The organism is Streptomyces sp. NPDC048392 (assembly GCF_043200575.1).
In the GTDB taxonomy this organism is placed as follows: Bacteria; Actinomycetota; Actinomycetes; order Streptomycetales; family Streptomycetaceae; genus Streptomyces.
On the sequence record NZ_JBICYB010000004.1, the window covers coordinates 1 to 57671 of the forward strand.

General features: G+C 72.9%; 39 protein-coding genes and 1 other RNA gene (1 of these 40 running past the window's edge). 19 read left to right on the plus strand and 21 right to left on the minus strand.

The features are described 5' to 3' along the window. Positions 1-373 precede the first annotated feature (373 nt). The gene (hpf, locus tag ACGFYH_RS08265) at positions 374-1066 is read left to right on the plus strand and encodes a ribosome hibernation-promoting factor, HPF/YfiA family (protein WP_393802322.1); all 693 of its coding nucleotides are present in this window, start codon (positions 374-376) and stop codon (positions 1064-1066) included. 224 nt (positions 1067-1290) lie between these two features. Further along, positions 1291-2055, plus strand: a complete 765-nt coding sequence (locus ACGFYH_RS08270) for a response regulator (RefSeq protein WP_393802323.1) — start codon at positions 1291-1293, stop codon at positions 2053-2055. A 12-nt stretch (positions 2056-2067) separates the two neighbouring features. On the opposite strand, the gene ACGFYH_RS08275 is transcribed toward ACGFYH_RS08270, so the two are convergent. Together ACGFYH_RS08275 and ACGFYH_RS08280 are read right to left on the minus strand one after the other, a co-directional pair. Further along, positions 2068-3243 carry a winged helix-turn-helix domain-containing protein gene (locus ACGFYH_RS08275; protein WP_393802324.1) on the minus strand — a complete coding sequence of 392 codons (1176 nt, stop codon included), beginning with the start codon at positions 3241-3243 and terminating at the stop codon, positions 2068-2070. A gap of 192 nt (positions 3244-3435) precedes the next feature. After that, positions 3436-4002 carry a GNAT family N-acetyltransferase gene (locus ACGFYH_RS08280; RefSeq protein ID WP_393802325.1) on the minus strand — a complete coding sequence of 189 codons (567 nt, stop codon included), beginning with the start codon at positions 4000-4002 and terminating at the stop codon, positions 3436-3438. A gap of 278 nt (positions 4003-4280) precedes the next feature. On the opposite strand from ACGFYH_RS08280, the gene secA reads away from it, so the two are divergent. Continuing rightward, positions 4281-7124 carry a preprotein translocase subunit SecA gene (gene secA / locus ACGFYH_RS08285; RefSeq protein WP_393802326.1) on the plus strand — a complete coding sequence of 948 codons (2844 nt, stop codon included), beginning with the start codon at positions 4281-4283 and terminating at the stop codon, positions 7122-7124. 158 nt (positions 7125-7282) lie between these two features. Here secA and ACGFYH_RS08290 read toward each other — a convergent pair whose 3' ends face one another. Beyond that, complete coding sequence (locus tag ACGFYH_RS08290; protein ID WP_393802603.1) at positions 7283-7978, minus strand: Rv3235 family protein; 696 nt, start codon at positions 7976-7978, stop codon at positions 7283-7285. Positions 7979-8717: 739 nt separating this feature from the next. Between ACGFYH_RS08290 and ACGFYH_RS08295 the strand changes: the two genes are divergently transcribed. The 4 genes from ACGFYH_RS08295 to ACGFYH_RS08310 all read left to right on the plus strand — a co-directional run bounded on the left by ACGFYH_RS08295 (position 8718) and on the right by ACGFYH_RS08310 (position 16950). Next, positions 8718-9221 (plus strand): DUF6912 family protein, encoded by a 504-nt coding sequence (locus tag ACGFYH_RS08295; RefSeq protein ID WP_393802604.1) that lies wholly within the window; start codon positions 8718-8720, stop codon positions 9219-9221. Positions 9222-9279: 58 nt separating this feature from the next. Continuing rightward, complete coding sequence (locus ACGFYH_RS08300) at positions 9280-9951, plus strand: HAD family hydrolase (protein WP_393802327.1); 672 nt, start codon at positions 9280-9282, stop codon at positions 9949-9951. A gap of 457 nt (positions 9952-10408) precedes the next feature. Continuing rightward, positions 10409-15379, plus strand: a complete 4971-nt coding sequence (locus ACGFYH_RS08305) for an NAD-glutamate dehydrogenase (protein ID WP_393802328.1) — start codon at positions 10409-10411, stop codon at positions 15377-15379. Between the two features lie 107 nt (positions 15380-15486). Beyond that, the gene (locus ACGFYH_RS08310; protein WP_393802605.1) at positions 15487-16950 is read left to right on the plus strand and encodes a hypothetical protein; all 1464 of its coding nucleotides are present in this window, start codon (positions 15487-15489) and stop codon (positions 16948-16950) included. Positions 16951-17222: 272 nt separating this feature from the next. On the opposite strand, the gene ACGFYH_RS08315 is transcribed toward ACGFYH_RS08310, so the two are convergent. From ACGFYH_RS08315 to ACGFYH_RS08330, 4 genes are all read right to left on the minus strand, one after another. Then, positions 17223-18953, minus strand: a complete 1731-nt coding sequence (locus tag ACGFYH_RS08315) for a glycosyltransferase family 2 protein (protein WP_393802329.1) — start codon at positions 18951-18953, stop codon at positions 17223-17225. Then, positions 18950-21169 carry a CDP-glycerol glycerophosphotransferase family protein gene (locus tag ACGFYH_RS08320; protein ID WP_393802330.1) on the minus strand — a complete coding sequence of 740 codons (2220 nt, stop codon included), beginning with the start codon at positions 21167-21169 and terminating at the stop codon, positions 18950-18952. The genes ACGFYH_RS08315 and ACGFYH_RS08320 overlap by 4 nt, the downstream gene beginning before the upstream one ends. 130 nt (positions 21170-21299) lie before the next feature. Next, on the minus strand, positions 21300-22175 hold the full coding sequence (locus tag ACGFYH_RS08325; protein WP_393802331.1) for an ABC transporter ATP-binding protein: 876 nt from the start codon (positions 22173-22175) through the stop codon (positions 21300-21302). Beyond that, positions 22168-23109, minus strand: a complete 942-nt coding sequence (locus ACGFYH_RS08330; protein WP_393802332.1) for an ABC transporter permease — start codon at positions 23107-23109, stop codon at positions 22168-22170. The genes ACGFYH_RS08325 and ACGFYH_RS08330 overlap by 8 nt, the downstream gene beginning before the upstream one ends. Before the next feature lie 170 nt (positions 23110-23279). On the opposite strand from ACGFYH_RS08330, the gene ACGFYH_RS08335 reads away from it, so the two are divergent. Further along, the gene (locus ACGFYH_RS08335; RefSeq protein WP_393802333.1) at positions 23280-23912 is read left to right on the plus strand and encodes a TetR/AcrR family transcriptional regulator; all 633 of its coding nucleotides are present in this window, start codon (positions 23280-23282) and stop codon (positions 23910-23912) included. Between the two features lie 48 nt (positions 23913-23960). On the opposite strand, the gene ACGFYH_RS08340 is transcribed toward ACGFYH_RS08335, so the two are convergent. The 3 genes from ACGFYH_RS08340 to ACGFYH_RS08350 all read right to left on the minus strand — a co-directional run bounded on the left by ACGFYH_RS08340 (position 23961) and on the right by ACGFYH_RS08350 (position 26341). Then, positions 23961-24101 carry a hypothetical protein gene (locus ACGFYH_RS08340; RefSeq protein ID WP_393802334.1) on the minus strand — a complete coding sequence of 47 codons (141 nt, stop codon included), beginning with the start codon at positions 24099-24101 and terminating at the stop codon, positions 23961-23963. 679 nt (positions 24102-24780) lie between these two features. Next, positions 24781-25761 (minus strand): UDP-glucose 4-epimerase GalE, encoded by a 981-nt coding sequence (galE, locus tag ACGFYH_RS08345; protein WP_393802335.1) that lies wholly within the window; start codon positions 25759-25761, stop codon positions 24781-24783. A 106-nt stretch (positions 25762-25867) separates the two neighbouring features. Next, the gene (locus tag ACGFYH_RS08350) at positions 25868-26341 is read right to left on the minus strand and encodes a MarR family winged helix-turn-helix transcriptional regulator (RefSeq protein ID WP_393802336.1); all 474 of its coding nucleotides are present in this window, start codon (positions 26339-26341) and stop codon (positions 25868-25870) included. Between the two features lie 130 nt (positions 26342-26471). On the opposite strand from ACGFYH_RS08350, the gene ACGFYH_RS08355 reads away from it, so the two are divergent. Continuing rightward, a complete protein-coding gene (locus ACGFYH_RS08355) occupies positions 26472-26885 on the plus strand; it encodes an organic hydroperoxide resistance protein (RefSeq protein ID WP_393802337.1) in 414 nt (137 codons plus the stop codon). A gap of 45 nt (positions 26886-26930) precedes the next feature. Here ACGFYH_RS08355 and ACGFYH_RS08360 read toward each other — a convergent pair whose 3' ends face one another. The 9 genes from ACGFYH_RS08360 to ACGFYH_RS08400 form a co-directional block, all read right to left on the minus strand. Beyond that, entirely contained in the window at positions 26931-28484 is a 1554-nt protein-coding gene (locus ACGFYH_RS08360) for a hypothetical protein (protein WP_393802338.1), read from the minus strand. A 224-nt stretch (positions 28485-28708) separates the two neighbouring features. Continuing rightward, the gene (locus tag ACGFYH_RS08365) at positions 28709-29989 is read right to left on the minus strand and encodes a hypothetical protein (protein WP_393802339.1); all 1281 of its coding nucleotides are present in this window, start codon (positions 29987-29989) and stop codon (positions 28709-28711) included. Continuing rightward, positions 29986-32229, minus strand: coding sequence for a CDP-glycerol glycerophosphotransferase family protein (locus tag ACGFYH_RS08370; RefSeq protein WP_393802340.1), 2244 nt, complete (start codon positions 32227-32229; stop codon positions 29986-29988). The genes ACGFYH_RS08365 and ACGFYH_RS08370 overlap by 4 nt, the downstream gene beginning before the upstream one ends. 7 nt (positions 32230-32236) lie before the next feature. After that, positions 32237-34447: a CDP-glycerol glycerophosphotransferase family protein gene (locus tag ACGFYH_RS08375; protein ID WP_393802341.1), complete on the minus strand. Its 2211-nt coding sequence runs from the start codon at positions 34445-34447 to the stop codon at positions 32237-32239. A gap of 169 nt (positions 34448-34616) precedes the next feature. Further along, the gene (locus tag ACGFYH_RS08380) at positions 34617-36878 is read right to left on the minus strand and encodes a CDP-glycerol glycerophosphotransferase family protein (RefSeq protein ID WP_393802342.1); all 2262 of its coding nucleotides are present in this window, start codon (positions 36876-36878) and stop codon (positions 34617-34619) included. Between the two features lie 177 nt (positions 36879-37055). Beyond that, the gene (locus ACGFYH_RS08385) at positions 37056-37973 is read right to left on the minus strand and encodes a carbohydrate ABC transporter permease (RefSeq protein ID WP_393802343.1); all 918 of its coding nucleotides are present in this window, start codon (positions 37971-37973) and stop codon (positions 37056-37058) included. Further along, the gene (locus ACGFYH_RS08390; RefSeq protein WP_393802344.1) at positions 37970-39334 is read right to left on the minus strand and encodes a carbohydrate ABC transporter permease; all 1365 of its coding nucleotides are present in this window, start codon (positions 39332-39334) and stop codon (positions 37970-37972) included. The genes ACGFYH_RS08385 and ACGFYH_RS08390 overlap by 4 nt, the downstream gene beginning before the upstream one ends. A 4-nt stretch (positions 39335-39338) precedes the next feature. Next, positions 39339-40739: an ABC transporter substrate-binding protein gene (locus tag ACGFYH_RS08395; RefSeq protein WP_393802345.1), complete on the minus strand. Its 1401-nt coding sequence runs from the start codon at positions 40737-40739 to the stop codon at positions 39339-39341. 259 nt (positions 40740-40998) lie between these two features. Continuing rightward, entirely contained in the window at positions 40999-45450 is a 4452-nt protein-coding gene (locus tag ACGFYH_RS08400; RefSeq protein WP_393802346.1) for an FHA domain-containing protein, read from the minus strand. Positions 45451-45877: 427 nt separating this feature from the next. On the opposite strand from ACGFYH_RS08400, the gene ACGFYH_RS08405 reads away from it, so the two are divergent. The 4 genes from ACGFYH_RS08405 (at position 45878) to ACGFYH_RS08420 (ending at position 51242) form a co-directional block, all read left to right on the plus strand. Then, positions 45878-47530, plus strand: a complete 1653-nt coding sequence (locus tag ACGFYH_RS08405; RefSeq protein ID WP_393802347.1) for a serine/threonine-protein kinase — start codon at positions 45878-45880, stop codon at positions 47528-47530. 167 nt (positions 47531-47697) lie between these two features. After that, entirely contained in the window at positions 47698-48942 is a 1245-nt protein-coding gene (locus ACGFYH_RS08410) for a serine/threonine-protein kinase (protein WP_393802348.1), read from the plus strand. Positions 48943-49017: 75 nt separating this feature from the next. Then, on the plus strand, positions 49018-50124 hold the full coding sequence (prfB, locus tag ACGFYH_RS08415; RefSeq protein ID WP_393802349.1) for a peptide chain release factor 2: 1107 nt from the start codon (positions 49018-49020) through the stop codon (positions 50122-50124). 323 nt (positions 50125-50447) lie between these two features. Continuing rightward, on the plus strand, positions 50448-51242 hold the full coding sequence (locus tag ACGFYH_RS08420; RefSeq protein ID WP_393802350.1) for a hypothetical protein: 795 nt from the start codon (positions 50448-50450) through the stop codon (positions 51240-51242). 134 nt (positions 51243-51376) lie between these two features. On the opposite strand, the gene ACGFYH_RS08425 is transcribed toward ACGFYH_RS08420, so the two are convergent. After that, complete coding sequence (locus ACGFYH_RS08425; RefSeq protein WP_393802351.1) at positions 51377-51571, minus strand: hypothetical protein; 195 nt, start codon at positions 51569-51571, stop codon at positions 51377-51379. Between the two features lie 213 nt (positions 51572-51784). On the opposite strand from ACGFYH_RS08425, the gene ftsE reads away from it, so the two are divergent. The 5 genes from ftsE (at position 51785) to ssrA (ending at position 55710) form a co-directional block, all read left to right on the plus strand. Then, positions 51785-52474 (plus strand): cell division ATP-binding protein FtsE, encoded by a 690-nt coding sequence (gene ftsE, locus ACGFYH_RS08430; protein ID WP_328560798.1) that lies wholly within the window; start codon positions 51785-51787, stop codon positions 52472-52474. A gap of 32 nt (positions 52475-52506) precedes the next feature. Then, a complete protein-coding gene (gene ftsX, locus ACGFYH_RS08435; protein WP_393802352.1) occupies positions 52507-53424 on the plus strand; it encodes a permease-like cell division protein FtsX in 918 nt (305 codons plus the stop codon). 68 nt (positions 53425-53492) lie between these two features. Further along, positions 53493-54689 carry a S41 family peptidase gene (locus ACGFYH_RS08440; RefSeq protein WP_393802353.1) on the plus strand — a complete coding sequence of 399 codons (1197 nt, stop codon included), beginning with the start codon at positions 53493-53495 and terminating at the stop codon, positions 54687-54689. 46 nt (positions 54690-54735) lie between these two features. Further along, positions 54736-55215: an SsrA-binding protein SmpB gene (smpB, locus tag ACGFYH_RS08445; protein WP_393802354.1), complete on the plus strand. Its 480-nt coding sequence runs from the start codon at positions 54736-54738 to the stop codon at positions 55213-55215. A gap of 95 nt (positions 55216-55310) precedes the next feature. Further along, positions 55311-55710: a transfer-messenger RNA gene (gene ssrA, locus ACGFYH_RS08450) on the plus strand. Between the two features lie 156 nt (positions 55711-55866). On the opposite strand, the gene ACGFYH_RS08455 is transcribed toward ssrA, so the two are convergent. Continuing rightward, a complete protein-coding gene (locus tag ACGFYH_RS08455; protein ID WP_393802355.1) occupies positions 55867-57165 on the minus strand; it encodes an MFS transporter in 1299 nt (432 codons plus the stop codon). An 83-nt stretch (positions 57166-57248) separates the two neighbouring features. Here ACGFYH_RS08455 and ACGFYH_RS08460 point away from each other — a divergent pair, with 83 nt between their 5' ends. Continuing rightward, positions 57249-57671, plus strand: the beginning of a protein-coding gene (locus ACGFYH_RS08460; protein WP_393802356.1) for a LysR family transcriptional regulator. 549 nt of this gene lie beyond the right edge of the window; the window shows 423 of its 972 coding nt (coding positions 1-423); it begins with the start codon at positions 57249-57251; the stop codon falls past the right edge of the window.

Consider the following 57671-nt stretch of genomic DNA (forward strand, 5'->3'; position numbering starts at 1 on the left):
CCCACTGGCGCCGCCGCCACCAGGCCCGATCCCAGGCCAGCCACTACCAGCGACAAGCCGCCCAGACATGAAGATCACGATCTACAGCTGGAGTACTAATTCACCGGAACGGAGGTACACCGCGGTAGAGGGTGACGACATCCGTCCGGGCGAGATATGTTCGGTGTGAGGCAAAGCCGCAGGCCACACCTCTCGAATCCGAGTGCCGCGCTGCGGGTCTCACCGTCATCACCCGCACCGGTGGAGTGGAGAACCCACCCGCGGGGGAGGAGGTGGACGTCACCGAGTCCGAGGTTTCGGGATGGACCGGAACCTGGTGCGAAAGGGAGATGCTCCGCCGTCGAAGCGGAGCGATCCGGGAACGGAGTTCTGCGTGGACATCGTCGTCAAGGGCCGCAAGACCGAGGTGCCCGAGCGGTTCCGGAAGCACGTGGCCGAGAAGCTGAAGCTGGAGAAGATCCAGAAGCTCGATGGCAAGGTGATCAGCCTCGACGTGGAGGTGTCCAAGGAGCCGAACCCCCGGCAGGCCGACCGCTGTGACCGAGTGGAGATCACCCTCCGCTCCCGCGGTCCGGTGATTCGGGCGGAGGCGGCGGCGAGCGACCCCTACGCGGCGCTCGACCTGGCGGCGGAGAAGCTCGGCGCACGGCTGCGCAAGCAGCACGACAAGCGTTTCTCGCGTCGCGGCGCACGCCGGATCCCGGCGGCCGAGGTCGCCGACCGCGTACCCGGCGCGGCGACGCTCAACGGGAACGGCGACGTCGTCCCGACGGAGACTCAGGACGGCGTACCCACCAAGAAGATCGGCTCGCTCGAGGTCCAGGGCGACGGCCCGCTCGTCGTCCGCGAGAAGACCCACGTGGCCGCACCGATGTCCCTCGACCAGGCGCTCTACGAGATGGAGCTGGTCGGGCACGACTTCTACCTGTTCATCGATTCCGAGACCAAGGAACCCAGCGTCGTCTACCGGCGGCACGCCTACGACTACGGCGTGATCCACCTCACCACGGACACGATGGTCACCCAGGCGCACGCCCCCGACGCGGGAGACGCGCTCGGCGGCTGACACCAGCGGGTGAGAGCTGACCGGTGCCCCTGGAGCGCGTGTGCGCCCCCAGGGGCACCGGTGTGCGACGGTGCGCGTGGATGTGCGACCCCTTCGCGGCCCGCTCGGTCACCCCGGTGTCCGCCGGACATGGAATCATGGCGGCAACGGCCCAACCGGTGGGCTGCTGCTCTGGGTTGGCGATGGCTCAGGACCACAGGCCACAGCCTTCAGGGGGAGGAACGATGGCGGACAGTTTCGGACCGATGCGGGGCGCGGGCGTCGACCACGGGATCGGCGGCGGCGCGGTCGGCATGGGCCCGGACGCGGACGCGGGCTCCGCACGCGAGGAGCCCATCAGGGTGCTGGTCGTGGACGACCACGCCCTCTTCCGCCGCGGCCTGGAGATCGTGCTCGCGGCGGAGGAGGACATCCAGGTCGTCGGGGAGGCCGGTGACGGCGCCGAGGCCGTGGAGAAGGCCGCCGACCTGCTGCCGGACATCATCCTGATGGATGTGCGAATGCCCAAGCGGGGCGGGATCGAGGCCTGCACCTCCATCAAGGAGGTGGCCCCCAGTGCCAAGATCATCATGCTGACGATCAGCGACGAGGAGGCCGACCTCTACGACGCGATCAAGGCGGGTGCGACCGGCTATCTCCTCAAGGAGATCTCGACGGACGAGGTGGCCACGGCCATTCGCGCGGTGGCCGACGGGCAGTCCCAGATCAGTCCCTCCATGGCGTCGAAACTGCTCACCGAGTTCAAGTCGATGATCCAGCGCACCGACGAACGCCGACTGGTGCCCGCACCGCGGCTCACGGACCGCGAGCTGGAGGTCCTCAAACTCGTCGCCACCGGAATGAACAACCGGGACATCGCCAAGGAACTGTTCATTTCCGAGAACACCGTGAAGAACCACGTGCGCAACATCCTGGAGAAACTGCAGCTGCACTCCAGGATGGAGGCCGTGGTGTACGCGATGCGGGAAAAGATCCTCGAGATCCGGTAAGCCGGTCTCGGCTCAGGCGAGCAGCCGTGCCAGCTCGGCGGTGAGGGGCTCCCGCAGGTCCGGCGTGTCCACCCGCTCCACGCGGACGTCCGTGCAGTCCACCCAGCTCGCCGCCTCGGCCAGGGCCTGGGCCACCGCCGGGGCCGCCCCGGGGCCGTCCAGCGTGACCTGCCTGGCGACCAGGGTGCGGCCCTCGCGGGCCGGGTCCACGCGGCCGACGAGCCGGCCGCCGGCCAGGACCGGCATAGCGAAGTAGCCGTGCACCCGCTTCTGCTTGGGCACGTAGGCCTCCAAGCGGTGGGTGAAGCCGAAGATCCGCTCCGTGCGCGCCCGCTCCCAGATCAGCGAGTCGAAGGGCGAGAGCAGCGTCGTGCGGTGACGGCCGCGCGGGGCGGTCTCCAGGGCCGCGGGGTCGGCCCAGGCCGGTCGGCCCCAGCCCTGGACCGTGACCGGTACCAGGCCCGAGTCGGCGATCACGGCGTCGACCTGCTCGGCCTTGAGGCGGTGATAGTCCGCGATGTCCGCGCGCGTGCCGACGCCCAGGGACTGGCCGGCCAGGCGGACCAGACGGCGCAGGCACTCGGTGTCGTCCAGGTCGTCGTGCAGCAGCCCGGCCGGGACCGCGCGCTCGGCCAGGTCGTACACCCGCTTCCAGCCGCGGCGTTCGACGCACACCACCTCGCCGTACATGAGCGCGCGCTCGACGGCGACCTTCGTGCCCGACCAGTCCCACCACTCGCTCGTCTTCTTCGCGCCGCCCAGGTCGGTGGCGGTGAGGGGGCCTTCGGCGCGGAGCTGCTTGATGACGCGGTCGTAGTCGCCCTCGGGGAGGTGGTGGCTCCAGTGCGGGCGGTTGCGGTAGGCGCGGCGGCGGAAGGCGAAGTGGGGCCACTCCTCGATCGGGAGGATGCAGGCGGCGTGGGACCAGTACTCGAAGGCGTGCGTGTCCGTCCAGTAGGCGTCGTCGACGGTCCGGCGGCCGACCGCGCCCAGGCGCGCGTACGGGATGAGTTCGTGGGAGCGGGCGAGGACCGAGATGGTGTCGAGCTGCACCGCGCCCAGGTGACGGAGAACGCCGCGGACGCCTGCGCGGCGGTCGGGGGCCCCGAGGAAGCCCTGCGCGCGGAGGGCGAGGCGGCGGGCCTCGTCTGCGGACAGTTCCGTGGCGGGGGGCGGGAGGGTCGTCATACGTCCGCACGATAGGGGGTGGGTCTGACAGTGGGGGCGGGTGCGGCGGTCCGGCGGCGGCGGTCCGGCGGCGCGGGGCGCCTCCCCCCGTTCCCGGCTTCGCTCGAGCAGGGCTCCCGCCACCCGAGCCGCCCCGGGGCGCCCCGCAGGACATTCGGGCACTGGGGGAGGCACGACCGCCCGCGGCCGGGGCTACGGCACCGGCAGGTACGGAGACGTCGACGGGAGGGAGAGGTCGGAGGGGAGGAGGGAGCCGATCCAGCAGTCGCGGCGTACGCCCTTGTTGTTGACCGCGGAGCGCAGCGTGCCCTCCATGGTGTAGCCCGCGCGCTGGGCCACCGCGCGGGAGGCCGTGTTGCCGACCTCGGCGCGCCACTCCAGCCGGTCGACGGCCCGCTCGGTGAAGGCCCAGCGTGAGGCGGCGACGGCGGCCTCGGTGACGTAGCCCCGGCCGCGGTGCTCCCTGGTGCCCCAGAACCCGATCTCACCGGCGCCCAGGGAGATCATCGTGACGCCGAGCATGCCCACCAGGTCCCCGGCGGGCAGGAAGAGGCCGAAGGTGAACATCGAGTCGTTCGCCCAGCCGTCGGGGACCATCTGCTCCGTGAAGCCGCGCGCGTGCTCCTGGAGGTAGGGCGAGGGGATCGTCGTCCAGCGCTGGATGTCGGGATCCTGTGCGGCGGCGTACACGGCCTCGGTGTCCTGGGGGCCGACCGTGCGCAGGACGAGGCGGTCGGTGGTGAGCGTGACGGGTTCCATCGGCCGATTCTGCGCGGTGCTCCGGGGGGACGTCATCTTTCGCCGTGCGTGATCGGGTGGTCGCTTTCCGTGCGATGTGTCGAAGGGCGCGGCACCATCCGCGGTGCCCGGACGTTGAACCGGATGACAGCAGACCGGGAATCCTGATGCGAGGAGTGGGCGGTCCCCGCTACGGCAGGCCTCCCGGGGTGGCGGGGTCCTCGCATACGATGGCCGTTGCTCAATCCGTCACAGGAAACCGACCGTCCCAGGCCCGACCGGCAAGGAGACCAACCCCCGTGTCCGTCCTCTCGAAGATCATGCGTGCAGGCGAAGGCAAGATCCTGCGCAAGCTGCACCGCATCGCGGACCAGGTCAACTCCATCGAAGAGGACTTCGCTGACCTCTCCGACGCCGAGCTGAGGGCCCTCACCGACGAGTACAAGCAGCGCTATGCCGACGGTGAGAGTCTGGACGACCTGCTGCCCGAAGCCTTCGCCACCGTCCGCGAGGCCGCCAAGCGCGTCCTGGGCCAGCGGCACTACGACGTGCAGGTGGCGGGCGGCGCGGCCCTGCACATGGGCTACGTGGCCGAGATGAAGACCGGTGAGGGCAAGACCCTCGTCAGCACGCTGCCCGCCTATCTCAACGCCCTGTCCGGCGAGGGCGTTCACATCGTCACGGTCAACGACTACCTGGCCGAGCGCGACTCCGAGCTGATGGGCCGCGTCCACAAGTTCCTGGGTGTGACCGTCGGCTGCATCCTCTCCAACCAGACCCCGGCGCAGCGCCGCGAGATGTACGGCTGCGACATCACCTACGGCACGAACAACGAGTTCGGCTTCGACTACCTGCGCGACAACATGGCGTGGTCCAAGGACGAACTCGTCCAGCGCGGCCACAACTTCGCCATCGTCGACGAGGTCGACTCCATCCTTGTCGACGAGGCCCGTACGCCGCTGATCATCTCGGGCCCGGCCGACCAGGCCACCAAGTGGTACGGCGACTTCGCCAAGCTGGTCACCCGTCTGAAGAAGGGCGAGGCCGGCAACACCCTCAAGGGCATCGAGGAGACCGGCGACTACGAGGTCGACGAGAAGAAGCGCACCGTCGCCATCCACGAGTCGGGCGTCTCCAAGGTCGAGGACTGGCTGGGCATCGACAACCTCTACGAGTCGGTGAACACCCCGCTGGTCGGTTACCTGAACAACGCCATCAAGGCCAAGGAACTCTTCAAGAAGGACAAGGACTACGTCGTCCTCGACGGCGAAGTCATGATCGTCGACGAGCACACCGGCCGTATCCTCGCCGGCCGCCGCTACAACGAGGGCATGCACCAGGCGATCGAGGCGAAGGAAGGGGTGGACATCAAGGACGAGAACCAGACGCTCGCCACGATCACCCTCCAGAACTTCTTCCGCCTCTACAAGCGCCACGACCACAACGGCAAGGAACAGCCCGGCCTGTCCGGCATGACCGGTACGGCGATGACCGAGGCCGCCGAGTTCCACCAGATCTACAAGCTCGGCGTGGTGCCCATCCCGACCAACCGGCCGATGGTGCGCAAGGACCAGTCGGACCTGATCTACCGCACCGAGGTCGCCAAGTTCGAGGCGGTCGTCGACGACATCGAGGAGAAGCACCGCAAGGGCCAGCCGATCCTCGTCGGCACCACCTCGGTCGAGAAGTCCGAGTACCTCTCGCAGCAGCTCAGCAAGCGCGGCGTCCAGCACGAGGTGCTGAACGCCAAGCAGCACGACCGGGAGGCGACGATCGTCGCCCAGGCGGGCCGCAAGGGCTCCGTGACGGTGGCCACCAACATGGCCGGCCGCGGTACGGACATCAAGCTCGGCGGCAACCCCGAGGACCTCGCCGAGGCGGAGCTGCGCCAGCGCGGCCTCGACCCCGAGGAGCACATCGAGGAGTGGGCCGCGGCCCTGCCCGCCGCGCTGGAGCGGGCCGAGGCGGCGGTCAAGACCGAGTTCGAAGAGGTCAAGGAGCTGGGCGGCCTCTACGTCCTGGGCACCGAACGGCACGAGTCGCGGCGCATCGACAACCAGCTGCGCGGTCGTTCCGGCCGTCAGGGGGACCCCGGCGAGTCCCGCTTCTACCTCTCCCTGGGCGACGACCTGATGCGGCTGTTCAAGGCCCAGATGGTCGAGCGCGTGATGTCCATGGCCAACGTCCCGGACGACGTGCCGATCGAGAACAAGATGGTCACCCGCGCGATCGCGTCCGCCCAGTCGCAGGTCGAGACGCAGAACTTCGAGACGCGCAAGAACGTCCTGAAGTACGACGAGGTACTCAACCGCCAGCGCGAGGTCATCTACGGCGAGCGGCGGCGCGTCCTGGAGGGCGAGGACCTGCAGGAGCAGATCCAGCACTTCATGAACGACACGATCGACGCCTACGTGCAGGCCGAGACCGCCGAAGGCTTCCCGGAGGACTGGGACCTCGACCGGCTGTGGGGCGCCTTCAAGCAGCTCTACCCGGTGAAGGTCACCGTCGAGGAGCTGGAGGAGGCCGCCGGTGACCGGGCCGGACTGACCGCCGACTACATCGCGGAGTCCATCAAGGACGACATCATGGAGCAGTACGAGACGCGTGAGGCGCAGCTCGGCTCCGAGATCATGCGCGAGCTGGAGCGCCGGGTCGTGCTCTCGGTTCTGGACCGCAAGTGGCGCGAGCACCTCTACGAGATGGACTACCTCCAGGAGGGCATCGGCCTGCGCGCGATGGCGCAGAAGGACCCGCTGGTCGAGTACCAGCGCGAGGGCTTCGACATGTTCCAGGCCATGATGGAGGGCATCAAGGAGGAGTCCGTCGGCTACCTGTTCAACCTGGAGGTCCAGGTCGAGCAGCAGGTCGAGGAGGTCCCGGTCGAGGACGCGGCGCCGTCGCTGGAGAAGGGCGCGCAGGACGCGGTCCCGGCCCAGGCGGGCGCCCGTCCGGAGATCCGGGCCAAGGGGCTCGACGCGCCGCAGCGCCGGGACCTGCACTTCTCCGCGCCGACCGTGGACGGCGAGGGCGGTGTCGTCGAGGGCGACTTCACGGACGGCGAGTCCGCGCAGGGCCAGTCCGACGGGCTCACGCGCGCGGAGCGCCGCAAGCAGGCCAAGGGCGGACGTCGCCGCAAGAAGTGACGGCGCGGTGCCTGTGGGTGCCGTAGCGGTCGGAGGGCCGGTCACCCGCGGGGACGCAGCGTCCCCGCGGGTGCCCGGCCCTCCGGCCTGTCCTGGCGGTCCGAAAGGCCAGGCCGGGCCAGGCCTGGCCTGGCCTGGCCCGGCCCGGTCAGGGCCGGTCAGTCGTCGTCCGTGTGGGTCCTGCGGGGGCCGCCCAGTTCCACCGCCGTGCAGCGCCAGCGCAGGTCCCGGCCCTGCTCCAGGCGGAAGGCCATGGCGCGCAGCCGGTCGCCCGCACCGATGCGGGCGAAGACCTCAAGGGCGCCCGGGCGGGGCTCGAAGTAGCCGATGTCGCGGACGACGGGGGACGCGCCCCGGGTGCGCAGCGGGCCGCGTTCGGCGAGGTGGGCGAGATCGTCGTAGGCGCGGCCGAGGGTGTGGCGGAGCATCGAGTGGACGGGGCGCCGCCCGCTGAGCACACCGAGGAGCAGCTCGGCGAAGCGGTCAGTGGGACGGACCTGTGGAACGGGGCGGCGAGGGGTCTGGGCGGGGATCACAGGGGCTGGGGCGGGCTGGACGGCCCGGTGGGCGGCCGGCGCGGTCGGGTCCGCCGTGGGGGCCGTGACGGGGGCCGCGGACCGGGCCGGTGCGACTGCCCCGGTGTGCCCCGGCGCAGGGGCCGTGGTGAGGTCGCCCGGCCACACGCGTGAGCCGGTCCCGGTGTCCCGGCCGGGGCCGGCCGTGGGCGGACGGGTGTCCGCCGGCCGCGTACCGGACCGCTGGGACCGGCCCGGGGAACCCGGCGGCCGCCCACCGGGTGCCGCGGCGCGCGCGACCCGTCCGCCCGGCCTGCGGGGCGGCACTCCGCCGGACACGTGGAGCGAAACGGCGCCGGGTGTGCGGGACGGCGTGCCGCCGGGCGCGCCGGACGCAACGGTGCCGGGTGTGCGGGACGCAACGGTGCCGGGCGCGCCGGACGTAACGGTGCCGGGTGTGCGGGACAGGACGAGGGCGGCCGGGGTGTGGGACGGGGCGCCGTCGGGCGTGGGGGGTGGGACGTGGGCGGCGCTGTCGGGCCCGCGGGGCGGAACGTTCGCGGGGGTGTCGCCCGGCGGTGTGGGGCCGGACGGGCGGCGCACCGGAGCGCCGCCGGGGCCGCGGGAGGGGGCCGGGGCGAGCGGGCCGTCCGGTGTGCGGAGAGTCGGGGCGTCCGGTGTGCCATGGGGCGGGACGCCCGGTGTGCGATGGGGCGGGACGTTCGGGTGGAGCCGGGTCCTGGTCATGACCTTGCGCATAGGGGTCCCCGTTCAGCGGCCCGGGCGATACCGGGCGGTAACTTCGTGGTCGTGGATCTTGTACGGGCTGAAGGGGCGGCGCGGCAAGGAAGCGGGCGGTCGGGTCGGGGGGTCGGGAGGTTCACCTATCAGAGTGATCAGGACCGCCCGAAAGCCCGGAGCTGAGCGCGTGGACCGGGTGAATTCCGGGCCCGGGGTGGACGCGTCGGGCGTCATGGGCGGGGACCCGAAAGGGGACACCCGCACGTATCCTGAAGGCTCTCCCGTCGGGGCCACCGAGCGCTCCGGCGGCGTCCCCGACCACGAAAGCGGCAGACTCATGCGCGTCTACGTCCCCCTGACCCTGTCCGGCCTCGCCGAGGCGCACCGGGCGGGAGAGCTGGGGGCCGGGCCGCTCGTCGCCTACGCCGTCACGCCGGCGCTGCGCGGGTGGTACCTGTCGGACGACGTCGAGGAGCTGGAGTACGCCGCCCTGAACCGGGCCGCGCTGGCCTCGCTGCGACTGCTGGCGGCCGACCCCGGCTCGGCACGGCGCCGGGTCGTGGTCGCCGCCGACGTGCCCGACGGCGCCGCCGCGGCCGGCCCGGACCGGGGTCAGGATCCGGCGGCGCTGGGCGAGGTCCGGGTCGCCGGGCCGCTGCCGCTGGCCGGGGCGGCCGCGGTGCACGTCGACTCCGCCGACGCGGAGGCGGACGTGGCCGCCGCGGCCGAGGCCCTCGCGGCGGCGGACGGCGGGGACGACGACGCCCAGTTCGTCGTGGACGGCGTGGAGGACCACGAGCTGCTGTGGTACGCGACGCAGGAACTCCCGAACCTGGTGTGAGCAGGCCGGACACACCACGGTGTCCCGATTGTCAGTGGCGGCGGGTACGTTTTCGGGCATGGGGATGCAGACGGGCGCACACATCGTGTGGGACTGGAACGGGACGCTGTTCCACGACAACGACGCGATCATCGGCGCGACGAACGCGGCGTTCGGCGAGCTGGGCCTGACGCCGATCACGCTGGAGCAGTACCGGGCGCTGTACTGCGTACCGGTGCCGAAGTTCTACGAGCGGCTGATGGGACGGCTGCCCACGGACGCCGAGTGGCAGGTCATGGACGCGACCTTCCAGCGTCACTACACCGAGCACCGGGGGCGGTGCCGGCTCGCCGAGGGCGCCACGGAGCTGCTCGCCGGGTGGCGGTCGGCAGGGCGCAGCCAGTCGATTCTGAGCATGTACGGCCACGACGAGCTGCTGCCGCTGGTCAAGGGGTTCGGGATCGAGGCGCACTTCATACGCGTCGACGGGCGGACCGGACCGTCCGGGGGCAGCAAGGCCGAGCACATGGTGCGGCATCTCGCGGAGCTGGCGCAGGCCGGAGTGGAGCCCGCTCGCACGGTGGTGATCGGGGACGCGGCGGACGACGCGGTGGCGGCGCGGCACGTGGGCGCGGGGGCGGTGCTGTACACCGGGGGGTCGCACAGCCGGGCCAGCCTCGAAGGGGCCGGGGTGCCGGTGGTGGACACGTTGGGGGAGGCCGTGGTGGTGGCGGAGCGGCTGGCGGCGTGACGGCGGACCGTGCCACCCGGCCGGGTCGTAGCTGTGCGGAACGTCCAAGTCGTGGGTCCGGTTTTGTACACATGCGGCTCATGACGGGGGGCCCGTGCGGGGCGATAGCCTGGTGGCGTGATCAGCGCGATAGTTCGCGGAGGCACTGGTGCCTCCGCCCTGCGCCCGGCACGCACGGAAGACATCCGTGTCCGGGCGGCGGTCGCTGATCCTCGCGGGCGGGACGGGGCATCAAAGTCCCCGGGTACGGCGCCGCACACCCCCCGGACGGTGGCGGCGAGAGCGATGTCACACCCGGCGGGCGCGGCGACATTGGCTGATATGCCCCCGCTCCTCTCATCTTGCGGCATAGCGTCGGAGCAGACCGGACACCCCGTGTCCCGATGCCATGCCGGAAGGCAGGAGACCGTACTTCCTTCTACGTCACGCAACGGCGCGCGACAGGAGTCAGAGGACAATGCAGACCAAGCTGGACGAAGCCAAGGCCGAGCTGCTCGAAAGGGCTGCGCGGGTAGCTGAGAACAGCCCGGCCGGGGGGCACCTACCGACTGGGACGACGGGCGAGGGAACCCCGGATACCCCGGACGGCCCGGACGGCCCGGACGGCGCCCCGGACTACGCGTCCGTGTTCGCTTTCCTCCAGCGCTACTACCGGCACACCGCCCCGGAGGACCTGGCCGACCGGGACCCGGTCGACATCTTCGGAGCCGCCGTCTCGCACTACCGGCTGGCCGAGACCCGCCCGCAGGGCACGGCGAACGTCCGGGTGCACACCCCGACGGTCGAGGAGAACGGCTGGACGTGCAGCCACTCCGTCGTCGAGGTGGTCACGGACGACATGCCCTTCCTCGTCGACTCCGTGACCAACGAGCTGACCCGCCAGGGCCGCGGCATCCACGTCGTCGTCCACCCGCAGGTCGTGGTGCGGCGCGACGTCGCGGGCCGGCTCGTCGAGGTGCTCGCCGGTCCGCCCACCGCCGACCTTCCGCACGACGCGCACGTCGAGTCCTGGATCCACGTCGAGATCGACCGCGAGACCGACCGCGGTGACCTGAAGCAGATCACCGCCGACCTGCTGCGCGTCCTGAACGACGTCCGCGAGACCGTCGAGGACTGGGGCAAGATGCGGGACGCGGCCGTCCGCATCGCGGAGCAGCTGTCGACCGAGGCCACCCCGGACGACCTCCCCGCGCGGGAGCTGGAGGAGGCCCGCGAGCTGCTGCGCTGGCTGGCCGACGACCACTTCACGTTCCTCGGCTACCGCGAGTACCTGCTGCGCGAGGACGACTCCCTCGGCGCCGTCGCCGGCACCGGCCTCGGCATCCTGCGCTCCGACCCGCACCACGCGACCGACGAGAGCCACCCCGTCAGCCCCTCCTTCGAGCGGCTCCCCGCCGACGCCCGGGCCAAGGCCCGCGAGCACCGGCTGCTGGTGCTGACCAAGGCGAACAGCCGGGCCACCGTGCACCGGCCGTCGTACCTCGACTACGTCGGTGTCAAGAAGTTCGACGAGAACGGCAACGTCGTCGGCGAGCGGCGCTTCCTCGGTCTGTTCTCCTCCGCCGCCTACACCGAGTCCGTCCGCCGGGTGCCGGTCGTGCGGCGCAAGGTGGAGGAGGTGCTGGCGCGGGCCGGCTTCTCGCCCAACAGCCACGACGGGCGGGACCTGCTGCAGATCCTGGAGACGTACCCGCGCGACGAGATGTTCCAGACGTCCGTCGAGGAGCTGGAGCCGATCGTCACCTCCGTGCTCTACCTCCAGGAGCGGCGCCGCCTGCGGCTCTACCTGCGCCAGGACGAGTACGGCCGCTACTACTCGGCCCTCGTGTACCTCCCCCGGGACCGCTACACCACCGGCGTGCGGCTGCGGATCATCGACATCCTGAAGGAGGAGCTCGGCGGTACCAGCGTCGACTTCACGGCCTGGAACACCGAGTCGATCCTGTCCCGGCTGCACTTCGTGGTCCGGGTCCCGCAGGGCACCGAGCTGCCGCACCTGTCGGACACCGACAAGGAGCGCGTGGAGGCCCGGCTCGTCGAGGCCGCCCGTTCCTGGGCCGACGGATTCGCCGAGGCGCTGACCGCCGAGGCCGGCGAGGAACGCGCCGCGGAGCTGCTGCGCCACTACGGCGGCGCCTTCCCGGAGGGCTACAAGGCCGACCACAGCCCGCGTGCCGCGGTCGCCGACCTCGGGCACCTGGAGCGGCTCGACGAGCAGCGGACCTTCGCGCTGAGCCTGTACGAGCCGGTCGGCGCCGCGCCCGAGGAGCGGCGTTTCAAGATCTACCAGAAGGGCGGGTCGGTCTCCCTGTCCGCCGTGCTGCCGGTGCTCAGCCGGCTCGGCGTCGAGGTCACCGACGAGCGGCCCTACGAACTGCGCTGCGCGGACCGCACCGCGGCCTGGATCTACGACTTCGGCCTGCGGATGCCCAAGAAGGTGGCCGGCGGCGCCGACTACCTCGGCGACGACGCCCGCGAGCGGGTCCAGGACGCCTTCGCCGCCACCTGGACCGGCAAGGCGGAGAACGACGGCTTCAACGCCCTCGTGCTCAGCGCCGGGCTGACCTGGCGGCAGGCGATGGTGCTGCGCGCGTACGCCAAGTACCTGCGGCAGGCCGGCTCGACGTTCAGCCAGGACTACATGGAGGACACCCTCCGCAACAACGTCCACACCACACGGCTGCTCGTCTCCCTGTTCGAGGCCCGGATGGCACCGGAGCGGCAGCGTGCCGGGCGCGAGATCGTCGACGCCCTGCTCGAAGAGGTCGACGCCGCCCTCGACCAGGTCGCGAGCCTCGACGAGGACCGGATCCTGCGGTCCTTCCTCACCGTCATCAAGGCGACGCTGCGGACCAACTTCTTCCAGGAGGCGAGCGGCGGCGTGCCGCACGACTACGTCTCCATGAAGTTCGACCCGCAGGTCATCCCCGACCTGCCCGCGCCGCGCCCGGCGTTCGAGATCTGGGTGTACTCGCCGCGCGTCGAGGGCGTGCACCTGCGCTTCGGCAAGGTCGCGCGCGGTGGTCTGCGCTGGTCGGACCGCCGGGAGGACTTCCGCACCGAGATCCTCGGCCTGGTCAAGGCGCAGATGGTGAAGAACACCGTCATCGTGCCGGTCGGCGCCAAGGGCGGCTTCGTCGCCAAGCAGCTGCCCGACCCGGGCGTCGACCGCGACGCGTGGCTGGCCGAGGGCATCGCCAGCTACCGGACGTTCATCTCGGCGCTGCTCGACATCACCGACAACATGGTGGCCGGCGAGGTCGTGCACCCGGCGGACGTCGTCCGGCACGACGAGGACGACACGTACCTCGTCGTCGCCGCCGACAAGGGCACCGCGAAGTTCTCCGACATCGCCAACGAGGTCGCCGAGTCCTACAACTTCTGGCTCGGGGACGCCTTCGCCTCCGGCGGCAGCGCGGGCTACGACCACAAGGGCATGGGCATCACCGCCCGCGGCGCCTGGGAGTCCGTCAAGCGGCACTTCCGGGAGCTGGGCGTGGACACCCAGACCCAGGACTTCACCGTCGTCGGCGTCGGCGACATGTCCGGCGACGTCTTCGGCAACGGGATGCTGCTCAGCGAGCACATCCGTCTGGTCGCCGCCTTCGACCACCGGCACATCTTCGTCGACCCCGACCCGGACGCGGCCACCTCGTACGCCGAGCGCCGCCGCCTGTTCGAGCTGCCGCGCTCCTCCTGGGCGGACTACGACGCCGGGCTGCTCTCGGCGGGCGGCGGTATCTTCCCGCGCACGGCCAAGTCGATCCCGGTGAACGCGCACATCCGCGAGGCCCTCGGCATCGAGGCGGGCCGCACCAAGATGACCCCGGCTGAGCTGATGAAGGCGATCCTCGGGGCCCCGGTGGACCTGCTGTGGAACGGCGGCATCGGCACGTACGTCAAGGCGTCCACGGAGTCCAACGCCGACGTCGGCGACAAGGCCAACGACGCCATCCGGGTGGACGGCAAGGACCTGCGGGTCCAGGTCGTCGGGGAGGGCGGCAACCTGGGCCTGACCCAGCTGGGCCGGATCGAGTTCGCGCTGCGGGACGGCCGGATCAACACCGACGCCATCGACAACAGCGCGGGCGTGGACACCTCCGACCACGAGGTGAACATCAAGATCCTGCTCAACGGTCTCGTCAAGGACGGCGACATGACCGTCAAGCAGCGCAACAAGCTGCTCGCCCAGATGACCGACGAGGTCGGCGCGCTGGTCCTGCGCAACAACTACGCGCAGAACGCGGCGATCGCCAACGCGCTGGCGCAGTCCAAGGACATGCTCCACGCCCAGCAGCGCTTCATGCGGCACCTGGTCAGGGAGGGGCATCTCAACCGGGCTCTCGAGTTCCTGCCCACGGACCGCCAGATCCGCGAGCGTTTCGGCACCGGACACGGCCTGACCGGGCCGGAGACGGCCGTGCTGCTGGCGTACACGAAGATCACCGTCGCCGAGGAGCTGCTGCACACCTCGCTGCCCGACGACCCGTACCTCAAGGGCCTGCTGCACGCGTACTTCCCGACGGCGCTGGGCGAGCAGTTCCCCGAGCAGGTCGACAGCCACCCGCTGCGCCGCGAGATCACGACGACCGTCCTGGTCAACGACACGGTCAACACGGGCGGTACGACGTATCTGCACCGGATGCGCGAGGAGACCGGCGCGTCGCTCGAGGAGATCGTGCGGGCGCAGACCGTGGCCCGGGCGATCTTCCGCTCCTCCCCGGTGTGGGACGCCGTGGAGGCCCTGGACACCACGGTCGACGCCGCCGTACAGACCCGTATCCGGCTGCACTCGCGCCGCCTGGTCGAGCGCGGCACGCGCTGGCTGCTCAACAACCGGCCGCAGCCGCTGCAGCTGGCCGAGACGGTGGACTTCTTCGCCGAGCGGGTCGAGCAGGTCTGGTCGCAGCTGCCGAAGCTGCTGCGCGGCGCGGACGCCGAGTGGTACCAGCACATCTACGACGAGCTGACCGCCGCCGGTGTCCCGGACGAGCCGGCCACGCGGGTGGCGGGGTTCTCCTCGGCCTTCGCGGCGCTGGACATCGTGTCCGTGGCCGACCGCATGGGCAAGGAGCCGCTGGACGTCGCCGAGGTGTACTACGACCTCGCCGACCGGCTCGGCGTCACCCAGCTGATGGACCGGATCAGTGATCTGCCCCGCACCGACCGCTGGCAGTCCATGGCCCGAGCGGCGATCCGCGAGGACCTGTACGCGGCGCACGCGTCGCTCACCGCCGACGTCCTGGCGGTGGGCAACGGCACGTCGACGCCCGAGCAGCGGTTCAAGGTGTGGGAGCAGAAGAACGCCGCGATCCTCGGCCGGGCCCGCACGACGCTGGAGGAGATCCGCGGTTCGGACGCGTTCGACCTGTCCAACCTCTCGGTGGCGATGCGGACGATGCGGACGCTGCTGCGCACGCATTCGTAACGGCGTAGCCGTGTGAGGCACCCCGGGCCGTACCGGCTCGGGGCGCCCTTATGTCCTGCTTGACCGTTTCGTTCGTCTATGGTGGCCGGGTGACCGGGCGTTCCGCCATGACGCGCACCGCGCTGCCGCTGACGGGGGCCGCCCTCGTCCTGATCCTGCTGGTCCTCGTGACCGTCCGGCTGCCGTGGATCGGTGACCTCGGCATCCACGCGGCCACCGTCGAACGTCTGCGGCACCGTCTCCTCGATCCCGGCAACCCGCTGGTCGACGCGGACACGCCGAGCCCGTACTACTCGCCCTGGACGGTGCTGCTCGGGTGGGTCGCGAAGGCGACGGGGCTCTCCGTCTTCGCCGTGCTGCGGATCGGGGCGCTGGCGGCGCTCGCGGTGCTGGTCACCGGGGTGTGGCGGTACGCCCGCACGCTGAGCGCGCGTCCGGCGGCACCGCCGCTCGCGCTGCTGTCCCTGCTGCTGCTGTGGGGCACGACGCAGTTCAGCTGGAGCGGGTTCCTCGGGCTGCACTCCCTCGCACTGACGGTGGCGTATCCCAGTGTGCTCGCCCTCGGCCTGGCCTTTCACCTGTGGACGTGGCTGGCGCGGGCGGTGCGCGGGGCGGCGGCCGGGTGGAGGAGCTGGCCGGGGTGCGGGGTGCTGTGGGCGGTGATTCTGCTCGTCCATCAGTTCTCGGGGGTCGTCGCGTCGCTGGGCGCGCTCGCCGTGGTGTGCTCGGCGCGGGCCGGGTGGGGGGTCTGGGGGCGGCTGGGGGCGGGAGCCGCGCTGGGAGTGGTGGTGCTGTGGGCCTGGCCGTACTACGACTTCTTCGCGCTGCTCGGTGCCGGGGACGGGATGGACGCGGTGCACCGGTCGCTGTACCGGGACCTGTTCGGGCGGTACTGGCTGGTGCTGGTGGGGGTGGCGGCGCTGGGGGTGCGGTGGTGGCGTGACCGGCGGGACGTGCTGGTGCTGTTCTTCGCGCTGGGGGCGGTGGTGTTCGCGGCGGGCGGGGTGAGCGGGCACTGGTCCTGGGGGCGGGTGCTGCCGGCCGCGCTGATCCCGGCGCAGCTCGCGGTGGCGGTGGAGGCGGTGGAGTCGAGGCGGCGGGCGGTGCGGGCCGTGTGGTCGGCGGTGCTGGGCGTCGCGCTGGTGGTGGGGGCGTGGGGGCAGGCGGGCGTGCTGGGGTACGTGGTCGGACGGGGGGTGCTGCCGGGGGTGGTCGAGGAGAAGTACCGGGAGCCGTGGGAGGGGTACGGCTGGATCACGCGGTGGGTCGGGTACGGGGACGTGGTGATGGCGCGCAAGTTCCCGGCGCGGCAGATTCCGGCGTACGGGGCGTACACCGTGGCTCCCGGGTATCCCGACTTCTTCCTGGCGGACGAGGCGGAGCGGGCGGCGGCGGTACGGGCGTACTTCTCGGCCGGGGTGGCGGGGAGCGTGCGGAGGGGGATTGAGCGGGAGTACGGGGTGCGGTGGGTGGTGGGGCGGGGGGACGGTGACGGGCTCCGGGGGGACCCGGGGTTGCGCCTTGTGGGGCGGGGGCCGGGTGGGGAGGTTCTGTACGCGGTGGCGGGGTGAGCGGGGGCGTTGCTCCGCCGCGGGAGACGGGTGCCCGGTGTGGGTGTTGGGCGGGGGTGGGTGTGTGGCCCGGTGTGGGTGTTGGGCGGGGGTGGGTGTGTGGCCCGGTGTGGGTGTTGGGCGGGGGTGGGCGTGCGGTCCGGTGTGGTGCTGGGCAGGGGTGGGCGTGCGGCCCTGCTGGGCGGAGTAGGTGCGCGGCCCGGCGTGGACGGGGCGCCGCTGCGCCCACCCGTGCCGCACCAGCGGCACGACTGCCCGCGGTCGTGCGGAGGTCAGTGGAGGATGTTCGCCGCCAGGCGGGCCGCTCTGCGGGTCCGGGGGGTGGACAGGCGGCGGGCGGCGGGGCGGATCAGACGGGCCGTGGCGCCCACCGGCTGCCAGGTGATCTGCAGGCGCCCCGGGTCGTGCCCCTCCGGGCGGACCGTGACCCGGTGGGGGGTGAGGCCGGCGCGGTAGGGGACGTGGGCCGTGAGGGGTGGGAAGGCCAGGGGCGCCAGGAGGACGCCCGTGTGGGTGCGGCCCTGGTGGCGGAGGCGGAGGACGGGGTGGCGTGCGCCCTCGAAGCCCTGGAGCGGGAGACGGGCCGCCGCCAGGTCCAGGCGGAGGCGGCCCTCGAAGAGGCCGGGGCGGACGGGGGAGAGGCGGAAGGGGACCGCGAGGCGCCGGCGGCCGGGGGAGAGGTGGAGTACGGCACGCTGAGGGCCGGCCGGGAGACGCAGGGCCGGGTCGTAGGTGTGGACGGTGAGGTCGACCGAGGCACCGGGGCCGCGCGCGATCTCCGTGATCTCGTGCCGGAGCAGGGCGGTGAAGAACGGGCGGGTGTCCAGTTCCAGGTCCGTCAGGTCGAGCTCGCGACGGGCCTCGGCGGACCGCGGGACGCCCTCGCCCCAGTAGGTCCGGCGCGTCGTCCCGCTCTCCTCGTCCGGCGCCGACGTCACCCGGCGCGGTCCCACGTCGTGGCCGAGACCCCGGGCGGCCGTGCGCAGGTCGGACAGGCGCCGGTCGCGCAGCAGCTGGAGTACGACCCGTTCGGCGCGCGGCAGCCGGGCGTAGGCACCCTCGCCGAGCGTGTCGAGGTACGGGACCACGAGGTCAGCGAAGGACGCCAGCCACGCGTCGTCGCGGTACGGGAGGTCACCGGCGTACATCCGGAAGTCGTGCTTGAGGAACTTGAAGTCCTTGTCCTCGCGCAGCGACTCGTGCCTGCTCTCGGCCAGGAACGCGTCGATGAGGCGCTGCACGTGGACCCGGTCGCGGACGTTGGTCAGCTTGTGCCGCTGGTTGGAGATGGAGGCCGTCTCGGAGGCGGCGTACGGGGCGACGTACCAGCGGTAGACCGGCTCGGGGACGATGGTGAACGTCTTGGCCAGGCAGTACGCCTGCGCCGAGAAGAGCTGGTCCTCGTAGTGGATGCCCTCGGGGAAGCGCAGGCCGTGCCGGTCGAGGAAGGCGCGGGCGTACATCTTGCTGGTCGACAGGTGCTCGAAGAGCAGTCGCGGGTCCGCCTCGATGCCGTCGAGGGTGCGGCGCTCAGCGACCAGGTGCGGCATCCAGGTCGTGCGGCGTCCGCCGTCCACGCGTACGCGGCGCACCGCGCCCATCGCGAAGTCGAGGTCCCGTTCACGGTGGGCGGCCAGCAGGACCTCGACGGCACGCTCGGGAAGTTCGTCGTCGCTGTCCAGGAACATCAGGTACGGCGCCCGCGCGATCTCCAGGGCGCGGTTGCGCGGGACGCTGCACCCGCCGCTGTTCTCCGGCAGCCGGAGGTACACGACACGCGGGTCGTGGGCGGCCAGCTCACGGGCCACCTCCTCGGTCGCGTCCGTCGAGTGGTCGTCGCTGATGACGACCTCGATGTCCGGGTGGGTCTGGCGCAGGACGGACGCGACCGCGCGGGGGAGGCGTCCGGCGTCGTTGTAGACGATCACCGTGACCGTGACGTCCGGGGTGCCCGGGGACGGGGGCGCGGGCGTGCCCGTGGCCGGGCTCGTGGCTGTCCTCATGACGCGCAGGCCTCCTCGGGGCTCGGGGCCGGGGTGCGGTCCTCGACCGGCAGGACGGGGGGCAGCGTCCGCTCGTCCTCGCCGAGGAAGACCCGGCGCACGACGCGTTCGGCGGCGCGGCCGTCGTCGTACTCGCAGAACCGGCGCCGGAAGGCGGTCCGCGCCTTCGCCGCGCGTGCGTCGCGCCAGGCGTCGGTGGTGAGGATCTCCGTCAGTTCCGCCTGGGTGCGGGCGACCGGCCCCGGGGCCTCGGCCATCAGGTCGAAGTAGACGCCGCGGGTGGTGCGGTAGGTCTCCCAGTCGTCGGCGTGGATGACGATCGGGCGGTCGAGGTTGGCGTAGTCGAACATGATCGACGAGTAGTCGGTGACCAGCGCGTCGGCGGCCAGGCACAGCTCCTCGACGGGTTCGTAGGAGGAGACGTCGACGAGGCGGCCGGTGCGGCGCAGGTCCGCCGGCGGGGCGGAGAGGGTGGGCGCGCCCTCGTAGAAGTAGTGCGCGCGCACCAGCAGGACCGTTTCCTCACCGAGCTGGTCGGCGAGGGCCGCGAGGTCCAGGCGCGGGGTCCAGCCGGCCTCGTAGTCGCGGTGGGTGGGCGCGTAGAGGACCGCCCTGCGGCCGGGGGCGACGCCGAGGCGCTCGCGGGCCGCGCGGACCTCGGCGGCGCCGGCGGTGTAGTAGACGTCGTTGCGCGGATAGCCGTGGTCGAGGGAGACGTGGCGGGACGGGTAGGCCCGCTGCCACATGCGGGTGGAGTGGCCGTTGGCGGAGACGCTGTAGTCCCACTTGTCGACGCGCTCCAGCAGCGCCTCGAAGTCCAGGCCGCGGGCGGCGGCGGGGTACGGCAGCTGGTCCAGGCCCATGCGCTTGAGCGGGGTGCCGTGGTGGGTCTGGAGATGGACGGTGCCGGGGCGTTTGACCACCGCGTCCGGGAAGTTGACGTTGTTGACGAGGTATTTGGCGCGGGCCAGCACCTCCCGGTAGCGGCGGGTGCCGGGCACGACATGGTCGGTGCCGGGCGGCAGCAGCGCCGCGTTCGCCGCGGTGACCACCCACACCGGGCGGACGCTCGGCGCGAGTTCGGCGAGCTTGGCTGCGATCGCGGCCGGATTGCAGGCCACGCCGCGGTTCCAGTACGCCGAGAAGACCGCGAGGTGCGGGTCGACCGGACGGGCCAGGGCGGTGCGGTACTGGAGGTCGCGCAGCCGTGTGCCGGCCCGGCGCCGGCCGGCGCGCGCGGCGGAGCGCACCCCCCGGCGGGCGTGGTTGGCGGCCTGCAGGGCGCGGTACTCGGTGTAGGCGCCGTCCTCCAGCAGCGACCGGCGCACACCCTGGAGGCCGGCCGGTCGCCGGTGCCCGTCGGGGCGGTGGCGCCGGGCGGTCTGGGACGCCCGGCGGAAGAACTCCCGCGCCACGTCGTCCGGCATCCCGGCGCTTGCGAAGGCGCGCAGGCAGTCGCGGACCATCAGGTCGTACAGGGCGGCGTGTACGGGCGGCCGGTCGGCGGTGAGGCCGAGGAGTGCCTCGTAGCGGTCGACCAGCGCGTACCACCGCGCCGGTGTGGGCGGCGGAAGGCTTTCGGGGCGCAGCCTGCGGTCCTCGTACGCCGGGTGGGGCAGACAGGCGACGCGGTCGGCGAGCAGCAGGGCGGCGTACGCGGCGAACGGCTCGTCCTCGGTGGTCAGGAGCCGTTCGTGGGCCCGCCAGAAGTCGGCGCGCACGGCTCGGTTGCCGAGCAGCGGGGTCAGCCCGAGCAACGCCGCGCGGTCGTCGAGGGCGAGGCCGGTGCGGCCCGCGCGGGCGAGGCGGGGGCCGTCGGGCGAGGGCAGGCCGAAGGTCCGCCAGGAGCTGCGGACGTGGTCGAGGAGCAGGACGTCCACCGTGTCGGGGAGGCCGGCGGCGTGCCGGGCGACGGCGGGCGGGGCGCCGACCGGCACCCCGTCCTTGGCGTGCACGAAGTGCAGCCACCGGCCCCGCGCCCGGGCCGCCCCCGCCGAGCGGGCCGCGGCGTCCCCGGCCCCGTCCGGGAGGGGCAGCACGGTGAAGGCGGGGGCGTGGTGCTCGGCGGTCTCCCGCGCCCAGTCCCCGACGGCGGCGACGACGACCTCGACGCCGGTGAGGGGGTGGGCGTCCAGGGAGTCGAGGAGGGCGGGCAGGTGGTCCTGGACGTTGGGGCCGTGGACGATGACGCTGAGGTCGGGGGCCGTCTCGGACATCGCGGGGACTCCTTCGTCGTCGTCGCTCCCGGAGCACTCCTGTGGGTCGGTTTCTCTTCGGTCATCGTGACATCAATCGGACAAAAGGGTTAACCGTGAGTACGCCTCCCGGGCGACGGGGCGGGCGTGCTCACGCGGCCGTCGGCGCCTTCGGAGCGGGTGCGGCCTTGGTCTGCGGCTTGGGTTTCGCCCCCTTGTCCGGGCCGCCGGTGAACTTCTCGTACTCCTTCAGGACCTCCTCCGTCGGCCCGTCCATCCGCAGCTCGCCGCGCTCCAGCCACAGCACCCGGTCGCAGGTGTCGCGGATGGACTTGTTGCTGTGGCTGACCAGGAACACCGTGCCGGCGTGCCTGCGCAGCTCCCGGATGCGTTCCTCGGAGCGCTTCTGGAAGGAACGGTCGCCGGTCGCCAGGGCCTCGTCGACGAGGAGGACGTCGTGGTCCTTGGCGGCGGCGATGGAGAAGCGCAGCCGGGCCGCCATGCCGGAGGAGTACGTGCGCATGGGCAGGGTGATGAAGTCGCCCTTGTCGTTGATCCCCGAGAAGTCGACGATCTCCTGGTACCGCTCCTTGATCTGCGTGCGGGACATGCCCATCGCCAGGCCGCCGAGGTACACGTTGCGCTCGCCGGTCAGGTCGCTCATCAGGGCGGCGTTGACGCCGAGCAGGGAGGGCTGTCCGTCGGTGTAGATACGGCCGTTCTCCACCGGGAGCAGGCCGGCGACCGCCTTGAGCAGTGTCGACTTGCCCGAACCGTTGGTGCCTATCAGGCCGATGGCCTCGCCCCGGTACGCCACGAAGGACACGTTCTTCACCGCGTGCACCCGGCGTACGCCCGCCGCCTTCTCGCTCTGCTTGCGGCGCAGGATGCGGTTGAGGGCGGCGGTCGCGGAGCCGCGGCCGGCGCCGGTGCCGTTGACCCGGTAGACGATGTCTACGCCGTCGGCGATGACGGTGGGCACGAGCCCGTCCGTCCGCCGGGCGGCATTGCTGTTGTTGTCAGCCACGACCGTAGGTCTCCTCGGCCTTCCAGAAGTAGATGAAGCCGCCGATGCCGGCGACCAGTGCCCAGCCCACCGCGAGCGCCCACACGTGGGGCGGCAGCTGGCTCCCGGCGAAGCTGTCGATCAGGGCGAAGCGCATCAGGTCGATGTAGACGACGGCGGGGTTGAGCTGGAGGGTGGTGCCGACCCAGGACGGCAGGCCGCTGTCGGGGCCGGTCATGTGGTCGATGCTGAACATGACGCCGGAGCCGTACATCCAGGTGCGCAGCAGGAACGGCATCAGCTGGGCCATGTCCGGGATCTTGGAGCCCACCCGGGCCATGACCATCGCCACGCCCGCGTTGAACACGAACTGCAGCGTCAGCGCCGGGACCGCGAGCAGCCAGGACGGGGAGGGCGGCACGCCGAAGGCCAGCAAAATCAGGGCGAGGGCGCCCATCGAGAACATCAGCTGCTGGAGCTGCTGGATGCAGAACGACACGGGCAGCGCGGCCCGCGGGAAGTGCAGGGCGCGTACGAGGCCGAGGTTGCCGGAGACGGCCCGGGTGCCCGCCATGATCGAACTCTGCGTGAACGTCCACACGAACACGCCGGTGACCAGGAACGGGACGAAGTCCTCCACGCCGCGGCTGGTGTTCATCAGCATGCCGAAGATGAAGTAGTACACCGCCGCGTTGAGCAGGGGCGTCATCACCTGCCAGACCTGGCCCAGCTTGGCCTGGCTGTACTGGGCGGTGAGCTTGGCGGTGGAGAAGGCGCCGATGAAGTGCCGGCGTGCCCACAGCAGGCGGACGTACTGGGGCAGGGAGGGGCGGGCGCCGCTGACCGACAGGCCGTGACGGGCGGCGAGGGCCGCGAGGTCGTGTTCGGCGGCGGGGGTGGGGGCGGCCTGGGCCGATGCCTGTGTCGGGGGCGGTGGGTCGAGGACCTGGCTCACATCCGGTGCTTTCGCTCGGGGGAGGGGGTGAGAGGTGACGCCCGTCGTTCACCTGGGTGACCGCGTATGTTCAGTTACGTCGGGACGGCACCGTATCGTCGTGACGCGAGCGTAGGCGTGGCGACGTCGGAACGCAACCGTTTCGTCGTGACGCCCTATGCTTGTCTCGCATGACGACCAACGCCGCCGCCGACGAGCCGCCGCCGCGCCCGCGCCGCCGGGCCCCCGCCGGGGCGGCGGTACTCCGCGAGGATGTGACGGAGGCCATCCGCGCGGCGGTGTTCGAGGACCTCGCGGCGGTCGGCTACGCGCGGATGTCGATCGAGGGGATCGCACGCCGCGCGGGCGTGGGCAAGACCGCCGTCTACCGGCGCTGGCGCTCCAAGCTGCATCTGGTGCTCGACATCGTCTCCGCCCTCGCCGTGCAGGGCCTGCCCGCGCCGGACACCGGCTCCCTCGAGGGCGACCTTCGGCTGCTGTACGAGGTGACGTCCCGCGCCCTGCGCCACCCGGTGGCCTCGCAGGTCATCCCCGACCTCCAGGCGGAGGCGGCCCGCAATCCCGACATCGCCGAGGCGCTGCGGAAGACCCTGCGGGAGGGCCAGGACGGCGTCGCCAGCAGGATCCTCGCGGCGGCGACGGAACGCGGTGAGCTGGGCCCCGCCCTGGACACCGACCTGGCCCTGGACCTGATCTCGGGGCCGCTGTACTGGCGCTCCGTGGTCATCCGCAGTCCGAAGCTGCCGAAGGGTTACCTGGGGTCGCTGGCACGGGCGACGGCGGAGGGCCTGAAGGCGCTCTGAGCCGCGGCCGGGTTGGCAGTGGCTCCCGTCCCGACGTGCCCGTGGAGCCTACGGAACGTGCCGCTCACGGAACTCGTGGCGTTCACGGAACTCGTGCCGCTCACGGAACTCGTGGCGTTCACGGAACTCGTGCCGCTCACGGAACTCGTGCCGCTCACGGAACTCGTGGCGTTCACGGGACCGCGGCATCCACGGAACCCGTGGCGCCCACGGGACCTGCGGCGTTCACGGAACCCGTGACACCCGCAGCGGTCGTACCGGAGTTGGACCGCTGGCAGGTCTTCCCGCGCCGGACGGCCGGCCTGTCAGTGATCACAGGACGGTGGGGTAACTGCCAGTCATGGGGCGATGGCGGAAGCAGATCGGCGCGGCGGTGGCGACGGGAGTCGTCATGAGCGTTGTCATGACGCTGGTGGGCGACGCATCGTGGGGATGGGACTTCGCAGCTCGTTGCTTGCTGTTCTCGGTGCCGTATGGGCTGTTGGGGCCTGTGGTGGCACGCTCCCGGCGGCATGCCGAAGAGCGGAATGCTCAGTGCATGCGGGATGTCCGGGAGGCGCGGCGCGGTCGGCGCTGACGCAGCCAACTGCCTCTCACCGGCCCGACTTCGATGACAGGCGGTTCAAGTCCGTTGTCACAGGACATGTCGGACCCCGTAGCCGAGCCGACACCGTTCGGCGCGGGTGGCGGGACGGCGACGGTGCGGCAGCGGTGCGGGCCGCCAACGACGGCGAGGAGACCGTGCCCACCCTGCTCGTGGCGGGCCGGCCGTACACCGATCCCGGCCCCGCGTGGGTGCGCGAGCAGGTGCCCCGGTGGCCCGGCGCCGACGCCCTCCGGGCCGGACTCGGAGGGCGTGACCGGGGCGTCAGTCCCGCGCCGCTTCCGGGTGCAGCCGTACCCAGCCGGCCCACGCCGACGTGATCATGTCCTCGACGTCGTACTTGGCCGTCCAGCCCAGTTCGAGGGCGGCGCGGTCGGCCGAGGCGACGACGCGGGCCGGGTCGCCGGGGCGGCGGGGGGTGACCGTCGGGGGCTGTGCGTAGCCGGTGAGGGCGTTGACGCGGTCGACCATCTCGCGGACGGAGACGCCCTCGCCCCGGCCGATGTTGAGGGTGAGGGTGCGGCCGGGGGAGGACTGGAGGGCGCGGGCGGCGGCCACGTGGGCCTCGGCCAGGTCGACGACGTGGATGTAGTCGCGCACGCAGGTGCCGTCCGGCGTCGCGTAGTCGTCGCCGAAGATCCGGGGGGCCGCGGACTCCGTCAGCTTCTCGAAGACCATCGGGACGAGGTTGTAGACGCCGGTGTCGGCCAGCTCCGGGCTCGCCGCGCCCGCGACGTTGAAGTAGCGCAGTGAGGCCGTGGCCAGGCCCGAGGCCTTGCCGGTGGCCCGGACCAGCCACTCGCCGGCCAGCTTGGTCTCGCCGTACGGCGACATCGGCACGCACGGCGTCTCCTCGGTCACCAGGTCGACGTCGGGCATGCCGTACACGGCGGCGGAGGAGGAGAAGACGAAGGACGGAACGCCGGCCGCCGTGACCGCGTCCAGCAGGACCCGCAGACCCTCGACGTTCTCCCGGTAGTAGCGCAGCGGCAGGTCCACCGACTCGCCGACCTGCTTCTTGGCGGCCAGGTGCACGACGCCGGTGACGGAGTGGTCGGCCAGGGCGCGGGCGACCCGTTCGCCGTCCAGCACCGAGCCCACCACGAGGGGGACGCCGTCGGGCACGCGGTCGGCGACGCCGGTGGACAGGTCGTCGTAGACCACCGCCTTCTCGCCCGCCTCCGTCATCGCCCGTACGACGTGCGCCCCGATGTATCCGGCGCCGCCGGTGATCAGCCAGGTCATTGCGGCCGTCCCCTCGTCAGTGAAGTCGGTCCGTCGGTCTCTCCGCCGGTCCCTCGGTTCCCCGTGCCATGATCCGCCATCCGGCTCACGCGCGGACACCCAGCCCTCAGGTGGTGGCCGGGGACGGCCGCGCGCCGTACGTGTCCAGCGCCGCCGTGAGGCGGTCCAGACGGGTACGCAGGTCCTCGACCTCCGCCAGGTCCAGCCCGGTCGCCGCGGCGATCCGGCGCGGCACCTCGACGGCACGCTCGCGCAGCGCCGAGCCCTCGGCGGTCGGCCGCACCTCCACCGACCGCTCGTCGCGCGCGCTGCGCTCCCGCCGGACGAGACCGGCCGCCTCCAGCCGCTTGAGCAGGGGCGACAGGGTGCCGGAGTCGAGGCGCAGGTGCTCACCGAGCTTCTTGACGGGCAGCTGTCCGTGCTCCCACAGCACCAGCATCACCAGGTACTGCGGATAGGTGAGCCCGAGGTCCTTGAGGACCACGCGGTAGACGCCGCCGAAGGCGCGCGAGGCGGCGTTCAGGGAGAAGCAGATCTGCCGGTCCAGGCGGAGCCAGTCCGCCGCGGGCGTCGTCGTCATGCGTTCCAGGGTAGCCGACGGCACTTGTCCGCCATTTAGTTGTGGGCAATCTAGTTGCGTTCAACTTAGTTGTGTGCTCTACTTGCGTCTGTCAGGCACGCAGCCTCTTCCTGAAAGGGACGGTTCTCCCATGGACGCGCTCTACACCGCCGCCGCCACCGCCACCCACGGCCGTGAAGGCCGCACCGTCAGCTCCGACGGCAAGGTCGACCTCGCGCTCGGCGTCCCCGTCGAGATGGGCGGCAACGGGCAGGGCACCAACCCCGAGCAGCTGTTCGCCGCCGGATACGCCGCCTGCTTCGGCAGTGCCCTCGGCGTCGTCGGCCGGCAGGCGAAGGTCGACGTCAGTGATGCCGCGGTGACCGCCGAGGTGGGCATCGGCAAGCAGGGGGAGGGCTTCGCGCTCGCCGTCACCCTCCGGGTCGAGCTGCCCGAGGGGCTCGACGAGGAGACCGGCCGCAAGCTGGTCGAGCAGGCCCACCAGGTCTGCCCCTACTCCAACGCCACCCGCGGCAACATCCCGGTCGACCTCGTCATCGAGTAGGTTCCGCACGACCTCGTCATCGAGTAGGTTCCGCGCACGCCCCGCTCACCCCACCCGCGCCAGCACCTCGCCCGTCCGCTCGCTCCACGCCACCACCACGGCCTCCTCGGGCACCGGCTGCCAGCGGGTCAGCAGGAGCCAGCGGACGTGGTAGCGGCGGACGACGGCGGCGCGCCCGGCGCGGGTGGAACCGGGCGCGAGGTACGCCTTTACGTCGGCCACCCGCCGCGCGCGCTCGCGCTCGTCCAGCGCCGGGTCCGGCCAGGCGGGCGCCGCGAGGTTCGGCCCGTACCCGGCGACGGCGTGTCCGGCGTAGTAGCCGTCGGTGATCACGACCTCGCCGGGGCCGATGTGCCGGGCCGCCCACTCGTACGTCGGCCAGTGCGGCGGCTGCTCGAAGCCGACCGGGTCCAGCGCGCGCGGCACCACCGCCCCCGCGTGGACCGTGAGGAACCCGAGCAGGGCGCCCGCGGCCGCCACCCGGCCCAGCGTCCTGCGCCACCGCCCCCACGGCCGGGGGGCCGCCAGCTCCACCGCCAGGGCGAACTGCAACGGCACCAGCGTGAGTCCGAGGATCCGGCCGTACGTGTAGTGCCCGCCGAACCAGCCGTACGCCACCACCGCGCAGTCCAGCGCGAACATCAGCACCAGCGGGTCCCGGAGCGAGCGGCGGCCGCGCGCCCACAGCGCCGGCAACCCGAGCAGCGCCAGCCAGAACTGCCCGGGCAGACGGAGGTACAGGACCCGGTGCATCCCGTCCACGCTGTCGTCGCCGGCCAGCGCGAACACGTCGAAGTACGGCCAGGCCGCCGCCGTCGCCACCGCCACGGCGCCCGTCAGCGCCCACCGCCCCGCGACCGGCCCGCGCCACCCGCGCTGCCATCCGGCCACCAGCGCCACCGCGCCGAGGACCGCCGCCACCGAGGTGATCGGGTGGACGAGGAGGATCAGGGCGTACAGCGCGCCCAGTCCCGCGTACCCGGGCAGGCCGCGCAGTCCGCTCGGCCCCACGTACCGCACCCGGCGCGTGTCCCGGGCCCGTGTCCCGGTCAGCGCCCAGGCCCAGAAGGTCAGCCCGATCGCGAAGGCCGACGGATAACCGAGGTTGCCCGTCATCGACATCAGGCCGAGATAGCCGCTCCACCAGGCCCGCTCGGTGCCCCACAGCAGCGTCATCGCGCCCAGTGCCAGCACCGGCGCCCACGGCCGCGGGGTGAGCACGCGTACCAAACGGCCCAGGCCGCTCAGCAGCACCAGCAGGTTGAGCGGCCCGGCGAGCCGCACCACCTCCCAGCCGCCCAGCCCCGTCAGCCGGGCGAACACGCCCTGCGCCACCGCGTAGGGCGAGTAGTACGCGCTGCCCGCGCCCGGCAGGTCGGCCATCGGGTGGCGGGGGTGGAGCAGGCTCGCCCTCAGCCGCTCGACGACGGCCGCGTGCTGCCCGGCGTCGCAGCACAGCGGCACCGCCCAGTACGCCAGCGTCATCAGGAGGAAGAAGAGGAAACCGGCGATCTGGTACGGGGTGGGGCGCCGGACGCGGCCGCGGCGCAGCGCCGTCGCGCCGCGCAGGGGTCGCCGGACGACGACGTCGGCGCTCACGAAACAGGTCGGTGGTGGGACATTCGGGGCATTTGGCGTATGTTCCCGGTGGGGTCGCCCCCATCAATCCCCCGTCAACCCAAGTCACCCGGGCGGCGGACGGCCGGTCCCGGGCAGACGGTCGGGCGCGGGCGGATCCCAGTCCGGGGGCAGTCCCGGCCCGGGGGCAGTCTCAGCCAGGGGGGCGGCCCCGGCCCGGAGCGGGTCCCGGCCCGGGTGGACGCTCAGCCGATCGCGTCCGCCCGGTCGGGCTGTCCCCGCGCCGGCAGCGGCACCCGGCCGCCCGCCGCCGCCGGCTCCAGCAGCAGCGGCACCCCCACCACCGGCAGCAGCCACGCCAGGACGATCAGGCGTTCGCCCCAGATGTTGATGTCCGGGTGCCCGGCCTGGGTGAGGATTCCGGTGAACGCCGCCGCGACCAGGAAGCCCCCGACCGCGCCCCCGCGCCGCAGCGCGCCCCACGCCCCGGCGGCCAGCGCCGCCGCGAACAGCGGCTGCCACGCCTGCCGGCGCGTCCACTCCATCCAGAAGTTGCCCTGCAACTGCCAGAACTCCGGCCACGGGTGCCGGCGGTCGGGGCGGGCGAAGTGGCCGGTGAGCAGATCCTGGAGGCTGTCCGCCTCGGACGGATAGTGCAGCAGCCGCGCCAGCACCAGGGTGGCGGCCGCGCCGGCCAGGCCCACCGCCGCGAGTGCCAGCACGTCCCGGGGCACCGGACCGCCCCGTCGGCGTCGCCGCAGGGCGATCACCGTGCCCGCCGCCGCCAGGCACAGCCCCAGGAACAGCGACTGGGAGTGCTTGACCGTGAACAGGGCGAGCAGCGACCCGGCGACCAGGAGGAGCCCGGACCGGGGGCGTCCCGCCCGCAGCACCAGCGCACAGCCCCACACCGCCGCCAGGGTCAGCGCCAGCAGCAGCCCCTCGGTCATCGGGCGCATCGCCGTCGTCCCGCACGGCAGCACGTAGAACAGCGCCTGCCCGCCGAGCGCGAGCGGCACCGGCACCGGCATCGACCGCAGGATCAGGAAGGCCAGGACACCGCCCGCGCAGGCGACGACGACACCCGCAGCCCACAGGCCCCAGGTCACTCCGAAGGCCACGACGAACGGCACCAGGAACGCCGGATAGCCGGGCCGCGCCTCGAAGATCCGCATGAAGCGCTCCGGCATGTACGGCACGGTGTGCCCGCCGGTCTGCCCGGCCGACAGCCGCGGCTCCACCTGCCGCCACTCCCGTTCGCGGCACTCCGCCCTCACCCGGTCGGTGGGGTCGGGGCGGTGGAAGTGGACCACGTGCACGCGCTGGTCGCGCCGGACGTGCTCGGCCCGGCTCGCGCACACGTAGTCGATGGTGGCCGCCGCCACCTCGCGCTTGCTCCCACCGCTCAGGCTCAGCGCGTACGACAGGTAGTTCTTGGTGTCCGGGGTGTCCCGGCCGGTGACGTTGGCGAGCTGGAGCACGGCGAACACGGCGGCCAGGACCAGCACCCAGGTGCGGGGTCTCACGTGGACGGCAGCAGGTCGCGTCCGGCCGGGACGGCGCGGGCCCCGGGCACGCCGGACGGCTCGGGCGCGGGCACCGGCTCGCCCAGCAGCAGCGTCCGCACCACCCGCTCGGCGGCCCGGCCGTCCTCGTACTCGCAGTACCGGGCCCGGAACGCCGCCCTCGCCCGGGCCGTCTCCTCGTCCCGCCACGTCCCGGACGCCAGCAGCCACGCCAGCTCCCGGTAGGAGCGCGAGACGTGCCCGGGAGCCTCGTCGGTGATGTCGAAGTACGCGCCGCGGCTCGCCGTGTACGCGTCCCAGTCGTCGGCGTGGACGACGATCGGCCGGTCCAGCAGCACGTAGTCGAACATCAGGGCGGAGTAGTCGGTGATCAGCAGGTCGGAGGCGAGCATCAGGTCCTCCACGTGCGGTTCGTCCGTCGCGTCGATCAGCACGCCCCGCCGGTGCAGCTCCGACAGGCCCATGCCGCGCGCCGGGCCGGTGGCGAGGGAGGGGTGCAGGCGGACCACCAGGGTGTGGCCCTCACCGAGGTCGGCGGCGAGCCGGGCCGGGTCGAGGCGCTCGACGAGCCCGCCCCGCCGGTACTCGCGGCGGGTCGGCGCGTACAGCACGACGGTGTGGCCGTCGGGGACGCCGAGCCGCTCGCGGACCCGGCGGCCGTCCTGTGGACCCGCGTTAACCAGGACGTCGTTGCGCGGGCTGCCGGTGCGCGCGGACGTGAAGTGGCAGGGGAACGCCCGCTCCCACACCCGCTCCGCGTACCGGCCCGCGACCAGGCTGTGGTCCCAGCGGTCGGCCCGGCGCAGCATCTGCGGCACGTCCAGGCCGTGCCGGGCGCCGGGCCTGCCGAGCAGGTCGACGCCCATGTACTTGAGCGGGGTGCCCTGGTGGGTGTGGATGTGGACACCGCCGTCCCGCTTGGTCACGGTGCCGGGCCAGTTGACGTTGTTGACGAGGAACGCCGCCCGTTCGGTCACCCGGTGGTAGGCGGCACTGCCCAGGATCACGTGCTCCGTGCCCGGTGGCAGCAGGGCCGGGTCCGCCGCGTGCTCCTCGTCGCGCACCACCCACACCCCGCGCAGGTGCGGGGCGAGTTCACGGGCCGCGCGGTGGATCGCGCCGGGGTCGCCCAGCACACCCCGGTGGGAGAACGCTGAGTACACGACGAGGTCGGGGTCGAGCCGGCGGCGGGTGTGCACCGCGGTCGCGACCCGGCGCAGCCGCCCGGCGACCGCGCCGCGCGCCTGCCGCGTCCGCCGCTCGGCCTCCCGGGCCGCCCGCCCGGACTCCCGCCGCAGCCGGTAGGCCGCGTAGCCGAGGGTGCCGCGCTCCAGTACCCGCAGCTCGGCCGGGATCTCGGCGCCGTCGGGCCGGTACGCGCGGAACATCCCGGCGGTGCGGTGGAAGAACTCGGCCTTGTCGGACGGCGGCAGCCGGTCCGGCTTGGACAGGATGTCCAGACAGTGCTCGCCCATCTTGGCGTGCAGGAACGGCCGCCACCGGGCCAGCTCCGGGCGGGCGTCGAGGAAGGCGAAGACCCGCTCGTACTGCGCGTGGACGTCGAAGTGCTTGCGGCTGGTGGTGGACAGGATGTTGCCCTGGCGGCGCTGCCGGTAGTTCAGGCAGATCCGGTCCAGCGCGGCGATCCGCTCCGCGCTGAACATGACCGGGAAGGTCCAGGGCGTGTCCTCGTAGTAGCCCGGCGGGAAGGTCAGGCCCTCCCGCTCGACGAAGTCGCGCCGGTAGACCTTGTTCCACACCACCATCAGCAGGTCGAGGATCTCGGGGTGCCCGGCCGCCGTGAACGTGCCGCCGCCCGCCTCCGCGAGCACCCGGGCCAGGGCGTTGCGCCGGGTGCCGCCCCACCAGTAGGTGCGCGCGTAGTCGAAGACCAGGACGTCCGGGTCGTCCGTCTCCGCGAGCCGGTCGGCCATCGCGCACAGGGCGCCCGGGGTGAGGGTGTCGTCGCTGTCGAGGAAGAAGAGGTAGTCGCCGGTGGCGTGCGGCATGCCGGCGTTGCGGGCCCGGCCGAGGCCGGCGTTCTCCTCCAGGTGCAGCACCCGCACCCGCTCGTCGCGGGCCGCGTACTCGTCGAGGATCGCGCCGGAGCCGTCCGGCGAGCAGTCGTCGACGGCGATCACCTCGATGTCCCGGAAGGACTGGTCGAGGACCGAGTCGAGGCACTCGCGCAGGAAGCCCTGCACCTTGAAGCAGGGGATGATGAGGCTGAAGCGGGGCACGGCGGGGTCAGCTCCTTACGAGAGTGGCGGCGGCGGGGGCCGGGACGCGCTCCGCGAGCGGGATCACGGGCGGCAGCGCCTCGGGCGGCTCGCCGAGCAGCACCCGGCGCACGACGCGCTCGGCGGCCCGGCCGTCGTCGAACTCGCAGAACCGCTCCCGGAAGGCCGCCCGCAGCGCCGCCGCCCCGGGGCCCGCGTAGGAACCGTCGCCGAAGACGCGGGCCAGCTCCTGCGGTGTCCGCGCCACCGGTCCCGGCGGCGCCGCCATCAGGTCGAAGTAGACGCCGCGGGTCTCCCGGTAGACGTCCCAGTCCTCGGCGTACACGACGATCGGCCGGTCCAGGTTGGCGTAGTCGAACATGATCGACGAGTAGTCGGTGACCAGCGCGTCCGCCGCCAGGCACACGTCCTCGGAGGAGCGGTGCGCGGTCACGTCGATGATCCGGCCGGTGCGCACCCCCTTTCCGCCCCGGTCGTAGAAGTAGTGGGCGCGCAGCAGCACCACCACGTCCTCACCGGCCGCCTCGCAGAACGCCTCCAGGTCCGGGCCGCCCGCGCCGAAGCCGGTCTCGTAGTCCCGGTGCGTGGGCGCGTACAGGACGGCTGTCTTCCCCTCCGGGACGCCCAGTTCGCGCCGGACGCGGGCCACGTCCTCGGCGGTCGCCGTGCAGTAGACGTCGTTGCGCGGATAGCCGTACTCCAGGTGTTCGTAGGAGCCCGGGAAGGCGCGCTCCCACATCTGGGTGGAGTGCCGGTTGGCGGACAGGTTGTAGTCCCAGCGGTCCACGCGGCCCAGCAGCTTGGTGAAGCTGCCGGTGGCCGCCGCCACCACCGGGTAAGTCGACTGGTCCACGCCCATCGTCTTGAGCGGCGTGCCGTGCTGCGTCTGCACGTGCACGCTGCCGGGGCGTTTGACGACGCCCTCGGCGAAGTTGGCGTTGTTCACCAGGTACTTGGCGCGGGCCAGCACCTCCCAGTAGCGGCGGCTGCCGATGACGGCGTGGTCGACGTCCTTCGGCACGGTGTGTTCCTGGTCCGGTTCGACCAGGAACACCGACCGCAGGTGCGGGGCGAGTTCACGGGCCGCGCGGTGGATCGCCGCCGGGTTGCAGGCGTAACCGCGGCCCCAGTAGGCGCAGTACACGACGAGGTTCGCGTCCAGCGGGCGGCGCAGGTGGCGTCGGTAGTGCAGGCGGGTGCGCAGCCCCCGCGGCCACGGCAGGCGGCGCAGGACGCCGGTCGCCGCCCGGTTGGCGGCGCGCAGGGCGCGGAAGCCCGGGTACGACCCCGACGCCAGCAGCCGGTGCTGCACACCCAGCCGCCCGCCCGGTGGCCGGAAGCCCGCGGGGCGGTGGCGCCGGTAGAGGCGGCTCGCCCGGCGGTAGAAGGCACGGCGCTCCCGGCGCGTCAGACGCCGGGGGTGGGTGGCCGTCTTCAGGACCGCGGCGAAGAGCTGCTCGAACAGCGGACCGCGCCGCTCGGCCGGCAGACCCCGCTCGGCGGCGTACGTGAGCGCCAGTTCGGTCTGGTCGAGGAGTTCCGCGTGGTGCTCGCCGGGCACGTTGAGGCGGTTGCCCTGGCGCCGCACCAGATGCCGTACGACCACGGAGCGCAGCACCGCCACGCGCTCGGCGCGCGCCGCGACCCGGGCGCCGAAGCCGACGTCCGTGAAGTGCCCGTCGGGGAAGTCCAGTTGGCGCTCGGTGAGGAAGGTACGGCGGTGGACCGCGCTCCACGAGGGCAGGTGCACACCGGTCAGGTGCGGGGCGCGGTCGGGGGAGAAGGCGCCCTTCGGGGTCCCCGCCAGCAGCGGGGCGGCCGGGTTGGTGGTCTCGCCCTCCCACCAGGGCACCCGCTCGTGCTCGAAATACAGCACGTCGACGCCGCCGGTGTCCGCCAGCCGCGCGTCCAGCGCCGCCAGCGCGCCCGGCACGAGGGTGTCGTCGCCGTCGAGGAACAGCAGGTACGCGCCGGTCGCCGCCCGCATCCCGGCGTTGCGCGCCCCGGCCAGCCCGGCCGACGGCGGCGAGTGCACGGGCGTCACCCGGGAGTCCCGCTCGGCGTGCTCCCCGGCGACGTCCGCCGCGGCACAGTCCGGGCCGTCGCAGACCGGGATCAGCTCGAAGTCGCCGAAGGACTGGGCGAGGACCGAGTCCAGGGCCTGGGAGAGCCGCCCCGCGACCCCATGGGACGGGACGATGATGCTGAAGCGGGGCATACTGCTCTTTCTCTCGTGATCAAGGTCCGACTTGTCCCGGCCGGACGGGAGCGCCCCGCCGGGTCCTGCCGGCGGCCGGGCCGTCCCGTCGGCCGGCGTGTGGACGGCCGGGCCGGGGTGGGCCGCGACGAACTGCGGGGCATGCGGGCTCCCGGGGGACAAACGGCGTTCAGAGGCTGTCGGTGACGGTGCGGGGCCCCGCGGGTTGCGGCACCGTGGCCAGCGAGGTGCGCGCGAGGGCCGCGGCGGCCGGGGGCGCGGGGCGGCGCTCGGCGAGCGGCACGACCGGTGGCAGGCCGGTCTCGCCCAGTACCACCCGGCGTACGACGCGCTCGGCGGCGCGGCCGTCGTCGTACGGGCAGAACCGCTCGCGGAAGGCGGCCCTCAGCCGGGCGGAGCGGGTGCTGTGCCAGTCGCCGCCCGCGAACACACCGATCAGCTCGTCCTCGTCCCGCGCGACCGCGCCCGGCGGGAAGGCGCACAGGTCGAAGTAGGTGCCGCGGGCCGCCTCGTAGGCCTCGTGCTCGTACGCGTGGATCACGATCGGCCGGTCCAGGCCCGCGTAGTCGAACATCAGTGCCGAGTAGTCGGTGACGAGGGCGTCGGAGGCCAGGCACAGCGACTCCACGTGCGGGTGGTCGCTGACGTCGAGGACCCGGCCCCCGGACACGGTGAGCGGTCCGCCGTGGCGGGGGTCGGCGCGGGCCAGCACCATGAAGCGCGGGCCGAGACGGCGTACGACGCGCTCCAGGTCCAGGGCGAGGCGCTGGGTGCGGCGGTAGTCGCGGTGGACGGGCGCGTACAGGATCGCCACCGTGCCCTCGGGGATGCCGAGGGTCTCGCGCAGCCGCGCCACGTCCGCCGCAGTCGCCCGCTGGAGGGCGTCGGTGCGCGGCTGGCCGTACTCCAGGGCGGTCCAGTCGCCGGGGTGCACGCGTTCCCAGGTCAGGGTGGAGTGGCGGTTGGCGGAGACCACGTAGTCCCAGGAGTCGACGTCGCGCAGCAGCCGCGCGAAGTCGGTGCCGCCCGCGGCGGCCGGGCGCTCCTGGAGGTCCAGACCCGCGTGCCCCAGGGGTGTTCCGGCCTGTGTCTGGACCAGGACCTGGCCCCGGCGCCTGACCAGGCCCGCGTCGAAGGCCGAGTCGCGCACCAGGTAGCGGGAGCGGGCCAGGGCCGTCCAGTGGGCGGCCGTACCGGGGGTCAGGCGGCGCGTGCCGGGCGGGACGGTGTGGTGGTGCGCGGGGCCGGCGGCCCACGCCGTGCGCACGTGCGGCGCGGCGCGGCGGAACGCCTCCTCCAGCGCGCCCGGGTCGCCGCCGTACCCCCGGTCCCCCTCGACGGCGAAGACGGCACGGTCGGTACGCAGCGGGAGGCGGCGCTGGAGGCGGTAGTGCAGGCGCAGGGCGACGGTCCGCGCGGCGCGCGGCAGTCCCGCGGTGACCTTCGCCGTCCGGCGGCGCAGGGCCGACGCCAGCCGCAGGACTCCGTAGGTGCGGCGCAGGCCCAGCCGGAGCAGGGCGTGGCGCAGCCGCACGGGCAGCGGGGCGGGCGCGCCCGGGACCCGGTAGCGGCGGCAGTGGACGCGGGCCCGGCGCAGGAATTCGGCGCGCAGGGAGCGCGGGAGGCGGTCGGGGCGGGTGTACACCGTCGTCAGGTGGTCGGCCATGCGGCGGTACAGGAGCGGCCGCCAGTGGGCGTGCTCCGGGTGCGACTCCAGGAACGCGAAGACGCGGTCGTACTGGTCGAAGACGTCCAGGTGCCGCTCGCTCGGCGTGCCGAGGATGCTGCCCCGCCGGCGCTGCCGGTAGTGCACGCAGACCCGGTCCAGGGTGGCGACGGACCCCGCCGTCATCAGGACCGGGTACGTCCAGGGGGTGTCCTCGTAGTAGCCCGGTGGGAAGGCGAGGCCCTCGCGCTCGGCGAACTCCCGCCGCACCGCCTTGTTCCAGGCCACCATCAGCAGCTTCAGCAGCCCGGGCCGGTCGGTGAGCCGGAACGGTGCCGGGCCCCGCTCGGTGAGGTGTGCGGCGGCCTGGTTGCGGACCGTCTCGCCGGTCCAGTACGTACGCGCGTAGTCGTAGACCAGGACGTCCGGCTCCCCGGTCTCCTTGATCCGGTCGGCGACGGCCCGCAGCGCGTCCGGGGCGAGGGTGTCGTCCCCGTCGAGGAAGACCAGGTAGTCGCCGCCCGCCCGCTCCATGCCGGCGTTGCGGGCGGGGCCCAGGCCCTCGTTGCGCGGCAGGCGTACGACGCGGACGCGCGGGTCGAGAGCCGCGAACTCGTCGGCGATCGCCCCGCAGGCGTCCGGCGAGCAGTCGTCGACCACGATCACTTCCAGGTCCGGGTACGACTGGGCCAGCACCGACTCCAGGCACGCGTGCAGATACGCCTGAACCTGGTACGCGGGAACGATGACACTGAACCTGGGCACGAGGACATCCATGGGTCGGCGGGGTCGGCGCGGGCGCTCGGCCCGGCAACGGCCAATGGAGTGACTTGGTTACGGCCCCTGCGGCAATCGGGCGACCCGTGCGCGTCCGAATGCCCCGTACGGGGGAGGGGACGGACCGGTGACCGGTCCGCCCCCTCAAGGGTGTTGTCGCATCGGCTACTTGACGGCGCCCGCCATCACGCCGGAGACGAACTGCCGCTGGAACGCGAAGAACACGGCCAGCGGGATCACCATGGAGATGAACGCACCCGGTGCCAGTACGTCGATGTTGTTGCCGAACTGCCGCACCTGGGTCTGCAGGGCGACCGTGATCGGCTGGCTCCCGGAGTCCGAGAAGATCAGCGCGACCAGCATGTCGTTCCACACCCACAGGAACTGGAAGATGCCGAGGCTCGCGATCGCGGGGCCGCCGAGCGGCATCACGACTCGTACGAACAGCCGCAGTTCACCCGCGCCGTCCAGGCGGGCCGCCTCCAGCAGCTCTCTCGGGATCTCCGCGAAGAAGTTCCGCAGCAGGAACACCGCGAAGGGCAGGCCGAAGCCGACGTGGAAGAGGACCACCCCGAGGACCGAGCCGAACAGGCCGATCTTCCCGAAGAGTTCGGCGATCGGGATCAGGGCGACCTGCACGGGCACGACGAGCAGCCCGACCACGGCCAGGAACCACCAGTCGCGGCCCGGGAAGTCCATCCACGCGAAGGCGTAGCCGGCGAGGGAGCCGATGACCACGACCAGGACGGTCGCCGGGACGGTGATCATCACGGTGTTGAGGAGGGAGGAGGTGATGTCGCCGTTCCTCAGCAGCTCCTCGTAGCTCCGCAAGGTCAGCTGGGACGGCTCGGTGAAGACCTCCCACCAGCCGCTCGACGCCATGTCCTGGGGCGTGCGCAGCGAGGACAGCAGCAGCCCGATCGTGGGAACCAGCCAGAACAGGCCCACCACGAGCAGGAAGGCACGGACGAGTCCGCCGCTGACGCTTTCGGCGAGCCGTGACGCCAGGGACCGCCTCGCCCCGACGGCCCTTTCGGGCGCCGGCGTGGTGGGTTTGGTGAGGGAACCCGCGTCCGCGGTCATCGCCGCACCTCCCGCCGCAGTCGCCGTACGTTGAACCACATCACAGGGATGACCAGGAGCAGCAGGAACACCGCGATGGCGCTGGCGATGCCCGGCTGGTCGGCGGCGAAGCCCTTGCGGTACAGCTCCAGGGCCAGCACGTTCGCGTCGTCCTGGGAGGACCCCGGGGCGATGATGAAGACCAGGTCGAAGACCTTCAGCACGTTGATCATCAGGGTGACGGCGACGACCGCGAGGACCGGTGCGAGGAGCGGCACCGTGACCCGTCTGAAGACCTGCCACTCGTTGGCGCCGTCGACCCGGGCGGCCTCGAGGAGTTCCCGGGGCATCCCCGCGAGCCCGGCCGCGATCAGCACCATCGCGAAGCCCGCCCACATCCACACGTACGATCCGATGATCGCCGGGGTGACAAGGGAGGGGCCGAGCCAGTTCAGGCCGTTGTACGGCTCCTCGAAGTTGTCGGCGGGCAGTCTGAGCAGCGCCCCGTCGGCCGCGGCGGGCAGCGTGAACGTGCCGTCCCCGGCCGCCGTGGCCGACGCGACGACCTCGCCGTCCTTGACCGCCTCGATCCTCATCCCGGCATAGCCCAGCTCGGCCGCGTCGACGCCGCCCAGCTTGCCCACGCCCTTGCCGCGGGTGAAGTCCTGCCAGGTGGTGCCGGTGACCTTGCCGTCCTCGGGCTCGGCGGCCACTGCCCTCCGCGCGGTGTCGGGCATCAGGTCGGGGGCGACGCCGACGAGCGGGAGGACGACCGGGGTACCCGCGACGACCGGCCGCTTCGTGATGAACGCGCCGCCGCCTTCCGGTTTCAGCGGCGACTCACGGCCCGGATGCGCCTTCGGGAACGCGGACGACTCGGCGAACGTGTCGTGCACCCCGACCCACACCGCGTTCGCGACGCCCTTGTCCGGGTCCTGGTCGTACACCAGGCGGAAGATGATCCCGGCGGCCAGCATGGAGATGGCCATCGGCATGAAGACGACCAGCTTGAACGCCGTGCCCCAGCGGATGCGTTCGGTCAGCACCGCGAAGATCAGGCCGAGCGCGGTGGCGACCGCCGGCGCGAACACCACCCAGATGATGTTGTTCTTCAGGGCGGTGCGGATGCCGTCGTCGGTGAACAGCGCCTGGTAGTTGTCGAATCCCGCGAAGGAGTCGCCGGACTGGTCGTAGAAGCTGCGGATCAGCGAGTACCCGATCGGGTAGACCACGAGCGCGCCGAGCAGTACCAGGGCGGGCAGCAGGAACAGGGCTGCCACGGACCCGCGGGTGCCGGTCACGCTCTTGCGCGACTTCGGGGCGAGGGGAGCCGGTGGGCCCTCAGGGGCCGGGGCGGCTCCCCTCGCCGTGGCCGACGTCATCGCGTCAGCCTCCGTAGGCGGCGGCCGCGTCCGCCTCCAGCTTCGCCTGGGCACCCGCGACGTCCTTCGGGTTCTTCAGGAAGTCCTGCAGCGTCTTCCACTCGCCCTTGCCGGGAGTGCCGCCGAAGGCCTGCGGGGCCTGGTCCGACATGTCGAAGCGGAAGTCGTCGCCCGCCGCTACCAGCGCCTCGGCGATCTTCTTCTGCACCTCGTTCGGGTACACCGACGAGTCGATGCCCTTGTTCGGCGAGAGGAAACCGCCCAGCTTCGCCTGGATCGCCGCCGCGTCCGGCGAGGCCAGCCAGGTGGCCAGCGCCTGCGCCGCCTTCGACTCCTCCAGGATCACGGCCGCGTCGCCGCCGGACACCACCGGCGCGGTGTCGCCGACGGCCGGGAACGGGAACACCTTCGCGTCCGTGCCGATCTCCGCCTTCGTCTCACCGATGTTGACCTGGACGAAGTCGCCCTCGTAGACCATGCCCGCCTTCGGCTGGTCGCCGCCGGTGAAGGTCTGCGTCACCGAGGCCGGGAACTCCGTCTGGAGCGCGCCGGAAGCGCCGCCCGCGACGTAGTCCTTCTTGCCCCAGATCTCGGCGAGGGTGGTCAGCGCCTCCTTCACGGAGGGGTCCGTCCACTTGATCTCGTGCTTGGCCAGCTGGTCGTACTTCTCCGGGCCCGCCTGCGAGAGGTAGACGTTCTCGAACCAGTCGGTGAGGGTCCAGCCGTCCGCGCCGCCGACCGAGAACGGGGTGACACCCGAGTCGTAGATCGTCTGGGCGGTGGTGAGCAACTCGTCCCAGGTCTTGGGCTCGGCGGCCCCCGCGTTCTCGAAGACCTGCGCGTTGTACCAGATCAGGGACTTGTTGGCGGCCTTGTAGTACACGCCGTACTGCTTGCCCCCGACCTTGCCGATGTCCTGCCAGCCCTGCGAGTAGTTCTCGCCGAGTTCCTTGGTCGCCTCGGCGCCCAGCGGCTTCGCCCAGCCCTTGTCGACGGCCTGCTTGATGGCGCCGGGCTGCGGGAGCATCACCACGTCCGGCGGGGCGCCGCCCGCGATCTTCGAGCCGAGGAAGTTGATGATCGGGTCCTGGGCGGGCACGAAGGTCACCTCGGCGCCGGTGCGCTTCTCGAACTCGGCGAGGACCTTCTTGAAGTTCTCCTGCTCGGTGCCGGTCCAGACGGCGGCGACCTCCAGGCTCTGGCCGTCCAGCTTCGGGAGGGTGACGGAGGCGGCCGGATCCCTGTCGCCGCCCTTGTCGCCGCTGTCCTTGTCGTCGTCCCCGCCGCCGCACGCGGTGAGCGAGAGCGCGAGCGCTCCCGCGGCGAGGGTGGCGGCGGCCCGGGCGGTCCTGCTGGAGGTACTGCCGCGGGTCTTGCGAGTCCGCATGGTGCTGCTCGTGCGCATCAATGCCCCGTTCTTCGTTCCTTGTCGCACGTCCGGCGCTGTCCCGTGCGCTCTGGTGTACGCCAGGGGGGTGAGAGCGGCAAGAGCGCGTCGGCGGTCGGGACGGAGATCGTGACCGCGTCGTGACCGTGGCCAAACGCCCGGCGTGGCGCGGGCGGACCGGTGGCCGCCGTCCTCGGACCCCCGCTCCGGCTGGACGGCCTCGTCCGCAACCGCCGGACGGGTGGGATTTTCCCGGCCTTGGCTGGAAGTCCCGGCGTTACAGAAGGGACGGGACCTTCGCCGCCGACACCTCCCGGGCCGCCCGCTCCAGCGCGCTGGCCAGCAGCGCCAGGTCCGTCGGGCCGTTGCCCAGCTCGCGTACGGGGCGGCGGGTGGGCGGGTCGCCCATGCGGTGCCACTCCAGGGGGACCACCGTGGGCCGCAGGGTCGCCGTGCGCGGGATGCGTCCCGTGACCCGGCCGCCCTGGAACACCACGGCCCGGCCGTCCGCACGGGCCAACCGGCCGCGTCCGGGAGCCGGTTCGTCCGGGCCCGGCACCGGCGCGTCCAGGATGACGCGCAGGGTCGCGCGGAGGGCGGGCTCGGTCCGGTCCGTGCGGCCGCCGGGCGCGGTGGCGGCCACCAGGTGTACGCCGAGCCGCTCGCCCTCCCGCGCGACGGCCTCCAGCGCACGCATCACCGACCCCGCCGCGGGCCTCCCCGGAGAACCGAGCGGGGGCGTGACGAGGGCGTCGAGGTCGTCCACGACCACGACGAGGCGGGGGAGCGGCGGTACGGCGTCCGCCCGGCGCCGGGCCGCTCCGGGGCGCAGCCGCATGGTGGAGCTGGGCGGGGAGTCGACGTCCCCGTTGTCCGGCATCCCCGCCGGACCGGGACCGCCGGCGGTCGGGGTGCGCTGGGAGACCAGCCGGCCCGACACCTCGCGTCCGGTGTGCCACTCGGCGAAGTCCGACCGCCCGAGCAGCTCGGCGCGCCGCTTCAGCTCGGCGCTCAGCGACTGGGCGAACTCCCGCATGACGACGGGGTCGTTGGCGGTGAGGTGAGTGGTGACGTGCGGTACGTCCGTGCACGCGCGCAGGCCCTCGCCGTGGGCGCCGCCCGAACTCACGCTGTCGCGGCCGTCCACGAGGACGACGCCGAGACGGTCGGGGCGTTCGGCGGAGGCGAGCGAGGCGACGAGGGCCCGCAGCAGCTCGGTGCGGCCGCTGCCGGGCGGCCCCTCGATCAGCAGGTGCGGCCCCTCGGCGGTGAGGTCGACCGTGACGGGGCCGCGCGGGCCCGCGCCCAGCACCGCCTGGGCACGGCCCCCGAGGGCCTCCGTGCCGTCGGCCGCGTCGGCCCACCGGGCCATCAGGGAGGCCGGGGTGGCGCGGGCCAGGCCCAGCTCGTCGAGGAGCCGGGCCGCCCGGGGCAGTGGCGCGGACACGCGCGCGTGCCGCTCGCCACCGACGGCGGTGTCGGTGCGCAGCGGGGCCAGGGCGCGCGCGAACCGCTCGGCCCACGGCAGGGAGACCGCGTCCACCGTGCCGAGGGTGCCGTGGCCGACCGGGCCGACGGGGCCGACCGGGCCGGCGGGAGCGGCCGGGCCGGCGGGAGCGGCCGGGCCGGCGGGAGCGGCCGGGGTGCCCGGGGCCGCGCCCGCGCGGGCGACGCGCAGCAGCCGCAGGGTCGTCGCCACGTCGCCGCTGAGCAGCGCCACGGCACCGCACTCCCGGAACACCGGCGACACCGCGCAGGCCGCCTCGTACGTCCGCGCCACCGGGGACGTGGGGGAGGCGGCGGCCGTCTCGGCGAGGCACACGACGTGGATACCGGCCCGCGGCCCCTCCAGGGCCAGCCGCGCCACCGCCTCGCGCACGTCGGCACCGCCGGGGTCGCCGTCCACGACGACCACGGTGTACGGACCGGTGAAGCCGTCGGCCGGGTCGGTCCCGTCGTCGGGCCGCGCCCAGGAGGGCTGCTGCCGGAGGGTGCCCGTGGTCCTGTCCTGGGGCGAGTCCGGTGAGGATGCCGTCGGCTGGGCCGGGACCGTGGCGGCGGGGGGCCGTGCTCCGGACCGGGCGTCCGAGAGGTGGTCCTCCAGGCGGCGGAGGAGCTCCTGGGCGCGGGCCGTGGCCTGTTCGCGGTCGTGGGCGAGCAGCAGGCGGCAGTCCTGGCCGTGACCCGGGCGCAGCTGTGGCAGCCAGCCCAGCCAGGACCACTCGGCGTTCCGCTCGGTGAGCGGACGGGAGCGGTCCGCGCTGATCAGGACGATCTCCAGGGTGTCGGCGGAGTGCAGCGCGGCGAGCTGGGCCAGCACCGAGCGGGCCAGTCCGGCGAGCCGCGCGCGCGGGCCCGCGAGTCCGAGCGCGCCGACCTCGCGCAGGTCGGCGGTCACCGGTACCGCGGGCAGCGCCGCACCGCCCGGCGCCACCCGGTCGGCCGTACCGAGCCGCACGGTGAGCGCCTCCGGGTGACCCGGGCCGCGCTCCCACAGCCGCGGCCCCGGCCCGAGCGCCGTCAGCAGCAGCGCCGCGGGGTCCGGCCAGGTCTCGGGGGCGCCCGGGGAGGGGGCCGGGGCGGCCGGTGCCGGTCCCGGCGCAACCTCCTCGTAGTCGCCCACGCCGGACACGGTGACCTCCTGCGCGCCTGCCCGCCCACCGGTCAGCCGCCGCGCCCACGCCCCTATCCCACCGCGCCTGCGCACCTCCGGCGGTACCTCGGTGCCGCGCAGTGGAGTCCCCTTGCGCCCGGTGCGGGGAGCGGAGCCGTCCTCCCGGCCGGCGCGGTCGTCCGGGCCGGTGCCGCCTTCCCCGCCGGGGGCACCGGCGGAGCGGCGGGCTGCCTCACCGGCGGCGTTCGTACGGGGGGTGTCCGGGTGGGGGGCGTCCGCGTGGAAGGCGCCCGGGTGGGGATCGCCCGCGCCCGTGCGGGCGGCGCGCGCGCCGGGGGAACCTGTCCCGGACGTGTCCGCGCGGGCAGCGCCGGAGCGGGACGTGCCCGTGCCGGACGTGCCGGTGTCGGCCGGGCCCGTGCGGGACTCGCGCGCGCTGGAAGAAGCTGTGCCGTACGCGCCCGTGCCGGTGCCGTGCGTGCCCGTGCCGTACGTGCCCGTTTCCGGCGCCCCGGTGCCGTACGTGCCCGCGTCGGTCGCGCCCGTGCGGGAAGTGCGCGCGCCCGAGGGACCTGTCCCGGCGCCCGCGCCCGCGGGGCCGGAGCGGGGCGAGCCCGTGCCGGTGCCGTGCGTGCCCGTGCCGTACGTGCCGGTGCCGTACGTGCCCGCGTCGGTCGCGCCCGTGCGGGAAGCACGCGCGCCCGAGGGACCTGTCCCGGCGCCCGCGCCCGCGGGGCCGGAGCGGGGCGAGCCCCCACCGGACGTGCCGGTGCCCGACGCGCCGGTGCCGGGCATGCCCGCGCCGGAGCGGCCCGGGCGGGTCGCGCCCCGCGCGGGAGCGCCCGGGCCGTACGCGTCCTCGACGGGTGTGCCGGGGACCGGGGCGTGGTGCCCGCCCGCGCCGGGCACACCCGTCGCGTACGCCCCCGCGCCCTGCGCGCCGCCGTGCGTCCCGCCTCCGGCGGGAGACTGCCGGGGCGGGCCCGCCGTGGGGCCGGTGCCGTGGCTCTCGATGCGGGGTGCGCCGCCCTGGCCGGGGACCTGCGGCGGCTCGACGGGCACCGAGCCCGTGCCGTACCCGGACGTGCCGTACGCGTGATGAGTCCGCCCGTGGGCCCCGGCCGTCCCGCCCGCCCCGGTGCCGCGGGCCGTGGGGGCCGGTGCCGCTCCGTCCGCCGCGCCCGCCGCGTCCGGGGGGCCGCCCGGACGGCAGGCCGGGCGCGCGGAGCCACGAGCGGGGTCATGTGCCGCACCGGACCAGTGCGCGTCTCCGACGCCCGCGCCGGCCACCCGCGAGGGTCCCGCGGGTCCGGTCGCGGGGCCGTGGGCCGGTCCGGTCGCGCGGGAGCGGCCGCCGGTGCTGCCCGCGTGCCCCTCCGCCCCGTCGGCCACGCGCGCGTGGCCCGCCGCGTCACCGTCCCCGTCGTCCCGCGGCCGAGGCTCCGACAGCCGTACGTAACCCTCCCCGTCCGGCGTCGTCGCCACCCGGGCCTCGGCCGCCGGAGGCACCGGAACGAGCCGCAGGGCCGACTCGCCGATCCGCAGCAGCGCGCCCGGCGCGAAACGGACCGGGTGGTCGCCCACACGGGCGCCGTCCAGGGTGGTGCCGTTGGTGGAGCCGAGGTCGGCGACCGAGACGCGGGCGTCGGGGCCCACGGTCACGGCGCAGTGCATGCGGGAGACGTCCGGGTCGTCGAGCGCGACGTCGGCGTCCGCGGAGCGGCCGAGCCGGATCTGGCCACCGTGCAGCAGGTGGACGCCGCCCGCGTCGGGGCCCGCGACCACGTGGAGCTGGGCGGGGACGTCGGCCGGCTCGGCGTGCGGGTCGGGCTCGCCCGGGGCGCCCAGGCAGAGCACGGCACCGTCGATCAGCGGCGGCTCGCCCAGGGTGCTGCGCTGGGCGTCGAGCCGCTGCGCGCCGACGTACAGCACCACCTGGCCGGAGCCCGTGCCCTCGCCGCCGGGGAGCGCCGCGGCCAGCGCGGAGGCGACCGCGGCCAGGGCCGTGCCGGCGGGCGCGGTGACGAGTACGTCACAACTCGCGGCCCGGCCCCCCGCCGAAGCGGCCGAAGCATGCGGGCCCAGCGGGTCTACGACGGTCAGCCGGATCTGCATCGCCGTCAGCGGTCCCTTCGCGCGGGCGCCCGCACGCCGGGACAGAAGCCGTCACCACGGTCCCCCACCGCGGACTTCCCCCACCGCCACACGAGCACGTCGGCCAGTACTGCAGGCATCCTCGCACCTGCCACTGACAACACGCCCGTCGTCCACCGTCAAATGATCTTGATTGGTCGGCTCTGCCCCCAAAAATGCCTGACAGGTGTCCTGCGGATGATCGAATGGCGTCCGCTTGAGATCGGTCACGTACGGCAACGGCAACCAAGGGACCGGGTCGAGCGTCTTTCCTTCGAACACGGCCCGGAGGCGGCCGCGGGACGCGCCGGCGGGTCCCACGGGAACCACAGGACGACGACAGCCCGGCGCCGGGACCGCGGCACTACAGTGGGTCCGAACAGCCAGCAAGCAACTAGGAGCGCATGACGTGCGGCCGGTAGGCAGCAAGTACCTCCTCGAGGAGCCCCTCGGCCGCGGCGCCACGGGCACCGTCTGGCGCGCCCGCCAGCGCGAGACCGCGGGGGCCGAGGCGGCCGTGGCCGGGCAGCCCGGCGAGACCGTCGCGATCAAGGTCCTCAAGGAAGAGCTCGCGAGCGACCCGGACATCGTGATGCGCTTCCTGCGCGAGCGCTCCGTCCTGCTCCGGCTCACCCACCCCAACATCGTCCGGGTCCGCGACCTGGTCGTCGAGGGCGAGCTGCTGGCCCTCGTCATGGACCTCGTCGACGGCCCCGACCTGCACCGCTATCTGCGCGAGAACGGGCCGCTCACCCCGGTCGCCGCCGCGCTGCTCACCGCGCAGATCGCCGACGCGCTGGCCGCCAGCCACGCCGACGGCGTCGTCCACCGCGACCTGAAGCCGGCCAACGTCCTGCTGAGGCAGACCGGCGGCGAGATGCACCCGATGCTCACCGACTTCGGCATCGCCCGCCTCGCCGACTCACCCGGCCTCACCCGCACCCACGAGTTCGTCGGCACGCCCGCGTACGTCGCGCCGGAGTCCGCCGAGGGCCGCCCGCAGACCTCCGCGGTCGACGTCTACGGCGCCGGCATCCTGCTGTACGAGCTGGTCACCGGCCGTCCCCCGTTCGGCGGGGGCTCCGCCCTTGAGGTGCTGCACCAGCACCTGAGCGCCGAACCGCGCCGCCCCTCCACCGTCCCCGACCCGCTGTGGACGGTCATCGAGCACTGCCTGCGCAAGAACCCCGACGAACGCCCCAGCGCCGAGAACCTCGCCCGCGGTCTGCGCGTCGTCGCCGAGGGCATCGGCGTGCACGCCAACAGCGCGCAAATCGGCGCCGCCGAGAACGTGGCCGTGCTCCTCGTCCCCGACCCGGCGCCCGCGCAGGTCCCGGACGCCCCCGGTGCCGCCGACCCGACGCAGGTCCTGCCGCAGAACCCGAACGGCGCCTACGACCCGAACGGCGCGACCAGCGTTCTGCCGCACACCGGCGGCCAGGCGGGCGCCGCCGACCCCACCGCCGTCATGCCACCGGTGCCCCCGGGCCGGCCGGGCCGGCCGGGCGGGCCGGGACAGGGCGGGCCCGAGGACCCGCACCCCTGGCAGAACCAGCTGCGCGCCGCCCGCGACCGCAACGAGCAGACCCAGGTCCAGTACCTCGACCCGAACCAGGACCCGCTGCGCCGCCGCCCCCAGCGGCAGGTCTCCCGGCCGCCCCAGCAGCCGCGCCAGGCCCCACAGGGCCCGCCGCCCCAGCAGCCCGGCTACGGCTATCCGCAGCAGCAGCCGCAGCGGTACGCCACTCCGCAGCCCCAGCAGCAGCCCCGGCCCCAGCCGCAGCGGTACGCCCCGCCGCCCACGCCCGAGCCGCAGCCGCCCAGGCGCGAACCCAGGCCGCCGCGGCAGCGCAGTGCCAACCCCATGCGGATCCCCGGCCTCGGCTGCCTCAAGGGGTGCCTGTTCACGCTCCTCATCCTGTTCGTGGCCGGCTGGCTGGTCTGGGAACTGAGCCCCCTGCAGGACTGGATCGGCACCGGCAAGGGCTACTGGGAGCAGCTCAGCGACTGGTTCACCACCGCGACCGACTGGATCGGGGACGTGGGCGGCTCCAGCGGCTGAGACCCCACCGGCCGCCGAGTCGGCCGGACCGGCCGGACCGGCCACGTTGGCCGGATCGGCCGAGTCTGGAGACTTGTCGACATCCGGAGGGTGATTTCCGCCTCCGCTGTGAAGGTTGGCTCCTCGGGCGCGTACTTTTAGGCGCACACGCGTCGGTAGGAGCAGTCTTGGCACGGAAGATCGGCAGCCGGTACACCGCCCACCAGATCCTCGGACGGGGCAGTGCCGGCACGGTGTGGCTGGGCGAGGGCCCCGAGGGACCCGTCGCGATCAAGCTGCTGCGCGAGGACCTGGCGTCCGACCAGGAACTCGTCTCCCGCTTCGTGCAGGAGCGCACCGCACTGCTCGGCCTGGAGCACCCGCACGTCGTCTCCGTACGCGACCTGGTGGTCGACGGCAACGACCTCGCGCTCGTCATGGACCTGGTGCGGGGCACGGACCTGCGCACCCGGCTCGACCGGGAGCGGCGCCTGGCGCCCGAGGCCGCGGTGGCCGTCGTCGCCGACGTCGCCGACGGACTGGCCGCCGCGCACGCCGCCGGGGTCGTGCACCGCGACGTCAAACCCGAGAACGTACTGCTCGACATGCAGGGCCCGCTCGGCCCCGGCGGCTCGCACCCGGCCCTGCTGACGGACTTCGGGGTGGCCAAGCTCATCGACACCCCGCGGCGCACCCGCGCCACGAAGATCATCGGTACGCCCGACTACCTGGCGCCGGAGATCGTCGAGGGCCTGCCCCCGCGCGCGGCGGTCGACATCTACGCGCTGGCCACGGTGCTGTACGAGCTGCTGGCCGGCTTCACGCCGTTCGGCGGCGGCCACCCCGGCGCGGTGCTGCGCCGCCATGTGACCGAGCGGGTCGTCCCGCTCCCCGGCATCCCGGACGAGCTGTGGCAGCTCCTCGTCCAGTGCCTCGCCAAGGCGCCGGCCTCCCGGCTGCGCGCCTCCGAGCTGAGCGCCCGGCTGCGCGAGCTGCTGCCGATGCTGGCCGGGATGGGCCCGCTGGACGTGGACGAGCCCGACGCCGAGCAGGAGGAGGACGCGTCCGAGGAACCCCCGGCCGCTTCCTCGTCCGCCGCAGAGCCCGCACGGCGCCGGGGAGCGGTGCCCCTGGTGCCGGGGGCCAAGCCGGCCGACTCCAACCGCGACACCCACACGTCGATGCGCGTACCCGCCCCGGACGAGCTGGCCGGCGGCGCCCGCGGCACCGCCCGCGCCCCGCGCGCGGCGGGCGCCCCGCGCCCCGGCTCGGCCCGCAACCGCGCCGCCGCCCGGCGGCGCCGGATCGCGCTGGGCGCGGGCGCGGTCGCCCTGGTGGCGGCGGTCGGCGTCGGTACGTGGCTGGCCACGGGCGGTGACGAGGGCGGCACCGGCCCCCAGGACACGCGGAACTCGGCACCGGCCTCCCCGTGAGGCCGCGCGCCGTGGTCACCACCGCCACATGACGGCCCGGCGAAGACCGCTGGACGGAGCCGTTACGCTGGATGCGTGGCAGTCGTCGATGTATCCGAAGAGCTGAAGTCCCTCTCCTCGACCATGGAGTCGATCGAGGCCGTCCTGGACCTCGACAGGCTGAGGGCAGACATCGCCGTGCTCGAGGAGCAGGCGGCCGCGCCCTCCCTGTGGGACGACCCGGAGGCGGCGCAGAAGATCACCAGCAAGCTCTCCCACCTCCAGGCCGAGGTGCGGAAGGCCGAGGCCCTGCGCGGCCGGATCGACGATCTCGGCGTGCTCTTCGAGATGGCCGAGGAGGAGGACGACCCGGACACCCGCGCCGAGGCCGAGTCCGAGCTCACGGCCGTCCGCAAGGCGCTGGACGAGATGGAGGTCCGCACTCTGCTCTCGGGCGAGTACGACGCGCGTGAGGCGCTCGTCAACATCCGCGCCGAGGCCGGTGGCGTGGACGCCGCCGACTTCGCCGAGAAGCTCCAGCGCATGTACCTGCGCTGGGCCGAGCAGCGCGGCTACAGGACCGAGATCTACGAGACGTCGTACGCGGAGGAGGCCGGCATCAAGTCGACCACCTTCGCCGTGCAGTCGCCGTACGCCTACGGCACCCTCTCCGTCGAGCAGGGCACCCACCGCCTGGTGCGCATCTCGCCCTTCGACAACCAGGGCCGCCGCCAGACCTCCTTCGCGGGCGTCGAGATCCTCCCCGTGGTCGAGCAGACCGACCACATCGAGATCGACGAGTCCGAGCTGCGGGTGGACGTGTACCGCTCGTCCGGCCCCGGCGGCCAGGGCGTCAACACCACCGACTCCGCGGTGCGCCTCACCCACCTCCCCACCGGCATCGTCGTCTCCTGCCAGAACGAGCGCTCCCAGATCCAGAACAAGGCCACCGCCATGAACGTCCTCCAGGCCAAGCTCCTGGAGCGGCGCCGCCAGGAGGAGCAGGCCAAGATGGACGCCCTCAAGGGCGACGGGGGCAACTCCTGGGGCAACCAGATGCGTTCGTACGTGCTGCACCCGTACCAGATGGTCAAGGACCTGCGCACGGAGCACGAAGTGGGCAACCCCGAGGCCGTGTTCAACGGTGAGATCGACGGTTTCCTGGAAGCCGGCATTCGCTGGCGCAAGCAGCAGGAGAAGTAACGCGAAGCGGGAACGCCGCTTTGTCGACAAGGCAACTGCCGCCCTTCCGGCGGCGGTTGCCTTTTCTCTGCCCGCTGTTCGCAGGTGATGTATGGGTTTTACGTCACACTCACCCCCAACTGCGTCCGGCATACGTCCCGTACCTGGACATCGCGTACGCAATGGCCTTGACGTTGCTTTGAACGTTCGTAAGGGTGAGGCTCGGCATGCGTATTTCCGGGGCGCATGTGAACCGGGGGACTTGAGTGCACGCAGCCACCCCCGTCGATCACGGCCCCGAGTGCGGCCTCACTGACTAATCGGCTACTGGGGGTAGCAACTACATGACGAAGAAGACGCGCATCCGTGTCGCGCGCATAGCGGCCGGCGCCGTGATCGCGGCCGGCGCATCCCTGACCGCCGCGGGCGCCGCCTCGGCGCTTGACTTCGGCGTAAGCGCCAGCGCCGAGGGGAGCGGTGCCGGCCTGAAGGCCGGGCTGGGCGAGGAAGACGGTGACCCCTGCGACATCGTCGTCACTCCGGAGTGCGACGACGACACTACGAGCGGCGGTACCTCCGGCGACACCACCTCGGGTGGTATGACCGGCGACACTACGAGCGGCGGTACCACGGGCGACACCACCTCGGGTGGTACGACCGGCGACACTACGAGCGGCGGTACCACGGGCGACACCACCTCGGGTGGTACGACCGGCGACACCACGGGCGGCGGCACCTCCGGCGACACCACGGGCGGCGGTACCACGGGCGACACCACCTCCGGTGGCGCCTCCGGTGGCAACGGCGGTGACTCCACCGGTGGCAACGGCGGCACCGGTGGCAACGGCGGTTCCACCGGCGGTGACTCCACCGGCGGCAACGGCGGCGGCAACACCACCCCCGATGGTGGCAGTAACGACAACGTCACCCAGGACCAGGGTTCCTCGGCGCTGACCGACACCGGCGAAGCGGCCCAGGCCTCCGACACCACCGCCCAGGGCAGCGGTGACGAGCTCGCCGAGACCGGCGCCGCGGAGACCACGTTCCTGCTGGTCGGCGCCGCCACGATGATCGCCGGAGGCATCGGCTTCCGCCTGCTGCCGCGCATGATGAACGGCCGCGGCGGGGCCACCGCCTGACGGTAGCCGTCCGCGTACGCACCGCGCACGCGACGCGAGGCACCACGTAAGGGGCCCGGAGCAACCGCTCCGGGCCCCTTACGTGTGTGTCCGTGTCCGCGCCCTGGAGGCCCGCGAGGGGCCCTCCAGGCCCGTCAGACGGTCTGGTGGGCCAGCAGGGCCACCGCCGCGATCAGCACCGCCAGCAGCGCGATCAGCGTCATCGGATTCAGGCCCCCGAGGAAGTTGCCCTCCTGCTGCAGCCGCTCGCGGTTGGCTCGGCACACCGGGCACCTGCCCTCGTTCACGGGCGCCGCGCAGTTCGCGCACACCAACCGGTCGTACGTCATGCGCTCGCCCTCCTTGCCACCGGCTCTGTCTGGAGAACGCCCGCGACGACACGAACGTTCCCTTCCACTGTGCCAGGTTCCGCCCGCCCCCGCGCGCCCTCCCGGCGGGGACAAAGCTCGCAACTGATACCCAACCCAGACCGGTGACTGCGGTCGGCTCCCCGGTTCGCGTATGGTCACGCACATCTACCCCCGGCGACCCGTGGTGCACCCGTGATCCGATTCGACAACGTCTCCAAGGTCTACCCCAAACAGAGCCACCCAGCCCTCAGGGACGTCTCCCTGGAGGTCGAGAAGGGCGAGTTCGTCTTCCTCGTGGGGTCCTCCGGCTCCGGCAAGTCCACCTTCCTGCGGCTGGTCCTCCGCGAGGAGCGGTGCAGCCACGGACAGGTGCACGTCCTGGGGAAGGACCTCGCCCGCCTGTCCAACTGGAAGGTGCCGCAGATGCGGCGCCAGCTGGGGACGGTGTTCCAGGACTTCCGCCTGCTGCCGAACAAGACGGTCGGCGAGAACGTCGCCTTCGCCCAGGAGGTCATCGGCAAGTCCCGTGGTGAGATCCGCAAGTCCGTGCCGCAGGTGCTGGACCTCGTGGGTCTCGGCGGCAAGGAGGACCGCAGGCCCGGCGAGCTGTCCGGAGGTGAGCAGCAGCGCGTCGCCATCGCGCGCGCGTTCGTCAACCGGCCCAAGCTGCTGATCGCCGACGAGCCCACGGGCAACCTCGACCCGCAGACCTCCGTCGGCATCATGAAGCTGCTCGACCGCATCAACCGGACGGGCACCACCGTGGTGATGGCCACGCACGACCAGAACATCGTGGACCAGATGCGCAAGCGCGTCATCGAGCTGGAGAAGGGCCGCCTCGTCCGTGACCAGGCACGCGGCGTCTACGGCTACCAGCACTGACGACGAGGAAACGAAAGGCTTAACGAGACGCCATGCGCGCCCAGTTCGTGCTCTCGGAGATCGGTGTCGGTCTTCGCCGCAATCTGACGATGACCTTCGCGGTGATCGTCTCCGTCGCCCTGTCCCTGGCTCTGTTCGGCGGGTCGCTGCTGATGAGCGACCAGGTCAGCACCATGAAGGGCTACTGGTACGACAAGGTCAACGTCTCGGTCTTCCTCTGCAACAAGAGCGACGCCGAGTCCGACCCCAACTGCGCCAAGGGCGCGGTGACCGCGGACCAGAAGAAGCAGATCATGTCCGACCTCGACGAGATGGCCGTCGTCGAGAAGGTGACGTACGAGTCGCAGGACGACGCGTACAAGCACTACAAGGAGCAGTTCGGCGACTCTCCGCTGGCCAGCTCCCTCACGCCGGACCAGATGCAGGAGTCGTACCGGATCAAGCTGAAGGACCCGGAGAAGTACCAGGTCATCGCGACCGCCTTCGACGGCCGGGAGGGCGTGCAGTCCGTCCAGGACCAGAAGGGCATCCTGGACAACCTCTTCGGCCTCCTCAACGGCATGAACTGGGCCGCCCGCGCGGTGATGACGCTCATGCTCGTCGTCGCCCTGATGCTGATCGTCAACACCGTGCGCGTCTCGGCGTTCAGCCGGCGGCGCGAGACCGGCATCATGCGCCTCGTGGGCGCCTCGGGCTTCTACATCCAGGCGCCGTTCATCATGGAGGCGGCGGTCGCCGGTCTCATCGGCGGTGGTGTCGCGTGCGGCTTCCTGGTGGTCGCCAGATACTTCATCATCGATCACGGACTCGCCCTGTCCGAGAAGCTGAACCTGATCAACTTCATCGGCTGGGACGCCGTCCTGACGAAGCTGCCGCTCATCCTGGCCACGAGTCTGCTGATGCCCGCGTTGGCCGCGTTCTTCGCGCTGCGCAAGTACCTGAAGGTGTGACACATGCCAAGGGGGCCGCACGGTCAAGCGTCCGTGCGGCCCCCTCGCGTTGTCCTAGACTCACCGGCATGTCAGGTCGTGACCTGTTCCGTCAGCCCCGCCGCGTACGCCACGGGGCCGCCCTGACCTTGGTGTTCGCGAGCGTGCTCGCCGCGGGCGCGGCCACCGGCTCGTTCCCCGGCACCGACCGGAAGCCGGAGCCCGGCACGGCCCGTTCGGCCGCCCCGGTCGGTCAGCGGGACGGGCACGACGACGTCGCCCGGGCGGCGGCCGAGGCCATGGCCGACGGCAAGTCCCCCGTGGAGGCCGCCGAACGCGCGGTCAGCCGCAGCGGGGACCGCTGGGGCGCCGTCTACTCGCGGGGCGAGTACGAGGAGTTGGAGGACGCCCTCGACGGCCGCTACACCGGTGTCGGGCTCTCCGCGCGCCGCGAGCGCGACGGCCGTATCGAGGTGACCGGGGTGCGCTCCGGCTCGCCCGCCGCCGACGCCGGGATCCGCCGGGGCGACCGGCTGCGCAGCGTCGACGGGGAGCGGGTCGACGGGCGGCCCGTGACCGAGGTCGTCTCCATACTGCGCGGCGACGCCGAGCAGGAGCCCGCCGGCACCGCCGTCCGGCTCGGTCTGCAACGCGGCACGCGCGCGTGGACCGAGACCGTGCGCCGCGCCCGGCTGTCCACGGACCCCGTGACCGTGCGCACGCTCGCCGACGGCCTCACCGTCGTCAAGGTCGCCTCCTTCACCAAGGGCGTCGGTGAACAGGTGTGCACCGCCGTCGCGCGGGTGCCGTCCGGCGCCGGTGTCGTCCTCGATCTGCGCGGCAACTCCGGCGGCCTGGTCACCGAGGCCGTCACCACCGCCTCCGCCTTCCTCGACGGGGGGCTGGTCGCCACGTACGACGTCGACGGTGACCAGCGCGCCCTGCACGCCGAGGCCGGCGGCGACACGGTCCGGCCCCTGGTCGCGCTCGTGGACGGCGGCACGATGAGCGCGGCCGAGCTTCTCACCGGGGCCCTCCAGGACCGCGGCCGTGCGGTCGTCCTGGGCTCCCGCACCTTCGGCAAGGGCTCGGTGCAGATGCCGAGCCGGCTGCCCGACGGTTCGGTGGCCGAGCTGACCGTCGGGCACTACCGCACTCCCTCCGGCCGCGGGGTCGACGGCACGGGCATCACGCCCGACCTGGAGGTCGACCCGGCGGACCCGGCCGCCCTGGAACGGGCCCGGACGGTGCTGAGCGGACTGGGACGCCAGACGCCCACCGCGTAATCGGCTTTCCGCGGGAGCACCCCGTAGTGCCAAAATGGACCGCACTATGGCTAAGGAAAAAGGGCGCAAGCTGATCGCGCAGAACAAGAAGGCGCGGCACGACTACCAGATCCTCGACACCTACGAGGCGGGCCTCGTGCTGTCCGGTACCGAGGTGAAGTCGCTGCGCCAGGGGCGGGCGTCGCTGGCCGACGGCTTCGTGCAGCTGGACGGACACGAGGCGTGGCTGCACAACGTACACGTGCCGGAGTACAGCCAGGGCACCTGGACCAACCACACCGCCCGGCGCAAGCGGAAGCTGCTGCTGCACCGCGTGGAGATCGACAAGCTGGAGTCGAAGTCCCAGGAGAGCGGTCACACGATCGTGCCCCTGGCGCTCTACTTCAAGGACGGCCGGGCCAAGGTCGAGATCGCGCTGGCGCGGGGCAAGAAGGAGTACGACAAGCGCCAGACCCTCCGGGAGAAGCAGGACCGTCGCGAGGCGGAGCGGACGATCTCCGCGATCCGGCGCAAGCAGCGGGCCTGACCGCCCCGGGAATGGGCTGGCACCCACGTGCGTTGGTCACGTACGATGGCAACCGCACCGCACAGCAGGTGTGGCTGTGATTGAAAAATCAACATGGGGATGATCGGTTTCGACAGCGGATGTCGAAGCAGGGGAAGCGTGTCGAGGAAGCGGCCATGATCTCGTAAACCACAGGCCGAAAAAAATAATCGCCAACACCAAGCGCGATTCCTCCCAGCAGGCCTTCGCCCTCGCTGCCTGATCTCAGGTAGCGAAGCGAGCCTCCTACTAAGGGAGTGTCAGCCCGGGGCTGTTCCCGACCCGGATCCTGGCATCAGCTAGGGGACTAAACCTTGATCCCGGTCACGGGGTGAAGAGGGAAACCAAACAGTGACTGAGCCCGTCGGAGACTTGTCCGCGTGATCTCCGGGGCTGAGAAAATCGAAGCGGACTGCACACGGAGAAGCCCTGATTCCGCACCGTTGGACGCGGGTTCGATTCCCGCCATCTCCACGAGGTCGAGGGCGACGTGTGCTCGCGAAAGCGCGAGCCACGTCGCCCTCGACGTATGTGCGCGGCTTCGCCGCGCGATGCGGGGGACTTCGCCCCCCGCACTCCCTGCGGAGGGAGCCCCCTGGGTCCCGGCCGCCCGCCGGCGGCCCAGGGGGTTTCTCACGTTCCCGGGGTCCGGGGCGGCAGCAGGGTGAGCAGCAGGGCCGCCGCGGCCGCCGTGACCGGTATGCCGTAGGCGGCGGTGGGGGAGACGTGCTCCACCGTCCAGCCGCCCGCCGCGCTGCCGCACGCGATGCCGCCGAGCAGACCGGTCACCGCGAGGGTCATGCCCTCGTTCGAACGCCCCTCCGGCGTGCGGTGCTGGACCAGCGTCATCGTGGTGACCATCGTCGGAGCCGTCGCCATCCCGCCGACCAGCAGCGTGAGCGCCAGCAGCGGCAGCGAGCCGCTGAGGGAGGCCGCGAGGAGCGGCAGCGTCAGCAGGGCGGTCATCGCGGCCACGCACCGGGACAGACGGCGCTCGGCCGGACCGGTGGGCTTGACCGCGCCGTACAGCAGACCCGCCGCACACGACCCGGCCGCCTGCAACGCGAGAACCGCCCCGGCCGCGGCGCGGTGACCCCGGGCGTCCGCGAAAGCGACAGTGACGACCTCCATGGCGCCGAAGACCCCGCCCATCGCCAGGCACACGACCAGCAGCGGGGGGATGCCCGGGGCCCGGAAGGGCCCCTTCGCCGTCGGGCGAGGACGGGCCGGCGGCTCGGTCGCCCGCTGCGCGGCGAACAGCAGCATGCCGGTCACCAGCAGCACCACGCCCACGAGCGTGCCGGCCTCCGGGAACAGCGCGGTGCACAGGAACGCCGCGAGAACGGGCCCGAGCATGAAACACAGCTCGTCCGTGGCCTGTTCGAAGGAGTTCGCGGTGTGCAGCGCGTCGGCGTCGCCCTTCAGCAGGTGGACCCAGCGGGCGCGGGCCATGCCGCCGGTGTTGGGCGTCGTCGCGGTGGCGGCGTGGGCGGCGAACAGGGTCCAGGAGGGCGCCCCGTACCGCACGCACAGCAGCAGGGCCAGGGAGCCCAGCGCGGCGAACAGGGTGGCGGGCACGGCCACCCGGGCCTGGCCGTGCCGGTCGACGAGCCGCGCGGTCCACGGGGCGACCAGCGCCGTCGCCGCCAGCCCCGTCGCGGTGACGGCGCCGGCGAGGGCGTACGAACCATGGGCGCCGGCGATCATCACGACCGCGCTCACGCTGAACATGCCCATGGGCAGCCGGGCGGTGAGATTGCCGACCGCGAACGCCCGGGCGCCTGGCGTGGAGAGGAGGCGACGGTACGGGCCGGGCGGCCGGTGCCGGGAGCGGGGACGGAAATCGGCCGCGACCAGGGTGTCGGCGGTGACGGTGAGGAAGGGAGTGGGCGGAGAGGGGCGGGGCGGGTGCGCTCGGGTCGGTTGCGGCATGCGTCCACCGTCACCCGGAGGCGCTCAGGGGGTCCAACACCTGCTCCGTGGCAATTCACGCACTCCCGTTGTAAATTCACCGGATGCCCGCACCCGCCCACCTCGACCCCCGCCTGCTGCGCGCCTTCGTCGCCGTCGCCGAGGAACTGCACTTCACCCGCGCCGCCGCCCGCCTCTACGTCGCCCAGCAGGCGCTCAGCCGGGATGTGCGGCGACTGGAGCGCGAGTTGGGCGCCGACCTCTTCGTCCGGACCACCCGGCAGGTGACGCCGACGGCCGACGGTGAGCGGCTGCTGCCGTACGCCCGCCGGGTCCTGCAGGCGCAGGACGAACTGCTGGCCGCCTTCGGACAGGCCCGCCCGCTGCTGGTCGACCTCAACTCCCCGGGTCTGGTCACCGGTCGCCTGGTCCTGGAGCGGGCCCGCTCGCTCGCGCCCGAGCAGGAGCTGATGGCCCGCTACGAGAGCGGACTGACCTTCGCCGCCGGTGAACTGCTCGCGGGCCGC

Excerpts from the sequence above, each read along its gene's own strand:
- ACGFYH_RS08275 (WP_393802324.1), bottom strand. The coding sequence starts at position 3,243 with ATGACGACCCTCCCGCCCCCCGCCACGGAACTGTCCGCAGACGAGGCC.
- ACGFYH_RS08420 (WP_393802350.1), top strand. The coding sequence starts at position 50,448 with ATGACGAAGAAGACGCGCATCCGTGTCGCGCGCATAGCGGCCGGCGCC.
- ACGFYH_RS08295 (WP_393802604.1), top strand. The coding sequence starts at position 8,718 with ATGCGCGTCTACGTCCCCCTGACCCTGTCCGGCCTCGCCGAGGCGCAC.
- ACGFYH_RS08400 (WP_393802346.1), bottom strand. The coding sequence starts at position 45,450 with ATGCAGATCCGGCTGACCGTCGTAGACCCGCTGGGCCCGCATGCTTCG.
- ACGFYH_RS08440 (WP_393802353.1), top strand. The coding sequence starts at position 53,493 with ATGTCAGGTCGTGACCTGTTCCGTCAGCCCCGCCGCGTACGCCACGGG.
- ACGFYH_RS08350 (WP_393802336.1), bottom strand. The coding sequence starts at position 26,341 with ATGACGACGACGCCCGCGGCGGACTGGCTCCGCCTGGACCGGCAGATC.
- ACGFYH_RS08425 (WP_393802351.1), bottom strand. The coding sequence starts at position 51,571 with ATGACGTACGACCGGTTGGTGTGCGCGAACTGCGCGGCGCCCGTGAAC.
- ftsX (WP_393802352.1), top strand. The coding sequence starts at position 52,507 with ATGCGCGCCCAGTTCGTGCTCTCGGAGATCGGTGTCGGTCTTCGCCGC.
- ACGFYH_RS08315 (WP_393802329.1), bottom strand. The coding sequence starts at position 18,953 with ATGAGGACAGCCACGAGCCCGGCCACGGGCACGCCCGCGCCCCCGTCC.
- ACGFYH_RS08320 (WP_393802330.1), bottom strand. The coding sequence starts at position 21,169 with ATGTCCGAGACGGCCCCCGACCTCAGCGTCATCGTCCACGGCCCCAAC.
- ACGFYH_RS08455 (WP_393802355.1), bottom strand. The coding sequence starts at position 57,165 with ATGCCGCAACCGACCCGAGCGCACCCGCCCCGCCCCTCTCCGCCCACT.
- ACGFYH_RS08375 (WP_393802341.1), bottom strand. The coding sequence starts at position 34,447 with ATGCCCCGCTTCAGCATCATCGTCCCGTCCCATGGGGTCGCGGGGCGG.
- ACGFYH_RS08385 (WP_393802343.1), bottom strand. The coding sequence starts at position 37,973 with ATGACCGCGGACGCGGGTTCCCTCACCAAACCCACCACGCCGGCGCCC.
- ACGFYH_RS08280 (WP_393802325.1), bottom strand. The coding sequence starts at position 4,002 with ATGGAACCCGTCACGCTCACCACCGACCGCCTCGTCCTGCGCACGGTC.
- galE (WP_393802335.1), bottom strand. The coding sequence starts at position 25,761 with ATGACCTGGCTGATCACCGGCGGCGCCGGATACATCGGGGCGCACGTC.
- ACGFYH_RS08355 (WP_393802337.1), top strand. The coding sequence starts at position 26,472 with ATGGACGCGCTCTACACCGCCGCCGCCACCGCCACCCACGGCCGTGAA.
- ACGFYH_RS08335 (WP_393802333.1), top strand. The coding sequence starts at position 23,280 with ATGACGACCAACGCCGCCGCCGACGAGCCGCCGCCGCGCCCGCGCCGC.
- ACGFYH_RS08305 (WP_393802328.1), top strand. The coding sequence starts at position 10,409 with ATGCAGACCAAGCTGGACGAAGCCAAGGCCGAGCTGCTCGAAAGGGCT.
- ACGFYH_RS08310 (WP_393802605.1), top strand. The coding sequence starts at position 15,487 with ATGACGCGCACCGCGCTGCCGCTGACGGGGGCCGCCCTCGTCCTGATC.
- ACGFYH_RS08340 (WP_393802334.1), bottom strand. The coding sequence starts at position 24,101 with ATGCCGCGGTCCCGTGAACGCCACGAGTTCCGTGAGCGGCACGAGTTC.
- smpB (WP_393802354.1), top strand. The coding sequence starts at position 54,736 with ATGGCTAAGGAAAAAGGGCGCAAGCTGATCGCGCAGAACAAGAAGGCG.
- ACGFYH_RS08390 (WP_393802344.1), bottom strand. The coding sequence starts at position 39,334 with ATGACGTCGGCCACGGCGAGGGGAGCCGCCCCGGCCCCTGAGGGCCCA.
- ACGFYH_RS08300 (WP_393802327.1), top strand. The coding sequence starts at position 9,280 with ATGGGGATGCAGACGGGCGCACACATCGTGTGGGACTGGAACGGGACG.
- ACGFYH_RS08270 (WP_393802323.1), top strand. The coding sequence starts at position 1,291 with ATGGCGGACAGTTTCGGACCGATGCGGGGCGCGGGCGTCGACCACGGG.
- ACGFYH_RS08395 (WP_393802345.1), bottom strand. The coding sequence starts at position 40,739 with ATGCGCACGAGCAGCACCATGCGGACTCGCAAGACCCGCGGCAGTACC.